The 57,671-nt window shown below is 43.2% G+C and carries 40 protein-coding genes, 1 tRNA gene, 1 pseudogene and 1 CRISPR repeat array (1 of these 43 running past the window's edge); of the genes and pseudogenes, 14 read left to right on the forward strand and 28 right to left on the reverse strand.

All coding sequences use genetic code 11. The features are described 5' to 3' along the window. Positions 1 to 383 precede the first annotated feature (383 nt). Positions 384 to 620 (forward strand): YecH family metal-binding protein, encoded by a 237-nt coding sequence (locus GGR07_RS01270; protein ID WP_021646849.1) that lies wholly within the window; start codon positions 384 to 386, stop codon positions 618 to 620. A gap of 233 nt (positions 621 to 853) precedes the next feature. Next, positions 854 to 2,231: a CRISPR direct-repeat array (repeat unit 36 nt; unit sequence GTTGTCTATACCACTCAAACTAGTGGCATCCACAAC). 28 nt (positions 2,232 to 2,259) lie between these two features. On the opposite strand, the gene cas13b is transcribed toward GGR07_RS01270, so the two are convergent. From cas13b to GGR07_RS01290, 4 genes are all read right to left on the reverse strand, one after another. After that, positions 2,260 to 5,607, reverse strand: coding sequence for a type VI-B CRISPR-associated RNA-guided ribonuclease Cas13b (gene cas13b / locus GGR07_RS01275; protein WP_034542281.1), 3,348 nt, complete (start codon positions 5,605 to 5,607; stop codon positions 2,260 to 2,262). A 15-nt stretch (positions 5,608 to 5,622) separates the two neighbouring features. Beyond that, a complete protein-coding gene (csx27, locus tag GGR07_RS13840; RefSeq protein WP_034542279.1) occupies positions 5,623 to 6,330 on the reverse strand; it encodes a type VI-B CRISPR accessory protein Csx27 in 708 nt (235 codons plus the stop codon). A gap of 679 nt (positions 6,331 to 7,009) precedes the next feature. Then, positions 7,010 to 7,846, reverse strand: coding sequence for a metallophosphoesterase (locus GGR07_RS01285; RefSeq protein ID WP_034542277.1), 837 nt, complete (start codon positions 7,844 to 7,846; stop codon positions 7,010 to 7,012). Between the two features lie 89 nt (positions 7,847 to 7,935). Beyond that, positions 7,936 to 9,402, reverse strand: a complete 1,467-nt coding sequence (locus tag GGR07_RS01290; RefSeq protein WP_021646845.1) for a TlpA family protein disulfide reductase — start codon at positions 9,400 to 9,402, stop codon at positions 7,936 to 7,938. 636 nt (positions 9,403 to 10,038) lie between these two features. On the opposite strand from GGR07_RS01290, the gene GGR07_RS01295 reads away from it, so the two are divergent. Continuing rightward, positions 10,039 to 11,262 (forward strand): site-specific integrase, encoded by a 1,224-nt coding sequence (locus GGR07_RS01295; protein WP_122056389.1) that lies wholly within the window; start codon positions 10,039 to 10,041, stop codon positions 11,260 to 11,262. Positions 11,263 to 11,287: 25 nt separating this feature from the next. Next, positions 11,288 to 12,406: pseudogene (locus GGR07_RS01300) on the forward strand (PDDEXK nuclease domain-containing protein). A 216-nt stretch (positions 12,407 to 12,622) separates the two neighbouring features. Here the strand turns inward: GGR07_RS01300 and GGR07_RS01305 are convergent. Continuing rightward, entirely contained in the window at positions 12,623 to 13,069 is a 447-nt protein-coding gene (locus tag GGR07_RS01305) for a MarR family winged helix-turn-helix transcriptional regulator (RefSeq protein WP_034542272.1), read from the reverse strand. A 99-nt stretch (positions 13,070 to 13,168) separates the two neighbouring features. Between GGR07_RS01305 and GGR07_RS01310 the strand changes: the two genes are divergently transcribed. Beyond that, a complete protein-coding gene (locus GGR07_RS01310; protein WP_034542334.1) occupies positions 13,169 to 13,885 on the forward strand; it encodes a DUF169 domain-containing protein in 717 nt (238 codons plus the stop codon). A 155-nt stretch (positions 13,886 to 14,040) separates the two neighbouring features. Here the strand turns inward: GGR07_RS01310 and GGR07_RS01320 are convergent, their stop codons facing one another. The 8 genes from GGR07_RS01320 to GGR07_RS01355 form a co-directional block, all read right to left on the reverse strand. Next, on the reverse strand, positions 14,041 to 14,760 hold the full coding sequence (locus tag GGR07_RS01320) for a hypothetical protein (RefSeq protein WP_122056390.1): 720 nt from the start codon (positions 14,758 to 14,760) through the stop codon (positions 14,041 to 14,043). A gap of 4 nt (positions 14,761 to 14,764) precedes the next feature. Then, a complete protein-coding gene (locus GGR07_RS01325; protein WP_034542270.1) occupies positions 14,765 to 15,685 on the reverse strand; it encodes a relaxase/mobilization nuclease domain-containing protein in 921 nt (306 codons plus the stop codon). Beyond that, positions 15,651 to 16,034: a MobC family plasmid mobilization relaxosome protein gene (locus GGR07_RS01330; RefSeq protein WP_034542268.1), complete on the reverse strand. Its 384-nt coding sequence runs from the start codon at positions 16,032 to 16,034 to the stop codon at positions 15,651 to 15,653. Before GGR07_RS01330 ends, GGR07_RS01325 begins: the two co-directional genes overlap by 35 nt. A 146-nt stretch (positions 16,035 to 16,180) precedes the next feature. Further along, the gene (locus GGR07_RS01335; RefSeq protein WP_034542267.1) at positions 16,181 to 17,146 is read right to left on the reverse strand and encodes a toprim domain-containing protein; all 966 of its coding nucleotides are present in this window, start codon (positions 17,144 to 17,146) and stop codon (positions 16,181 to 16,183) included. 163 nt (positions 17,147 to 17,309) lie between these two features. Beyond that, complete coding sequence (locus GGR07_RS01340) at positions 17,310 to 18,383, reverse strand: AAA family ATPase (protein WP_016660811.1); 1,074 nt, start codon at positions 18,381 to 18,383, stop codon at positions 17,310 to 17,312. Positions 18,384 to 18,388: 5 nt separating this feature from the next. Beyond that, positions 18,389 to 18,676: a helix-turn-helix domain-containing protein gene (locus GGR07_RS01345; protein WP_005633171.1), complete on the reverse strand. Its 288-nt coding sequence runs from the start codon at positions 18,674 to 18,676 to the stop codon at positions 18,389 to 18,391. A gap of 125 nt (positions 18,677 to 18,801) precedes the next feature. Next, the gene (locus tag GGR07_RS01350; protein WP_034542265.1) at positions 18,802 to 19,710 is read right to left on the reverse strand and encodes a hypothetical protein; all 909 of its coding nucleotides are present in this window, start codon (positions 19,708 to 19,710) and stop codon (positions 18,802 to 18,804) included. A gap of 239 nt (positions 19,711 to 19,949) precedes the next feature. Continuing rightward, a tRNA-Leu gene (locus tag GGR07_RS01355) sits at positions 19,950 to 20,033 on the reverse strand. Positions 20,034 to 20,196: 163 nt separating this feature from the next. On the opposite strand from GGR07_RS01355, the gene GGR07_RS01360 reads away from it, so the two are divergent. Beyond that, positions 20,197 to 21,276 (forward strand): mannose-1-phosphate guanylyltransferase, encoded by a 1,080-nt coding sequence (locus GGR07_RS01360; RefSeq protein WP_021646844.1) that lies wholly within the window; start codon positions 20,197 to 20,199, stop codon positions 21,274 to 21,276. A 403-nt stretch (positions 21,277 to 21,679) separates the two neighbouring features. Continuing rightward, positions 21,680 to 21,868: a hypothetical protein gene (locus GGR07_RS01365; RefSeq protein WP_155897803.1), complete on the forward strand. Its 189-nt coding sequence runs from the start codon at positions 21,680 to 21,682 to the stop codon at positions 21,866 to 21,868. 85 nt (positions 21,869 to 21,953) lie between these two features. On the opposite strand, the gene GGR07_RS01370 is transcribed toward GGR07_RS01365, so the two are convergent. From GGR07_RS01370 to GGR07_RS01390, 5 genes are all read right to left on the reverse strand, one after another. Then, the gene (locus tag GGR07_RS01370; RefSeq protein ID WP_034542261.1) at positions 21,954 to 22,430 is read right to left on the reverse strand and encodes a hypothetical protein; all 477 of its coding nucleotides are present in this window, start codon (positions 22,428 to 22,430) and stop codon (positions 21,954 to 21,956) included. Next, positions 22,420 to 22,929, reverse strand: a complete 510-nt coding sequence (locus tag GGR07_RS01375; protein ID WP_021646840.1) for an RNA polymerase sigma factor — start codon at positions 22,927 to 22,929, stop codon at positions 22,420 to 22,422. Before GGR07_RS01375 ends, GGR07_RS01370 begins: the two co-directional genes overlap by 11 nt. A 60-nt stretch (positions 22,930 to 22,989) precedes the next feature. After that, complete coding sequence (argB, locus tag GGR07_RS01380; RefSeq protein WP_021646839.1) at positions 22,990 to 23,763, reverse strand: acetylglutamate kinase; 774 nt, start codon at positions 23,761 to 23,763, stop codon at positions 22,990 to 22,992. Between the two features lie 49 nt (positions 23,764 to 23,812). Next, on the reverse strand, positions 23,813 to 25,705 hold the full coding sequence (speA, locus tag GGR07_RS01385) for a biosynthetic arginine decarboxylase (protein ID WP_021646838.1): 1,893 nt from the start codon (positions 25,703 to 25,705) through the stop codon (positions 23,813 to 23,815). A 94-nt stretch (positions 25,706 to 25,799) separates the two neighbouring features. Continuing rightward, positions 25,800 to 26,327 (reverse strand): shikimate kinase, encoded by a 528-nt coding sequence (locus GGR07_RS01390; RefSeq protein WP_021646837.1) that lies wholly within the window; start codon positions 26,325 to 26,327, stop codon positions 25,800 to 25,802. A gap of 99 nt (positions 26,328 to 26,426) precedes the next feature. Here GGR07_RS01390 and GGR07_RS01395 point away from each other — a divergent pair, with 99 nt between their 5' ends. Continuing rightward, on the forward strand, positions 26,427 to 27,062 hold the full coding sequence (locus GGR07_RS01395) for a ribonuclease H1 domain-containing protein (RefSeq protein WP_034542332.1): 636 nt from the start codon (positions 26,427 to 26,429) through the stop codon (positions 27,060 to 27,062). Positions 27,063 to 27,329: 267 nt separating this feature from the next. On the opposite strand, the gene GGR07_RS01400 is transcribed toward GGR07_RS01395, so the two are convergent. The 9 genes from GGR07_RS01400 to GGR07_RS01440 form a co-directional block, all read right to left on the reverse strand. Continuing rightward, the gene (locus tag GGR07_RS01400) at positions 27,330 to 28,718 is read right to left on the reverse strand and encodes a thioredoxin family protein (RefSeq protein WP_021646835.1); all 1,389 of its coding nucleotides are present in this window, start codon (positions 28,716 to 28,718) and stop codon (positions 27,330 to 27,332) included. A 26-nt stretch (positions 28,719 to 28,744) separates the two neighbouring features. Then, positions 28,745 to 29,866, reverse strand: coding sequence for a TlpA disulfide reductase family protein (locus tag GGR07_RS01405; protein ID WP_021646834.1), 1,122 nt, complete (start codon positions 29,864 to 29,866; stop codon positions 28,745 to 28,747). A 30-nt stretch (positions 29,867 to 29,896) separates the two neighbouring features. Beyond that, the gene (locus GGR07_RS01410) at positions 29,897 to 31,159 is read right to left on the reverse strand and encodes a thioredoxin family protein (RefSeq protein ID WP_172545161.1); all 1,263 of its coding nucleotides are present in this window, start codon (positions 31,157 to 31,159) and stop codon (positions 29,897 to 29,899) included. Between the two features lie 5 nt (positions 31,160 to 31,164). Further along, positions 31,165 to 32,148, reverse strand: a complete 984-nt coding sequence (locus GGR07_RS01415; protein ID WP_021646832.1) for a hypothetical protein — start codon at positions 32,146 to 32,148, stop codon at positions 31,165 to 31,167. Positions 32,149 to 32,169: 21 nt separating this feature from the next. After that, a complete protein-coding gene (locus GGR07_RS01420; protein ID WP_021646831.1) occupies positions 32,170 to 33,696 on the reverse strand; it encodes a RagB/SusD family nutrient uptake outer membrane protein in 1,527 nt (508 codons plus the stop codon). A gap of 15 nt (positions 33,697 to 33,711) precedes the next feature. Continuing rightward, the gene (locus GGR07_RS01425; protein ID WP_172545162.1) at positions 33,712 to 37,254 is read right to left on the reverse strand and encodes a SusC/RagA family TonB-linked outer membrane protein; all 3,543 of its coding nucleotides are present in this window, start codon (positions 37,252 to 37,254) and stop codon (positions 33,712 to 33,714) included. 364 nt (positions 37,255 to 37,618) lie between these two features. After that, on the reverse strand, positions 37,619 to 38,767 hold the full coding sequence (locus tag GGR07_RS01430) for a FecR domain-containing protein (protein WP_122056392.1): 1,149 nt from the start codon (positions 38,765 to 38,767) through the stop codon (positions 37,619 to 37,621). 209 nt (positions 38,768 to 38,976) lie between these two features. Beyond that, positions 38,977 to 39,495 carry a sigma-70 family RNA polymerase sigma factor gene (locus tag GGR07_RS01435; protein WP_034542256.1) on the reverse strand — a complete coding sequence of 173 codons (519 nt, stop codon included), beginning with the start codon at positions 39,493 to 39,495 and terminating at the stop codon, positions 38,977 to 38,979. A 620-nt stretch (positions 39,496 to 40,115) separates the two neighbouring features. Beyond that, positions 40,116 to 41,951: an ABC transporter ATP-binding protein gene (locus tag GGR07_RS01440; RefSeq protein ID WP_034542255.1), complete on the reverse strand. Its 1,836-nt coding sequence runs from the start codon at positions 41,949 to 41,951 to the stop codon at positions 40,116 to 40,118. A gap of 377 nt (positions 41,952 to 42,328) precedes the next feature. On the opposite strand from GGR07_RS01440, the gene GGR07_RS01445 reads away from it, so the two are divergent. The 7 genes from GGR07_RS01445 to GGR07_RS01475 all read left to right on the forward strand — a co-directional run bounded on the left by GGR07_RS01445 (position 42,329) and on the right by GGR07_RS01475 (position 56,741). After that, on the forward strand, positions 42,329 to 46,207 hold the full coding sequence (locus GGR07_RS01445) for a hybrid sensor histidine kinase/response regulator transcription factor (RefSeq protein WP_122056393.1): 3,879 nt from the start codon (positions 42,329 to 42,331) through the stop codon (positions 46,205 to 46,207). 237 nt (positions 46,208 to 46,444) lie between these two features. Beyond that, on the forward strand, positions 46,445 to 46,948 hold the full coding sequence (locus GGR07_RS01450; RefSeq protein ID WP_021646822.1) for a sigma-70 family RNA polymerase sigma factor: 504 nt from the start codon (positions 46,445 to 46,447) through the stop codon (positions 46,946 to 46,948). 54 nt (positions 46,949 to 47,002) lie between these two features. After that, positions 47,003 to 48,229 carry a FecR family protein gene (locus GGR07_RS01455; RefSeq protein ID WP_021646821.1) on the forward strand — a complete coding sequence of 409 codons (1,227 nt, stop codon included), beginning with the start codon at positions 47,003 to 47,005 and terminating at the stop codon, positions 48,227 to 48,229. 198 nt (positions 48,230 to 48,427) lie between these two features. Next, positions 48,428 to 51,844 carry a SusC/RagA family TonB-linked outer membrane protein gene (locus tag GGR07_RS01460; RefSeq protein WP_034542254.1) on the forward strand — a complete coding sequence of 1,139 codons (3,417 nt, stop codon included), beginning with the start codon at positions 48,428 to 48,430 and terminating at the stop codon, positions 51,842 to 51,844. A gap of 12 nt (positions 51,845 to 51,856) precedes the next feature. Further along, complete coding sequence (locus GGR07_RS01465) at positions 51,857 to 53,797, forward strand: RagB/SusD family nutrient uptake outer membrane protein (RefSeq protein ID WP_249173703.1); 1,941 nt, start codon at positions 51,857 to 51,859, stop codon at positions 53,795 to 53,797. A gap of 30 nt (positions 53,798 to 53,827) precedes the next feature. Continuing rightward, positions 53,828 to 55,231 (forward strand): DUF4959 domain-containing protein, encoded by a 1,404-nt coding sequence (locus GGR07_RS01470; RefSeq protein WP_081723993.1) that lies wholly within the window; start codon positions 53,828 to 53,830, stop codon positions 55,229 to 55,231. Positions 55,232 to 55,247: 16 nt separating this feature from the next. Next, on the forward strand, positions 55,248 to 56,741 hold the full coding sequence (locus GGR07_RS01475; protein WP_172545163.1) for a DUF4998 domain-containing protein: 1,494 nt from the start codon (positions 55,248 to 55,250) through the stop codon (positions 56,739 to 56,741). 330 nt (positions 56,742 to 57,071) lie between these two features. Here the strand turns inward: GGR07_RS01475 and GGR07_RS01480 are convergent, their stop codons facing one another. Further along, positions 57,072 to 57,671, reverse strand: the 3' end of a protein-coding gene (locus GGR07_RS01480) for a sulfatase/phosphatase domain-containing protein (RefSeq protein ID WP_034542251.1). The gene runs 981 nt beyond the window's last position; the window shows 600 of its 1,581 coding nt (coding positions 982-1,581); its start codon lies off the right edge, out of view — the gene reads right to left on this strand; it ends in the stop codon at positions 57,072 to 57,074.

The following is a 57,671-nucleotide window of genomic DNA, read 5'->3' on the forward strand; positions in this document are numbered from 1 at the left end:
ACCATTCGTTTTGACAACATTTCAATGACCTCTTTAGTGTTTTCGAACCGACTTTTGCCGGTTCTATTGTTTGACTTTTAATTTTTCGGTAAAAATTTACCGAAGTATTGTAGTATATATACTACTTCTCATTCACTCATCACAAATCATTACCTAACTCATACTCTCGTTGGAATAAATATAGTATTTTCAATAATATGCTGCATACATCGACGGCATTTCTTTTAATATTTTGCGTTGTTTTGAACAAAATTTACGTAAATCTTCTAAACCGCTTTCTATTATCTCATTATCCGGGCGAAGAATGTAACATTTGTTACCGTTTATAACGAAAACCTGCAATATCTTTGCGGACATAACATCATTCAAATTAATAAATCGTTATGGAACAACTACACGCTCATGAAGTTCTCCGCATGATGGAGGGAAACAGTTATTCGGAAGCCAGCCTGAAAGAAGCCATTATCAAGAAGTTCGGCATCTCCCGGCATTTTTACACCTGCTCCGCCGAAAACATGAATATCGACGAATTGATAGAATTTCTGAAACGAAAAGGCAAATTCATGCCATTGAACGATGGTTTCACCGTCGACCTGAATAAAGTTTGCAGCGACTATTAATGGCAGTGTTTCTCTTTTCTTCGTGCGGTGTTTAGGCGGATATGGTTATCATTCTATAAACAAAAAATAGAGTAAGTAGTTCTATTCTCCTACATCTTTCTACTTCTCTCAAAATTAAGATTCACTGACTGTAATGAATACTTTATGCAGTCAGTGAGTTCTTTTATTCGCCTACAAATCTTCCTTTCCCCGATTTTTTAGCTACCCGAAACTCATTGGAAGGCTCTATATACATTGCCTGTATCACTCAAACCAATGGCATCTACAACAGCGGCAAGTACACAGGTGATTTTGAATCCGTTATCTATACACTCGTCAGCGATAGCAGTCTATACCATTCAAACTAGTGGCATCCACAATGAGAACCCGCAGATGTCTCTCCGCGCGGATGTTGTCTATACCACTCAAACTAGTGGCATCCACAACTACATATTATCAGGGAAGCGAAAGGATTGAGTTGTCTATACCACTCAAACTAGTGGCATCCACAACGTATTGTAGTATTGTAGTTCGCTGTTTTCGTTGTCTATACCACTCAAACTAGTGGCATCCACAACGCGCCATGAGGTTGTAGACAAGTTCTTCAAGTTGTCTATACCACTCAAACTAGTGGCATCCACAACGGCAATCAAGGACGTGGCTATCGTAGAGGCGTTGTCTATACCACTCAAACTAGTGGCATCCACAACACCTGCTTACCCTCGAACACTTGAAGAATGGTTGTCTATACCACTCAAACTAGTGGCATCCACAACTTTGGAGAAAATATTAAAAATGCTATTCTTGTTGTCTATACCACTCAAACTAGTGGCATCCACAACAAAATAAGATGAAACGAGTACACTTCACCCGTTGTCTATACCACTCAAACTAGTGGCATCCACAACCTTGTTTATGTTCAGTCTATGGATCAGCGTGTTGTCTATACCACTCAAACTAGTGGCATCCACAACCATCAGACCCGACAGCAAACTCTTTAATGGTTGTCTATACCACTCAAACTAGTGGCATCCACAACGGGCGGTGATGTCGCGAACGGTGAGATCTAGTTGTCTATACCACTCAAACTAGTGGCATCCACAACGGTTTGCCCGGAGATAACTACCGAAGTACTGTTGTCTATACCACTCAAACTAGTGGCATCCACAACACTCGGTGGATGCGAAGCATGGAATAGCCCGTTGTCTATACCACTCAAACTAGTGGCATCCACAACTTGAGACGGATGGCAAAGAGCTTGTTGTGGTTGTCTATACCACTCAAACTAGTGGCATCCACAACAGTTTGGGGAGCTTCCTACTCCTCTTTCAAGTTGTCTATACCACTCAAACTAGTGGCATCCACAACTTATTGTGAATTTCCATAATAAGAACCCTAGTTGTCTATACCACTCAAACTAGTGGCATCCACAACAAGCGGTTGAAAGGGCTAAATCTTACGGTAGTTGTCTATACCACTCAAACTAGTGGCATCCACAACTCCCGTCATTGCATATCCTACGCAAATATCGTTGTCTATACCACTCAAACTAGTGGCATCCACAACTGTATGAGCCTTCGTAGCGATCACCACTGTGTTGTCTATACCACTCAAACTAGTGGCATCCACAACAAAACTTTCCTAACCTATTACTGGTTAATTATTTCTGCTCCAAAAGTTTCCCAAAAAATCTTCTTTCGGGATCTATAAAAGGAATGATTCGACAAATTATTGCTTTATATTTACTCCATATACATTCGCAAAAACCAGATGTAACGTTCGGGGGCAGCTTCCCAATTTCCAAGTCAGGGAATTGATTATGAGCAGACTTATTACGAATATGGACAAGAAACTCATATTCTTCTTCCGAAACGAGTGATGCCTTTCTCAACGCATCTATGCATCTGCGATGCTCACATCCTCCCTGAGATTCTTCATAGAACCTTCTCAACTTTTCATTCTTCAATACGGATTTTTCCAAAGCAAAGACCCAATTAAATACACGCCTGCGATGATCTTCGTAATGACGCAATTCCATCTCCACTTGCTCTTGTGTTGCTTCATGGTTAGCAAAATAAGGCATCAATCCCTTTACCCGCCCATCGTAACAATAACGCATCAACTTAGATACGTCTTTGAGCTTACACTCTGCTTTAATCACTGCATCAGGCTGTCCGCCTTCCAATTGAATAACTTGACTGACAGAAACCGGTTCCCCCAGCATATTGTCTATTTTATCTAAGTCAAGCTGCGCTTCCTTCCAATCATACAAGTCTCTTACAGCCATAAACAGCAAGCGGTCGTCCTCACAAAGCAATCGAAGCTGATACTCCTTTTCGTTGATTGCACGCTTAAACACACGTCGCACAGAAAGAGTCAAATCTTCTACTTGGAGTTTGCTCTTTTCCTTAGAAGAAGAGATTTTCTGCCTCACAACTTCATCTATCAATGCCTCATAATACTTTTTATAGTTTCCTCCCTCTTCACTGTATTCATATTCTACGACCTTATCGAATACTTCAACTCTTCTTTTACAACGATAAAATCTCTGCATGCCATTGGGAAATTCTTTATCCCAATACAACTTGAACATTTCGTTCCATTTCAGTTTTCCGGAAGGTTCCTTCCCAATTTTATCTTTCAACAATCGACAAATTTCATTCTCGAAAAGCTGTGAAGGGAGATCTATCGGATGGCTGTTTTTCCTCTGTTTCCAATCTCTCCACTCCGGCCGTTCTTTCATCAAATTACGAATAATTAAAGGCAGTTCTTTTTGTTTTCCAGTTGGGGGATTGACAAAGCGCGGCACTCTTTTCGGGCTTGCTGCCGGATAAAAAGTAGCTTCCAACCACTCTTTTTTCTCTTCGAAGTATCGCTGATACAACTTCTCCGTATGCCCCAAGCCAGGTCTAAGCACTTTCCCAAGAAAAGGATGACCATTTTTCGTGTCTTTAAGCCTCAACTCTCGAATTATACTATCCAAATGACGTCGATTATCGTCGCCCGCATATTGTGCCAGACAACGCTGTATCTCCGAATAATAAGCAGACGTTATGCGTTGCTTCACCCCTTGGTCGATAACCATGCGGATAATATCTTTCGCTAAATCGGTAGCCATTTCGCCAATGCGAGGTGGCAGAGGATGTTCACCTTTCTCCCGTTTTTCGAAAACCCGCAAACGCTCCCGACAGTCCAGCTTCAATGTTTCCACATAACCTTTTAGTTTCTTTTCTCTTGAAGTAGGCAAAACATTCAACCATTCATCAATCATCCGGCGAGGAATTTGAGATAAATCAAAGTCTTTCTCCGAGAGTATTTCAGTGAGTTTTTCTTTACGTCTTTCGAACTCACTTTCATACTTTTCCTGCTTATCCGCTAATTTCGAACTAACAAGTTTTCCACCTTTACTTCGAGGCAGGGTGTATCTTATCAAAGGAACAGGAAATTCCTTTTGTAGTTCTGTTCGAATTGCATCGAACAGATTCTCACTTAGATCTTTCCAATGTTTTTCACATTGTTCCAAAAGTCCAGAAACAATGTTTTTAGCCTTATCCTTATCTAAAAAAGAAAGCAGCAAGATTTTCCGCAAATCATATATACTAATAAACCCAAAAGATTTCGTATTTTGCAGAGTATATGCCACACAATGCCCCTCTCCTCCCTTCTTCTTGAGCGTCGGAAAAGAAATTTTATCACTACCACTTGTCCGGACAAATCCTATCTTATTGTTATAAATTGCGTATCGTGGTGCATACAGAGAAAAGCGCACTTCGTCAGTTATACCTTTGGTTATCTGCTGTAAAACCGCATCTTCATTATGGAAATCGGTCAAACGACCGAATGCCATAGCGTGATCCGTGACGCTACGTTCATAGTTATTCTCCTCTCCCATCTTTTTGGGATATGAAGCCAATTCCAAACATCCAAGGTCGATACGAAAACGAATGAACGGCAGTAGATTCTTTTCTTCAATATACCTGAGCATCAGATAAGGAAAGCGATTTTTGTAGCGCACCCTTTTACTCAAGGAAGCAATCATCTCGAAAGGATCATCGATCGCTTCACATAGCTCATCGTTTAGGCTGTTTTCCAAGATATGTGCTTGTTCTTCTTCTCCCAACAACGGCAAAAAAGACTTTTGGTCCTTCTCGTCCAACATCTCGAAAAGGATATCGGGGCAGCGATTCAGTTCATTCAGCATATCCATCAGCAACGCTTCTCTGGGATTGACACTAAGCAGGCGTTCGTGCGGTTGGCGGCAACAGAGAGCGCAAAACGTCTCTCGGACAGCAAGAAAACCCTTCTCTTTGGTACTTTTAAATCCGGTCGCACGGCTGAGAAACTTGAAAGCCTCCTCTCTATCAAGAAAAAGACATATAAGGAAAATCAAAGCGTTGTCTTTCAGTTTTATTCCTTCATTACCACCGATGGCAAAAAACTTTTTATTGTCACCCTTCTCTTCAGCTTGCAAGAAATCTGTTTCTACAAAAACTCCGGTAAAACGAGCGCGGGTCTTCTGCAAAGCAAAAGAGTAAGCATTTTCAATAAAACGATGCATCTCACTTGAGATGATGAGTGCTGTATGCTTCACTGATTGATCGTCGATATGATAATGAGAGAACGCATTACGAATATCTTGGAGTTTCCCATAGACCTCTTTTAACAGGGAAGATATTTTCTGTCGGTCTATAGTATCAAGACATTCTGCTGTTTCTCGACGATTTTCATAACTCTTCTTGTCACTGTCGAACATTTCAAGAAAAGGAAGGAATTTCCGGCTTTTATAATAGAAGCGCGTCCACTTTGCAGAAGACAAGTTATCAGTTGTCAAAAGTGAATGAAAGCCTGATTTCTCGGGAAGCAAAGCTACATCTCCTAACCATTTACGAATATGATTCTCTACTTTCCGCACATTAAGCAATGCCATATTAAGATATAGCCCGAAATATGGCGGATCCTTCTGCAAAGTTTTACCGGTTGATTTCTGTGAGTTCTTGATTGATTCCATATGATAATAAAAAGATTATTCTATCAACGATTCGTAAAACGCCCAATACATTTTCAACACCATACGCTGTCTGAACCAGCGCGCAAGACGCATAAAAAGATACATCACACACAAATTCATCAAAAATAGAAAAGCTACTTGCCATGTATCTGCCAACAAAACATCCATAAAATAGGACAACAAAATGCAGATTAGCAGATACACACCAAAAATAAGCAGTCCGAGAAAAGAGTGTAAAAAACAAAGGTAATATGACTGGAAAGCTTTAGCACCCTCTAATTTCCCTTTGCAGTCCAAACGATAATACATGTGATCATAGAAAATATCCTGGGCATCCTCTATCTCCTTTTGTGCGGAGGCATCCATCGCATCATATTGTTCTACCGTACAATAAGGTTTGGTGCCATTCCACTCTTCGGCATACTTATTCAGTGCTCCATTCATAAAAGGATGTAATGTCTCGAACCGATGATACAATATCGTAACGTGCTCGTATAAACCCAAACGACGGAAAAAAACGGAATAGTTCTTTTTAACAGAAAAGCCCAACACATACAAAGACGCGCCAATGACAAGCGAATAAACCAACGAAAACTCCCATCCCTGTGGAAAGTAGAGTCCTGTATTAAAACGCCAAAAAGGTTGCGCAACACGGATAGCAACTAAAAATATGACTCCCGGCAAAAGTATTGACAAAAAGTCGTAAAGAGAAAATTTATTCATGCTTCACACAAAAATAAATGTATATTCAATATCAGATTTGAGATTAAAACTATCGGTTATTATCAGCCAACGGATGTTAAATAAAAAAACAAATCTATTTAAGACCTTTCAAAAGCAAAATTATAGAAATTTATTGATAAACAAGCTTTTCTTGTCAAAAAAATATCAATATCATCCGCCAAAATCGCAAAGAGCACTTTATTGAACATTTAGACTAATCAGAAATATAATGCTACCGTAGTAAGGACATATTCCCTTATGCTAAAACTTATAGCAACAATCATTTCTATTTAAAAAACTATTCGTCTTTCGTCTCTGTTTTATTCGTCTCTCTAACGGCAGACGAATAAAACAGAAACGAAAGACGAATGGAACACGAATGGCAGACGAATAAATTTCTACTATAAAAACAATTACTTATTGCAATAAAAGGAGCTAAGTATTGCGATGGAAAGTTTGAAGACAATGAAGAAAATAAATATCAGGACCGAGGATTGCAGATTATAAATATATGCCATAATACAAATACATCTTTCAATGATTGTATTTCAAACGGCACTTTATCGTACTGCGAGAAGCAGAATAAATACTTCAATTATATTAAAAAAGAATGCGGTGAGGGGTCTTTAGCTATTCAAAAAAAACGAAAGGCTTTCGCTTTCATTCTCCTTATCCAAGCTTATTTGTTTACTCTGCATTCTATGATATTTGCTTTATCTGTCAGGAGGAATGCTCTGCGACAGTCAAGATTTGCATGGTGTTCGCAGATTTTCGGAGCATTTTCTAATTGAGAATGTCCAAATATCTGGTAAATACCGGGAAGGTGTTCCTTAGAATGAATGTGCTCTGTGTCGTCCGCCCATACCAAAGAGCCATATTCCGCATCACCTCCTCGTACGGAGGTAACATCCATAAGGGCATCACTAATATATTTAACAAATAGTTTCTCATCTTTCAAGTTATTGTTGATTGAGTCGCATAACGAAAGGATGTCTGTTTCGAGCAACGATGGATAATGTTTCCTTACCCAACCAACTAACACTCCGGCATGTGAAAACAAGATTTGCCTATCTGATATTTCGACATTTGCAACCAACTTAAACAAAGATAAGCTCTCCATGAAAACATTATGTATCTCTTTTTCATTCAGGGTATCTTTTCTGCTGAACGCATAGTCATTATCAATATAATGTATATCATGGTTTCCCAATAAAAGAGTAACGGAAGAGGGGCGTTTTCGTTTGTATTCAAGTATCTCCCTAAAATTTGCAAAAGCTTCTTCGTTCGAGATATTCTCAATTTCATTATTATAAGGATCAAGATAATCTCCAAGGAATATGACAGGAATATCAGGATAGCTTTCAACGGCCTTTTTCCAAAAAGACCGTCCATGGACATCTGGAATAATCAAAAGAAATGGCTTTCCCTGTTCATCATTACTCTTGATGATTTTGTAACGGGCAAAGGCCAGAATGATGAATATAACTGCTAATATGGTCAGCACTAATCTTTTCATTGTATTACATCATAAAAATCTAAAACCATACGGATTCGAATCTATATTTCAAATTACTGGTGGCAGGTATACCTGAGTTAAGCAATCGTCTAGGGATATTGTTCAGTTAAAAGAGCATCTATGGCAGTGCTAATAGCAGATAATCCGGAAGGACGAGGGGCATTTTTATCCCGAACCGTCCCATTCTTATCTATGAGGATATAGGTAGGGAATCCACCGGAAAGTAACTTGGCAGCAACTTCAGCAGAGAAGTCTTCATCAAAGAAGTAATTTTCTCCTGTCAATTGTTCTTCTTGCAGGATGCTAACCCAAGCATCAGCTTTGGATGACAGACAAAGATTCACAAATACAACATCTTCTTTTGCAAACAGTCTGTGGAGTTCTCTCGCAGAAGCCATCTCTGCCCGACATGGGCCACACCAAGTTGCCCACACATCTACATATACAACTTTCCCCTTATATTGTTCTTTCAATAAATATTCTAAATCAAAATCTGAAACTTGTTCGATAGAGTCCTCAGCAGTCATATATAAAACATCTTTGGAGCATGACAAGCCCGTTAGATTTATAGACACCACCTTTGAGCTCTTTGCGAATAACTTGTCATATACATTGGCACATAGAAATAGTTCCTCTTTCAATTCAAACCGTGTAGAAAGAGACTTGTCATAAAGCCGGTAAAGCATTATATCGCGAGCCAAGGATTTGGGCATCGTTAATATCTTTCCCAAAGCATATTGCTCCGCAGATTTCACATCATTTCTTTTAATACAATCTTTGAACTTCACATCCTTTGCGATCCATTTGTTGTAATAGGTATCAAGATGATACACAAACATCATATTCCGAAAATTATCAGCATCATAAATATCAAAAATGTCTTGAGTAAAGAATCCCAGCTCGTCTTCATTGGATTGTCCTGAATAGCCTATAGCATAATTGGATAGAGTGAATAACGCCATATCTTTCATTAGCTCTTGTACCCAGGGAGAAATTTCATGAACAGCAGAATAACTCTTAATAGTATCGTTTAAAAGGTTGATTTCTTTCTGGAATAGAGCCATAAAGCTATCTAAAGATGCATTCAAATTCTCTGCAAGAGGCTTATAATTAATCACACCCACCAAATCATCAAACAATCTATTAAACTCAGTACTACGAGTTGCATTTTTTCCCACAAAGCGAACAGACTTAACCCCCTCATACCTGAACTTCTCAGCATCTATCTCAAGAAAAAGGGAATCCTCCGGTTCCACAAATGCATTAATGAACTTTCCATGATAACTTATGGTGAAACTATGCGCCCAAAACATCTCAAACTCTACATGAAAAAGGCCTGTAGAGTCGAGACGTACAGCAAATCTATCATTCTCATCAAGAGGATTACAAGAAATCACAGTAAGCACTTTAGGGCTCTCGTGACTTTGATTTATCACTCTACCGTGAACTACAGCTTTTCTCTTTCCATACTCGGAGTTATTCGTGCCGGCCCAACATTCCACCGCACCCAAAATAAAGACGACAAAAAATATTGCTCTTGAAATAAAACAAGCCATATTTTAGAGTTTTAGAAGAAACATGGTGGCAAATTATTAAAAAAGTCTTAAAACAACAAACAAGAAAACGAAAATATGATTTGCGTGAGATTCAAATGGCTTTTTTATTTTATAATATCCCATTGCCAATAGTAAATACGGATATTGTTTTTCATGCGATGAAAATGAGCTTATTATTCCCGAATTTGGCCTTTTGGGGGAGAGTTTGTTTATCTCTAAATGTCATTAGCGTCCCGTTAAAATCGATACGACTTATTAATTAATCAAATATTCTTGGAATAGAAGGGGGGACTACTATATTTTTTGCACGTGTGGGGAAAATTCAGATAAAAGGAAAAGCTAAGTAATTGACTATTCAACACTTAGCTTCTGTTCATGTACCCAGACCCGGTACAAGCCATAGAAATCATAAGAAAACAAAAGAATTTATCTCCCTTATTATCAGTTATTTGCATATTTCCTATTTTCTCCATTTTTGCCCTATTTTGCCCGTTTTCTGTTATTCAGTACACTTTTAGTACACTTTGAAATATCATTTTCTTTTGTACCTTTGCAATATCGGAAAACAAAAGAAAATCAACTATTTAGTGTAATTACCCGGTTACGGTACCTAAATCGGGATAAAACCTCTAAACAATGGCAAAGTTAGAAAATAAAACGAAAGAGAACCCCAAGTTGGAGCAAAATATGCTCTCGGACGGTAGAATAAGCCTTTACTTAGAGTATTATTTAGGTAGAGAGGAAAAGCCCGTATTGGATGAAAACGGTAATCAGGTGTATTACGATAGTGGGAAAATGCAAGGCAAACCCAAGTTTGCAGTAAAGCATAACAGGCGAAAAGAAAACCTTAGCCTGTATCTGATAGACAAGCCCCGTACTCCTGCGGAACGGCAACAGAACAAGGAAACTTTGGAACTCGCCATGCGCATACGTGCAGAGCGTGAACAAGAGTTTAAAGAAAGCATGTTGGGTTACCGCTTAAAGAAAGACAGGGCTGTTAATTTCTTGGACTACTTTCAAGCCTATATCAACAGCTATACCAAGAAAGATATTCGCATGGTGCAAATTGCGCTTAGCCGTTTCAAAGACTTCTTGAAAGAGAAGTACCCCATGAATGAATGTAGCATTAAACCGGAACTCATCACCAAAGAAATGATGGAACAGTTTGTAGCTTATCTGCAATCCCGAAGCGTTGGCGAAGGTGCTAAAAGCATTTACCAGCGTTTCAAGAAAGTTATTCGCTATGCGATAGAGCATGATGTAATGCTGAAAGACCCTTGCAAAGATGTCACCTGCAAAGTAGATAGCCAGATGCTTCGGAAAGATGTGCTTTCACCCGAAGAAATACAAAAGCTGATGGCTTGTCATTATGACAACGAAAACCCCACAATCAGACGAGCGTTTATCTTTTGCCTGTATTGCGGTCTGCGCTTCTGTGATGTAAAAGAACTTACCTATAGGAATGTGGATTACGCAAATCGGTTATTGAAGTTTGAACAAAGTAAAACAAAGGGACATTCTGCCAGCAGTGGTGTGGTTATTCCTTTAAATGACGGTCTATTGTCTATCATTGGTGAAGCTCCAGCAGATAAAAACTGTTTGATATTCGATTTGCCTACATACGAAAGCTGCTGCAAATCGGTCAAGCGTTGGGTAAAGAGAGCCGGAATAGACAAGCACATAAGCTGGCATTGTGCAAGACATTCGTTTGCCGTGAACATTCTGAACAATGGGGCAAATATCAAGACCGTAGCCAGTCTTTTAGGACACAGCGGATTGAAGCATACCGAGAAATACACCCGTGCCGTGGATAAATTGAAAGAGGAAGCAATAAACAGCCTACCCGAACTAAAGTTTTAACCACGAAAAACTTATCTTTGCAACTATGGACTTTGAAGCATTAGTAAAACATATCAGTACGATACAGAACACGTTGCAGGCACAAGCCGCACACGCTGTAAACTTCGCCCTTACTTCCCGTAACTGGCTTATGGGTTGCTATATCGTGGAATTTGAGCAGAACGGAGAAGACCGTGCCGCATACGGTGAACAACTGTTGAAAAAGCTGGAACAACGGCTGAAAACAAAAGGTCTGAATGAACGTAGATTCCGTGAATTTAGGCGGTTATACATTGTTTATCCACAACTGAAAGAACAAGTATTACACTACATCATGGCAGGAAATGAAATTCGGCACACGCTGTCCGCCGAATTCACGGAACCAATTCGGCACTCAGTGTGTGCCGAATTATAAACGTCAGAAATACAATATAATAAGTGGAGTATTCCTGCTGAAAGGTTGTTCAATAAATTACCTTATTCTCACTTAAAGTTCATATCCAAAATCGAAAATCCGACAAAGCGTGCTTTCTATGAAATGGAAGCAATACGTGGCTGTTGGTCTGCAAGAGAACTGGAACGGCAAATATCATCTTTGTATTATGAACGTAGCGGACTCTCCAAAAACAAAGAAGCCCTCTCCGCTTTAGTCCAGCAACAAGCAACCCTATTACAACCTAAAGATGTTATCAACACCCCTGTTACTTTAGAGTTCTTAGGATTGAATGAACGAGCCTTAGTAACAGAAAACGACTTAGAGCAATCCATTCTTGACAACCTACAACACTTCCTGCTGGAAATGGGGCATGGATTCTGCTTTGAAGCCCGACAAAAACGTATTTTGATAGACGAAGATTATTTCTTTGCCGACCTTGTGTTCTATCACCGCATCTTGAAGTGCCACGTTATTGTGGAATTGAAGATAGACAAGTTCCGCCATGAGTATGCTTCACAACTCAATATGTATCTAAACTATTTCAAGGCGGAAGTGATGCAGCCGGATGATAATCCGCCTATCGGAATTCTGCTTTGCACAGAAAAGGGAGATACATTGGTTAAGTATGCCACTGCCGGATTAGACCCGAATATCTTCGTACAGAAGTACATGATAGAACTTCCAAGCGAGGAAGAAATAAAGGAGTTCATTGCTTCCTCAAATTACTAACCTATCATAAAAGTAATGCTGGCGAAAAGAAGAAAACTATTTTTCTTTTCGCCAGCCACATATAATTTGCTCTCAACAAGAATAAGTTTAGTCCGTTTTGGATGTATAGACAAAAGGATAAACTAAACTACATACTGCACAACAAGTCTAATTACAATTTTCCTCAAATTTTAATTGATTAATCAATCAAATATTCCGTCAATTGACACGATAATTTTACTTGGTTGAGTTCAGATAATTGATGCAGTTCTTTTCAATCTTGTCCAAGATATGAAGAAATGTATCTTGTTCTTCTTGTGATATACCTTTTAATGAGATGTTTAGAGATAGCATTTGACATTTATTTATATGCGGTATAATTGTTTTTACCTTATCGGTGCAGTATAAAAGAACACTCCGTCCATCTTTATGATTTTTCCGCTTGATGATATATCCGTTTTTAGATAATTTTTCAACTATTCTCGTAACATTGGCAAAGTCTTTTTGCGATTGTGTGACTAAATCACCAATAGTCTGACCATCGTTTTCCCATAAATTGACTAAAAGAACCCACTGTTCCGGCGTTATGTCCAGCCCCTCTTCTGATATAATTTGATATATTTGACGTTTGATTATACCCGAAAGTTTGGCTATTTTATGATTTACCATTTTATCTATATCCATATTATTTAGTTTGTTAAAAGCTGAAAAATATATTTGTCATATCAAATAAATAACTATATTTGTCATGACAAATATAGAAATAATGTAATGAGTAACCAAATGGAAGTAAGTGTTTTTATAGAAAATATCCAAAAGGCTTTCGGAGAAAAGGTACAATTACCCTTTGCTTTTTGGTATTCTGATAAACAGATTAATGATGATTTGAAAAAAATCAACGGTTGTTTTTTTAAGGAGTTTGAAAAGTTGATTGGTGGTGAACCAATCTCTTTGAGTGCCGATAGAATCGGGTGTATGGGTGGTAAATTCTATACTGGTTTTTCGACCATGAATGAAAAGATGCCTATGTTTGTTTCAAGCAAAGAAAAATATAAGAAATCTTCAGAATTGGTTCTTGATTTCGTAGAAAAGGCAAATGTGCAGATGACGACAAGGCAGTATTTGAATATTTCACCCATTACTGAACTTGAAAACTTTAATAATGTAGTGGGGATTTTCTTTTTGGCTACCCCTGATATGCTTTCAGGACTTGCTTCATGGACATTTTACGATAACAATTCGGATGATGCAATTACTGCAAAATTTGGTTCGGGATGTTCTTCTATTTTTTCAGAAGCAGCATTGGAAAACAGCAAAAATGGGAAACGTACATTTATTGGACTGTTTGACCCCTCCGTGCGTCGCTATATCCATGAGAATATATTAAGTTTTACTATACCAATGTCACGCTTTCGGGAGATGTATTATACGATACAAGATAGCTGCTTATCGAATACACCTGCATGGGGAAAAATTAGAGAACGCATTTGTCGGGAGTGAAGTGTATTACAAAGCATCCGATGTCCAAAAATTCATTAAGAAAAGATTCAGCGTAACCACATTGCGAAAGTTTGAAACAAAGCACTGCACGAAGAAGAAATGAATTTGAAAAGCCGGGGCGGTGAACATAGTTCACAACTCCGGCTTTGCTTCACTTATGGCTTACCCAACTTATCAGCTTCCTTTCTCAACTGTTCGGCTTGTTCATTAAGTAACCTTGCACGCTCCAATGCTTCCGCCTGTTTCTTGCTGCGATATTCAAAATCTATCACAGAATCGGTCAAAATTTGGATGAAATCGTTATCCCTTTGCCAATTGAATTTGGTTTCCAGCATATCAAGAACTTCTCCGTTTGCCCAACCCTGCATCAGCAAATAACGGTATTTCATATCATTGTCCTGTAACTGCTGCATCCGTGTAGCCAAACGGATATTTAACCATATGGAAGCGGAACAGAGAACCAGCACTGCCGAAAAAATAAACAATCCCGGACGAATCCAAGAAGTAACCTTGTTGTAAATCCGTTGATAGAACGGCAAGGAGGCAACTTCCTCTTTATCGGTCTTGTAGGAATTCAAGGTATCAACCATTATTTTAAAATTACGATAGATTTCCAATGATATTCTCTTGGTGTCCTCGATATGCTGCTGCTGACCTTGCATCCTGTTCCGTACATCGTCAAGTTGACTTTGGATAGTCTGCAACTTCTCCACAGGAACAGCCGGATTACTATGCAGCCTCGACAATGCCTGTTCAATCGCTCCAAACCGTTCGAGAGTTTCCTCCCGGCTGGCTGGCGTTACCTGCGCTTCCAGCTTCTCTTTCAGTTCTGTTACCATAGAGAGAAGCCCCTCTAAAATCAAGTTGTCTTCCATGTCTTTACAATTTAAGTCGTTTTTTCTTTTTCTTCTTCTTTCTCAAATTCAAGTTCGGCTCTTCATCCACCGGGGACGGTGATGCAAAAAACAGACCGAGTGAACCGCTTATAAACGGACTTTCTGCGTTACTCCGTGTGGGTATTTGTTCCCGAATGGGTACGAAAGCTGTTTGCCGTTGACTTTCGGCAACATTCAAACCTGTATCTCCGAAATATCTATCCAGTTTGGAAAAACTGAAACTGCGGTCTATCTCCGAGCCTTTGAACGTGTATTCTCCTTTGGAAAAGGATATGCCCTGTATTTCATCGGTCTGTCCCTTTCGTTTGAACTGGATAGTGATACCCTTTTCCGCTAACCTGTGCTGCAACTGCTGCCAGTTGCGGGATTTGCCGATTTCATTTTTCACAGCCGTGTAAATCTCGTATTTCGACTTGTCCGGCTCTTTCAATCGGTGCTGTTTCACCTGCTCTTTCCCCTTGGCGAAATAAAGCCCATGTTTGGCTTTCAGCTTCTTGCATACCTGTTCGTTACGGTACATATCGTTCCTGTCCGAAATAGTCTTGCCGTTGTTGTCTATACGGTTGAACACGATATGCACGTGTGGATGCTCCCGGTCTTGATGGCGCACGATGATGTACTGCGTATCGGTGATTTTCATTTCACGCATATACTCCTGTGCAAGCTGTACCATCTTCTCGTCTGTCAATTTGGGTGCGTCCACTGCCGAATAGCTTAGTGCAATATGTCCAACCGGCTTTGTCAAGTCGGGATTCATCCCGGTCTGCATACAGAAACTGCGGATTATATCGCTCCGGCTCTCGGTCAGAACCCCATCCGCATGAAGCAAAACCGCCTGCTCCTTACCAAGCACATAGTTCACACAACCCTTAAAACCGCTTCCTTTTTTTATTTTTCCAATCATCCGACAAATGGTTTATGATTTCAACAATCCTATCTTTGAGTTTCACCAATTCCACCGCCACCAATGCAAAACCTCCGGCATTTGCCCTATGCGCCAGCTGGTTGATGTTGTTGGCTTCCCCTACCAGCTTGCGGATAGCATCTGCATCCTGCCTATTCAGCCGGGGTACGACCTCTGCCGAAATAACTGCTTGCCGGACATATTCACTGATGCGCACCCCGGCTTTCCCGGCTCGCTTCCTGATGGCGTAATACTGCAACTCGGTCAGCTTCGTGCTGACTACCTTTTTCTGCTTTTCCGTCCGTTTCTTTGCCGGACGACCGCCCGGCTTGTCCTGTATCTTTTTCATGCCTTTTTACTTTTAAATGATGTCTTAGAAATTGCGACCAACGGGAGCGGTTTCCTTTGCGGTGAGCAAAGCAAGGTGGTTTCGGTCTACCGAAACATAACCTTGCTCTCCCTATGAAACCGCCAGCCGCTGGCAATCCTGCCGGATTAAATGCCCCTGCCCTTCTTTTGTCTTGGGGCGGCACGTTGTTCGGTTTTCTGCTTTATTTCCTGTACTTGGCTGGCTGCGTTTTTCTGTTCCTGCTTCCTGCCGCACAGGTAATCGTTCAAGTCCGAATACCCCCTGTAATTGTGCGAGAAGTCACGCACACGGTAGGAGTATTCCAATTCGATAGCCCGTGTCGCCTTATATCCCGTCTCGTCATTGTCAAGCATACAGTGGATACGTTCATACGGGTATAGCACGTCAATGGCTTTTGGCACGTTGACAGTCGAGTTAAGAATAACATAGTCCTGCCTGTCAAGGTCGGGCATGGTCGGACAGTTCTTCATCCGGAGCGTGAGGAAAGAAAGATAATCCATAAAGCCCTCAAATACCAAACATTTCTCTCTCGGCTCTCCCTGCTGCCGTATATGGGTAATGTCTTTCGGGGCGATACACCCTTTGAAAAAGGAATTGCGAACCTCGTAACCTCCTGCCATATTCGGGAAACCGATAGCAAAGAACGGTCTGCCGTTATTGGTAAAATGGAGTTCCTTACATTCTCTTTTTGCCAGTTCGATATTGATACCTCGCCCCTGCAAGTAACGGAGCAATGCCGGATGGGTCAAGTCACGGACTTCCAAATGTTGGAAACTCGGCTCTGTCCTATGCTGGGGAAAAGAAAAACTGACCGGATGAACGTTTGGTGTCTGCTCTTCTATCCTCTTTAAAAGGTAGGGAAGACTGTCGGAAAAATAAAGTTCCTTTGCCAGGGCGATGATGTTGTCGCCTTTTCCTGCGCCAAAATCATACCAAAGATTGCGGTCTGTATTCACCTTAAAGGACGCTTCGTGTTCCTCTCTTAACGGTGATTTGTACCATAAACCGTTACCCTGCCGCTTGACGGGCGAATAACCTAAACTATGCAGATAATCTGCGATGGATATTTGTTTCACATCTTCGATGTTCATAATATTTTCTTTTTGGGGATTAAAAAATAGTTGAAAAGTGCGCCAGTCCTGTTTAGTCCGTCATATATATACCCGTACCATACTAAACCTGCCTGCTGTCGATACCGGGAAACAGACAGTCCGTTCCGCTTATATATACACCCGGACTAAACCAAACTGACTTTTAATAATGAAAATCGGGATTGTAGCGATAGCCCTTACCCTCTTTCACAATCATGCGCTTGTTCACAAGGAACTTGTTAAGCGACACAAGGACATTGCGTCCACGCTCGTAACCTATACTTGCGTAACCTTGTTTCAATGCCGCTATCACATTGGAATAGCCTTGTACAACCTGCTTGCCGAAACCGTTCTCCAATGCTTCCCGGTGCTGCTGTTCCGTCAGCTCTGTAAGCGGAAAGTTCCTGTCTTGCTTGGGTTGCTGGAATACATAACCGTCCATGACTTCGGGCAAAGCGTTGTCATTGATGCGAAATGCGAACGGGTCAAACTCACGGTCACGTATATGCATCGCCTTTACTTCGCTTATATTGCCGTCCTGCGTGCTTTTCGTGATTTGCAGGACGGTTTCAGCTTTGTTGTTCAGCTCTGTACCAATATGTCCTCTTGTGTTATCATCCCCCTTGTTCAAATGCAGTACGGTGTGGATATGCAGGTTATACCCACTTGACCAGCGCATCAAAAGGTTGATTAGGTCGGTCGATTCGCTCGGACTGTTGATGTCGTACATCAAATCACGGATTCCGTCAATGATGAGCAACCCCACATCGGGCATATTCTCCAACATATAGCCAATTATCTGCTTACGTTTGTCGGGGGTCTGCTCCCTTAACACAATGAAAACAAAATCATCCACATCCTTATCGGTCGGCAGTCCGGCAAGGCGCAAAATGCGTTCCATGACCTTATGGCAATGGTACTTGCTCTGCTCGGTATCAACATAGAGAATTTTGCGCTTATTCGGTGGCAGATATGCCGAATACTTTAGAACCTCGTCATTCTTCAATGCAGCCGCAACAATGGCGGAAATGTTGAATGTCTTTTTGCTCTTGGCTTTGCCTGTGGATGCGCTGAAATTGCCCAATGTGCCGATAGTAGAACCGTTCACCCAAAGAATTTCGGGCGGTACTTCATAAGTGTCCGTCACCTTTAGACGAATGGTTTTCCAAAGGGCTGCAAAATCTTCTTTCGTCATGGCTGTGCCTTGTCCGATTTCCTCTTTCTTCTTGTTTTCCATAGCCATTATTTCTTTAGAGGACGGTTAAGGATATACTTCTGCGCTTCCTGCTCTATCTGCGCCTGCGTCTTCACCGGGTTCTGACGCAACCATGCTTCCAGTTCAGCTTTTTCAAAATAAAGCATTTTGCCCTGTGGCTTGTAATGGGGTATCAAGTTACCCGAAGTCAGCTTGTACAGGTAACTTTTAGAAAGGTTCAAGAACCTGCTCGCTTCATCGAAGCTAAGCACGTTCTTTGAAAGGAACAACATCTTTTCGAGTTCGGAAACTCTTAACTCCAAGTCTTTTTCCATATCGTTTGGGAATTTAGGTGAAACAATATGAAGGTGCGCACCCTCGTCTTTTGTGTTAACGGGGGCAAAGTTAAGAGGTTGAAAATGAAGTCTAATTGACCTTTGTTTGAGCGTTCAATCTATGCTCAACCTTTTTGCAGTTGTTTGATGTATTTGTCTATGATTTCATATCCTTTCGGATAGATGTTCTTCGCCTGGTCTGTCGCACTCGACAAGTCAGTACGTGTAAGCGGTTCTCCTTTTATCTTCTTCAATATCAACTTGTTGTTTGCTATAACTGACTGCCACTCATAAACGATGTAGTTATAACAGCTGAGTTGCATCATTAGGTAAGCCAACAGACGGGTATTATTAACTTTCAATACACCGTCCAACTTACAGTTGAAAAAATCGGTAAGTATTTTGGTGCTGACAGTAGTAGTAAACATATTCGCTTCGTTCACACATTCAGTCAGAAGTTTGATTTCATTGGCTTTCAAAGTGGATTTGAAAGGATTGCTTTTACCCACAATTTTGGCTGGAGTGGTTTCTACACTTTCATCTTTTTCTTTTGGCAAGACTTGTTCTTGGGGGGCAATAGAATCTGTATAGTATTTGCTTTCCTGTTCTTGCAGAAAGTACAAATACTTGGAAAGTACCACAAGGCTAACAATGATGGAAAAATAGGGAAGTCGTTCATCATAGCAAGACGGTTCATGCAAATATGCGTCCATATCAAAATCAGAACAGCGGAAAGCGATGTACTTTTTCCTCTCATTAGAGTTTAAGTCCTCAAAATAACCGCTTTCCCACAAAAAATCGGGAACATCCATATCCTGTACAATATCACGCACGACACGGTATTTTTGCTGAATGGCTACTATATTTTCGGTAACACGGAAAATTTCCTGCCGCAAATAATCCTTTAGCTGAGCCTGTGTCAGATATTCACACTTTAAAAATAGTGCATCTACTTTAGTTTTATAGCCATGCGATACGCAACTATCTAATATCTTCTGTATCTCTCTGAAATTGGTTTCTATATGATTTTCCATAACTGTACCTTTATAAATTTGTTCTCAGATACAAATATAAGGTGGAAATCGCATTTTCCGAGAAAACATCAGCAATAATAAGACAGAAAAGAATGCATAAGAGTTAAGAAATCATAAAGATGAAAGGATGAAAACCACGAAAGTACACTCTATTCTTGTTTTTGTCGCTCAGTACACATTTAGTACGCCTTATAGAAAGAGAAAACCCTGATAATCAGTCGATTATCAGGGTTTATTAGTACCCAGACCCGGGGTCGAACCGGGATGGAAGTGAATCCACTGGTGTTTGAGACCAGCGCGTCTACCGATTCCGCCATCTGGGCATGCATTATTGATCTCTCAATTGCGGTGCAAAGATACAACTTTATTTTTAATCCACAATAGTTGGACAAAAAAAGGGGAAAAAAACGATAAAACACTTCTATACAGCTTCAAATTTCAGAGAATAAACAGTACATTAGCGGAAACTTTAAAAAAGTTATTATCATGACAAACAAAAACAATTATTGTGTAATCATGGGTGGCGGTATCGGAAGCCACTTCTGGCCGCTCAGCCGCAAAAATTTGCCTAAACAATTTATGGATGTTTTCGGAACCGGACGTTCACTTCTGCAACAAACATTTGATCGCTTTCAAAAAATAATCCCTACTGAAAATATTCTGATCGCTACAAATGCCATATATGCCGACTTGGTAAAAAAACAATTTCCGGAACTGAATGAAAAACAAATCTTGTTGGAACCGGCAAGACGAAATACTGCGCCGTGTATAGCATGGGCCGCTCATCGCATCCAAGCATTAAACCCTAACGCCAACATTGTTGTAGCCCCTTGCGACCACCTCATCCTCAAAGAAGAAGAATTTTGTAAAGCGATAGAGAAAGGGCTGGAGTTTGTTTCCAAATCGGAGAAACTTCTGACCTTGGGCATCAGGCCAAACCGCCCCGAAACAGAATATGGCTACATACAAATTGATGAACCTGTTGGAGACGGATTCTACAAAGTAAAGACGTTTACCGAAAAACCGGAACTCGATTTAGCGAAAGTTTTCGTAGAGAGCGGGGAGTTTTACTGGAACTCCGGAATATTCATGTGGAATGTAAACACAATCTTGAAAACCGGAGAAGCTTTACTACCGGAGTTGGCTGCAAAGTTAGCCTCCGGAAAAGGCGTATATGGCACCGATGCAGAACAAGCATTTATCGAAGAGCACTTTCCCGCATGCCCGAATGTTTCTATAGATTTCGGCATCATGGAAAAAGCCGATAACGTATTCGTATCATTAGGAGATTTCGGTTGGTCGGATTTAGGAACTTGGAACTCACTTTATGAATTGTCCGAACAAGATTTGGATGGTAACACCACATTGCAGTGTGATTCATTGCTATATAACAGCAAAAACAACATGATAGTGCTTCCCAAAGGCAAGTTAGCCATTATTGAGGGTTTGGAAGGATATTTAATCGCAGAGTCGGATAACATTCTGTTAATCTGCCCTAAAGACGAAGAATCGGCTATTCGTAAATATATGAATGACGCACAAATGAAGCTGGGCGATTCTTTCTGACAACACCCATATATCGTTTTTCTTTGGTAAAATAAGAAATAAAACATACTTCAAGTAAGTCTGTTTGAATAAATCCACAGAAGCTGTCGGAGAGGATAGTAAGAAGCAAACATATTACAAAAACATTTATTCGAAATCGGACGAGAAGGCTTTCTCAAGCGCTACCCGATGTGATGGGCGGGAGGGGAAAAATACGCTTCAAATGGAGAACCATGCAGAAGGTTGTTGTATGGTACGTTTACAGAACAGCAGCACATTTCATTAAAAGCCCGCCGTGTTTGAAATCGAAGCCCGCCGCCTTTTTTTCAAAGCCCGCCGTGTTTGAACTCAAAGCCCGCCGCCTTTTTTTTTAAAGCCCGCCGCGTTTAAATTCAAAGTCTGCTGTATTCTTAAAATACGATTCATGAAAAAACAGAAGAAAAGAGAGTGCCGAACCAGAAATATCGTAAGACATGCCTTTGAAACTGAAACTCATACAAAAAGGGGGAAAGGATACCAAACCAATTTTCTTACATCACGCTTTTCAGGAATCGCTCCATATAAACAAAGGGTTGCTGCATCCCGCAGTAACCCTTCTATTTTAGTTAGTTAAAATTTTGAGAGAATTGAAACTTCACAGCTTCTTTGTTGTTTTAATTAAGCACACTAACTATATATGTTTAAAGCAAATGAAAATTCTATTCCTTAATAATCAACCCCTTATTTATTTTCGCCAAACTGTCAACCAGTACCGACTCCGTTTTCGAATCGTTCGAAATAGCAACCGAGGGAGTAGTTACCTGCCTGCCGATCGTATCCACAGCAAGAATTCCTCGGTCTTCGCTGGTAAAAGAATGCTGGGCTATATTTCCTAACGAGAGGAATAAGACAACCACTGCCGCAGCCTTAAACAACGGCATGAAGCGAGCGGTGAGAGTCAAACGTCTGGCCTTTACAACAGGGGGTTCCACCTCAGCCAGGATACGCGTATCAAAATCTTTGCTCAACCCTACATTCCGTTGAATTTGCTGATAAACAAACAAACTTTTATAACGAAGCAGATGAGCCGGAACGTCTCCTTGTGTGAAGAATTGACGCAATAATGATTCCTCTTCGATAGAGGTCTCGCATTGCCAATATTTCTCCAAGAGTTGTTCTATATTCTTATAATCCATATTCATCAATTTCTAAATAGCGTTGTTTAACCTTTTGTCTGGCTCTGAAGAGGTTTACTTTCACTTGATCTTCGGTCAGATTCAGAAGAGCTGCTATTTTTTTATAACTTTCGCCCTCGATATCTCTTAATTGCATGATTAAACGCTGTTTTTCAGGAAGTTCATCCACCAACCGATCGATAAGCCTCATTTTTTCGTCATGCACAAATTGATCGTGAGGGCCGCCTGTATCAGATTCCTCTTCGATATCACGGGCGAGTTCAAGATGTCGGGAGTCTTTCTTCTGGCTGCGATCTATCGCCAAATTCTTTGCTACAACCAAACAATAGGCTTCGATCGATTCTATTTGAGGCCATTCCTCTCTCTTGTTCCACACGCGTATCAATGTATCCTGAACGACATCTTCCGCCTCTGCACTATCCAGCGTAATCCTGAGCGCCAACCGGAAAAGTTTGTCCTTTAGCGGCAAAATATCGTTACGGAAACTGATTTCTTGCATCTCTATAATAATGACGGGCTCAAATGGGAAAAGTTACAGCTACCCGTATTTTTTTTCAAATTATTTTTTGATTCTTGTCCCTATACCACTCTTTATTTCTGAAGATGAAGTGATTATAACTTCACAAACACCGGCTTCGAGTGCTTCAAAAGAGTTTATTAATTTGGGTATCATTCCGCCTTGGATAATTCCATCAGCGACATATTTCTGAAAACCGGCACGATCGATCCGGGGAATCACACTGTTTTCATCATTTTCATCGTACAGCACTCCTTTTTTCTCGAAACAATACACCAACGTGGTGTCAAACCGCTTCGCCAAAGCTTTCGCCGTTTCTCCGGCAATGGTATCGGCGTTGGTATTAAGGAGGTTGCCCGTTTTATCGTGGGTGAGCGGAGCCATTACGGGTACTACACCCTTGCGGATAAGTCCGGCAAGCAAATCCGCATCCACTTCTTCCACATCGCCTACGAAGCCGTAGTCTATCTCTTCCACCGGACGTTTCACAGAACGGATAACGTTCATATCCGCCCCGGTCAGGCCGAGAGCATTCACATTCCGGGCTTGCAAACCTGCCACAATGCTTTTGTTTACCAGCCCGGCATACACCATCGCCACCACTCTCAGCATCCCGGCATCGGTAATCCGTCTGCCATCCACCATCCGGCTCTCAACACCAAGAGCAGCAGCGATTTTTGTGGCCGAACGTCCTCCGCCGTGAACCAGCAACTTATACCCTTCGACGGATGAGAAATCATCCAGAAGTTGAAAAAGGGTAGCTTCCTCTTCCACGATTTTGCCACCCACTTTAACGATTGTCAGTTTTTCTCTCATATAATGTACGAGCTGTCTGACGCCAAGCACCAATACAGGCTCTCCGTTTTTATTCCAAATAAGTATATCCGTAAAGCCCCGAACGATAGTTGGAAAGGAATTCCTTTCCTTCTTCGAGCGAGATTTTACCTTCTTTCACCGATTTCGTCACCCATGTTTCCAACGTACGTACCAGTTTCTTCGGACTATACTGTACATAATCCAACACTTCCGCCACCGTTTCCCCATCGATAATCTGCTCAATGGCATAGCCTTTTTCACTCACAGATACGTGCACCGCATTCGTGTCGCCGAACAAATTGTGCATATCTCCTAAAATCTCCTGATAAGCGCCTACCAGAAAAACAGCAAGATAGTATGGTTCAGACTTTCTCAGGCTGTGCACGGGCAGGTCGTGAGCTACATTGCGGGTAGAAATAAAGTTGGCAATCTTTCCGTCGGAGTCGCAGGTGATATCTTGAAGCGTAGCGGAACGATCGGGTTTCTCGTCCAATCGCTGAATGGGCATGATAGGGAAAATCTGATCGATCGCCCATGAGTCGGGTAACGATTGAAAGAGCGAGAAATTACAGAAATACTTATCCGCCAACAGCTTAGACAGACCGCGAAACTCATCGGGAGCATGTTTCAACCCATCGGCTATCTGGTTGATCTCTCGTGTAATAGACCAATACAACCGCTCGATCTGGGCACGAGTTTTCAGGTCGACAATACCGTGGCTGAACAAGTCGAGTCCCTCTTCACGTATTTGCTGAGCATCGTGCCATGCTTCGAGCATTTTATTCTGATTGAGCGAATCCCATATTTTATACAACTCCTGCACCAGTTCATGCGCATCGGAAGCAACCTCCTCATCGTCGTCCCATTCAGGTAAAGTGGCTGTTTCAAGCACTTCGAAAACGAGCACGGAATGATGGGCGGTCAGCGCACGACCACTCTCGGTAATGATGTTGGGATGTGGAATACCGTTCTTATCGCTGGCATCCACCAAAGTTGAAATAGAGTCGTTGACATACTCCTGAATGGAATAATTGACGCTTCCTCCGGTACTCGACGAACGGGTACCGTCGTAATCTACTCCCAGTCCGCCACCAATATCGACAAATTCGACTTTAAAGCCCATTGCATGAAGCTGCACGTAGAATTGAGACGCTTCGCGCAAGGCCGTTTTTATCCGGCGTATTTTCGTAACCTGACTTCCGATGTGAAAATGGATCAGTTTCAGGCAATCTTCCAACCCCTTGCTTTGCATGAAGTCCAAAGCCTCGAGCAGTTCGCTGGAAGTCAGTCCGAACTTACTGGCGTCTCCACCCGACTCCTCCCATTTGCCGCTCCCCGAAGAAGCCAGCTTGATGCGGATTCCGATATTCGGCCGCACGTTCAGCTGTTTTGCCATTTTGGCGATGAGCTTCAGCTCGTTCAGTTTTTCCACTACCAGAAAGATGCGCTTTCCCATCTTCTGGGCAAGCAAAGCCAGTTCGATATAGCTTTCGTCTTTATATCCGTTGCAAATTATCAGCGAATCGGAATCCGTATTCACGGCAATCACCGCATGAAGCTCCGGTTTAGATCCCGCTTCGAGACCCAGATTGAACTTCTTGCCATGACTAATGATCTCTTCGACCACCGGACGCATCTGGTTCACTTTAATGGGATAGATAATGAAGTTTTGGGCTTTGTAACCGTATTCCTCGGCTGCTTGCTTAAAGCAAGAAGACATCTTCTCGATACGATTATCCAAAATATCCGGAAAACGTACCAACATGGGTGTCGACACATCGCGCAACTGCAATTCATCAACCAGTACTTTCAAATCGACAGACACTCCGTCTTTCCGCGGTGTAACAACAACATGCCCCTTGTCATTAATACCAAAGTACGAGGTTCCCCAACCCGTAATGTTGTAAAGTTCCTCAGAATCTTCAATACGCCATTTTCTCATTTTTCAGTTATTCAGTATTTTAATAGATATTTTGAACGGCAAAAATACGGATTAATCCACAAAAATCCATTGATAAAGAGAGAAATTATCATTTTTATATTTGCAGCAAAAGCAGCAATTCCTCTACCGCCTTCTTTATTTGCCGGCGGTTGTCCAGTTCGTCCGCATCGAACACATGCTTCGCGCGGGTATAGAAAGGATTTCTTTCCTCAAGTGCACGAACGATAAATGCCTTTAATTCTTCGTCAGTCTTTTCACGCAAAATAGGCCGTTGCTGCTTGGCAACACGCAGGCGTCCGAACAACACATCGGGGTGCACTTTCAGAAACACCGTCGCCCCCACCTTGTTCATAAAATCCATATTGTCAAAAAAGCAAGGAGTTCCTCCACCGGTAGAAATAATCACGTCTTCAAACTCGGCCACTTCATGAAGCATCTTTTTTTCAAGTTCGCGAAAAGCTTTTTCGCCCCGGCCGACGAAAAGCTCTCCGACCGTTTTGTGAAAACGCTCTTCGATATACCAGTCCAAATCGACAAACGGGACAGAGAGCCTATGTGCAAGCGCTTTACCCAATGTCGTTTTGCCTGCTCCCATATAGCCGATTAGAAAAACACGAATCATAAATCACTTATTTTGCAGACAAATGTAGTGAATTTACAAGATATTCGTACCTTCGCAGAAAGAAAACAGGGAAAGCCTGTGAAAATTAAACACAAATTCATGCCCAAAAATAAATTCTACGTTGTATGGGAAGGAGTAACGCCCGGAATTTACACCTCTTGGACGGAATGCTTGCTTCAAACCAAAGGATACGAGAAAGCCAAATACAAATCGTTCGACACGCTCGAAGAAGCCGAACGCGCTTTGTCCTCGTCTCCCTACGCCTACATCGGCAAAGGAGCAAAGAAGAAGCCGGAAGGCGCGCGAATGACTCCCGAATCGCTTCCCGCAGATGTAATCGGGGACAGCCTTGCAGTGGACGCGGCTTGCAGCGGCAACCCCGGTCCGATGGAATATCGAGGGGTACACGTGGCAAGCGGACAGGAGGTCTTTCACTTTGGTCCGACGAAGGGCACGAATAATATCGGGGAGTTTCTGGCTTTGGTGCACGGCTTGGCATTGCTCAAGCAAAAAAACTCGAATATGCCGATTTACAGCGACAGCGTCAATGCTATCAGTTGGGTACGCCAGAAGAAATGCAAGACGAAACTGCCCAGAACCGAAGAGACCGAAGAGCTGTTCCGCCTCATCGAACGGGCGGAGAAATGGCTTCGGGAGAACACCTACACCACCTCCATACTGAAATGGGAAACCCGAAAGTGGGGCGAAATTCCCGCCGACTTCGGAAGAAAATAAATCCGGCGCGGTTTTCCACAGGAACGCTCATAAGTTTTCTGCTGATTCCTATATGATTTTCTACGGGAGGTTGTACGGTGAAGATGTAGGGGAGTTACCATGAGCAATAGTTCTACAGTTGACATTATTCGTTCCGCTGTATATGGGGGGCATACGCTTCGCCGAATAAGCCCAATGCATAGCGCTAAATCGGCACTTCACGAGAGCGGGTTGCAATATTGAGGGTATGAAGAGGCGAGCCATAGAAGGGGTCTCGTCGCAATCCTGTCAATACTTTGCCAACGCTTCTTTCACCCGGCCTAATTCTTTCTCCGGATCGCCTTTGACGGTCAGAAATTCGCTCAGGTTTTCGAGCATCGCTTTTGCTTGAGCCGTCTCGCCCAACTCTGCCAACCGCTGCGATACGGGGATAGCAATAGAGGCTTCCCGCGCCAAGGCATAGAAGAATTGTAGCCACTCGATGTAATGACTCTTGAGCTCCGCACTTTGGGGAGCATTTAGCTCCCAATAGTGTTCGGCGGCATTGAATAGAGAGGAGGATAGGACTTTGTTGTGAATGCCGGAAAAGAGTTTCATCAACCCGCGTCCACGCTCTACTTCTCTCTTGGTCTCCTCGCTTACCGTATCCGATTTCAGGAAGTCGGCATAGGTTCGCTCATCTTCGTCGGTCTTGCTGATGAGTTGTTGGGTAGGATGCTCTGCCATATTCCGGTTCAGATAGTCGAGAAACAGTGTTGAGAACTCTACATCGTACCGATGTTTGGCATAGAACAGCAATTTTATCTGTTCGGGGGCGATGTAAGAGATACCTCCTCCCATAGAGGCCATAATCTCGTTTTGCTGATTCTGTTTATCAATAGCAGTCATTTGGGCTTTATGTGCTATCAGACGGTCGAATTCCGTTTTCAGATTCCCCTCTATAGCTTGATTAAGTAGGGTGCTCAGTGCCTGCATAATCGCTTTATTAAGTGCATTGGCCTTCCGCTTGTGGCCCCTATCCATCACACGCAGACGATTGATGCAACGCTCCAGCAGTGAATCGTCGGAGATAGTCATGTGTCCTATCCATCGCACGTTTTCCTTTTCGCTCAATGCCGTATCTGGCAACAGAGCGAGGAGATCATTCACGGGCTGTCCCCCGTTTTCACCGAACTCGCTACGCTTAGAGCAATACTCCTGTAAAAAGTCCGGTTCTCTATTACCCCTTTTATATATTGCATCCAAACGTTCGATCTCAGGAAGGAGAGCGAAGTTTTTCATTGCCTTTTCTCCCTCTTTAATAAGTTTTTCTGCGGTTTGTGCTCCAAGAAAACTCGAAATGAGCTTGCCTTCCGACGTAACAAACAGGCAGGTGGGATAAGCGCTCACATTAAAGCGAGCAGCTATCTCAATGCCTTCGCCTTTCTCGGCATCGATCTTATAATTAATGAAGCGAGCATTGAAGTAGTCGCCTACCTCCTGCCGAGTAAAAATCTCTTTAGACATTTTCTTGCAAGGGGCGCACCAACTGGTATAGACATCTATAAATATGGGACGCTTTTGTGCTGCAGATTCTTTCTGTAATTCTACCCAACTGCCTTCGAAGAAAAGGATGCCTTGTGCTTGTACACTGATGCCAAGCAAGGTAAAATGGAGCGTAAGAATAATTTTTTTCATTTTGGTTATGTATAGGATAATTACATTTACTTGCAGAGTTTCTCTACTTCCTGTTCCAGCATTTCGCCGCGTGCTTCGGTAGAGACTATGTTCCCTTCACGGTCTACGAGAAACATAGCAGGTATAGCAGAGACTTGATAAAGTCTGGCTACTGGACATTTCCACCCTTGCAGAGAGGAAACATGCAACCAATCCAGTCTATGCTTCTGGATGGCTTGCTTCCACTGATCGTTTTTTTTATCGAGAGAGACAGAAAGCACCTCGAATCCACTATCGCGATACTTCTCATACACTCGCTTGATGTTGGGGGCTTCACGCAGACAAGGAGCGCACCACGATGCCCAGAAGTCGATCAAGACACACTTCCCCCGAAGTGCAGAGAGCAAGAGTTTTTCCCCTTCGGGAGTCTCAAGCATAAAATCGGGTGCCTGCTTCCCTACTCCGACAGCCAGCATTGCCTGAATGGTTCTCTTCAAGGTTTGCCCTATATTCGATCGCTTCACCCGATCGCTCAATAGCCCATACAAGTTTTGCATTTCGGTTACGGGACGCTCTTTTGCCAAAAAGTCGTTTAAGATAAGTCCACTCACATAGCTGTCGGGATAGTGAGTAACAATACTGTCGAAAGTCTTCCGTGTCTGCTCCTTCGCCATGATATAAATCTCTCCGATAGAGTCTGCCAACACTTTGTTTTCCGGCGCGTTCACATCTTTATCCTTTCCCATAAACGAAATGGCAAGCATCGCATACATCTCTTGGCTAAGTGTCTTTGTCATCAGCTCAAAAAGCTCTTGATCTTTATCGCCTCTTACCGTTATCTCCGGCAGGCGAATACTCTTTCCCTTAACTTGTTCTTCCTTCAAGAGGTAGGTGATGTAAATGGGGTTCTCGTCGAGTAGAAAGGTTTTTGTAGAAGAGCCGATCAAAATCGTTATCCGCTTCACTCCGGGCAACGGCTTCTCCATACGGAAGAGTCCGCCCGACACAAGGGCGGAATCTACCTTCTCGAATTTATTTCGGCTTTTCATCTCGCCGAGATATACAGTTTTTCCCTCCATATCGGGTGCGCTACCCTCTATCTTGTACTTCTGAGCTGCAGCAGAAGATGCACAAAGAAATAGGATGATTCGTAGAAAAAATCTTTTCATTACTTTTCTTTTTGTTTTTCAATAAGGTGTTTAGTCTCTTTTTTTCTGGAGTAGCCATTCGTACTCTTTTCGTTTCCGGGTATCCATCTCTTCATACTTGCTCCGCAACTCATGAGCATTTGCTTTATTCCCCAATCGCTCATACAACGATGAAAGTGTTTGAAGCAGATGATAGTTAAAGAGCGGGGTATTTTCTTCTTTATGTCTGTATTCGTTCAACGTCTGCAAGAAGGATTGCAGCAGTTTTTTCTCTTTTACCGAAGGCAGTATGTAGCGGACATAATCATTGACGGTAGTCGATGTAAAACCTGTCAACTCCATATCCGCACAAGTCTGAACGTACTGCCACGCCTCACTATACCGTCCTCTGATAAGTAGGTTCTTGATGAAGAACTTGGCCTTTGCTTCATCAATACACCTCAGCCCGGCACGCTGCATATAGCCGATAACCTTCCGCTCCATAACTGTATCGGCAACCAAAGTGCGGGGAGTTCCGTAGGGATCGAACGAGATACGTGTCAGACGTTTCATTTCCTGTCCTACTGCCGCTTCAATCTGTCGGTTGATCTTGTAATAGTCTCTATGCAGGCGGAAGTAAAACCTATTAGCGTTTTGAACCAGATAAGCGAAAGCCGGAGTATGAACATCGGTGATGTATTCGCCCAACAAGTCCCAGACTTCGCCTTTATCGAGCTCTTTCAAGTCTATCTGCTGCAAATAGTCAGTAGCAACTGCCATAAGGCTATCTTTCAGAAAGGCGGATTTCAGTACCTCCATATAGTCTCGGATGAAAGCAAAACTGCGTTCTCCCTCCCTATATCTTTGCTGCATCGAAAAGAGATCTTTCCCTTCGGATGCCTGTCGCACAGCTTGGATCAGCTTATCGGCATCGTGATAGCCAGCCAACTGATGCAGCACATTACCTTTGGCATCAAGTAGCAATAGGGTAGGAAAACCTACGATGTACTTCTTGTAACGCGCGTACAGCAACTTACCCTCTCCTTTCTCCATATCATACTTAATGTTGATAAAGCGGGGATTAAAGAAGTCGCCGACTTGCAGTTGTGTGAAGACATTTTTAGCCAATGCCTTACAAGGTCCACACCATTCGGTATAACAGTCCATAAAAATCATTTTGTTCTCTTTAGTGGCAAGCTGCAAGATACTTTCCCAATTCGTATTGTCGTGGAAAAGAATGCCTTTTCCCGCCTCTGCTTCGTTCTGTGCTTTTATGTCCCCCCAAGGCAACCACAATAGAAACAAGAGAAATGTAAAGAGTGATTTTCTTTTCATACGCATTATTTCTTTTTTATATAGTTGAAATCATCCGGCGTCACCTTGTCATCGGGAAACTTGGCATTTTGTTTAGCGATCAGATCCTCGCCCTTCACTTTTCTGAAAAAGTCGATAAAGAGCGTAGCCCGTTTTGCCATACGCCAATAGTACTGTGTACGCTGACGGATATAACTACCCGGATTGTTGGTGATGAAAGAGAGGTAATCGGCATAGTCTTGTCCTTGTGTAGGGATTTTCACGGTATTGTTGACTCCCCTTATATAACCGATGACATTGGCAGCGTGTGCATTACGCTGTACCATCTCGTTCTTATCTACAAAGTCGGGATAAATCTTCTGCTCCGCCTCAATAGCCTTATCCTGCGGCACTGTGACCAGAGAGTATTTCACCGGTACTATACTGGCTAAAAACTCCATAGGCTTCTGAGTCATTTTGTCGAAGAAGAGTTGGGCGAACGCTGTACCCAGATTAGTTTCAAAGTGTGTCGCCGAATAGGGGCGTGTTGCAGAACTCATATAGCCTACAAATAGAGCATCCTGATCATTACTCAAGACGTTGACATACCTCTGGGTGATATAGCTCTCTTTCATCTCTTTCACAAGAAAGATCTTGTAGGGCAAGTTCTCTTTTAGAAATTCATCGCTATAATTGACAAACAGTCGAGTCTGTATATAGCCCAACATTTTCTCTAACGATACGGAGTCTTCTTGATTGGTCGTATCGAACTTGGTATATGGTTTTTCAAACTTACCCGCCCACAGCCAGATAAAGTCTTCCTCCTTAAAACTATAAAGTACGGCACAATTGTACTTACCGTACCACTCGGCAATCACACTGTCAGCATGAGACGACTGTTTGGTAAGCTGGGTCAGATAGCCGTATTCGGGGGTAATCTTTATTTGTGGGGTCAATGTATCTTCCGTACAGGCACTGCCCAATAGCAATATAACGGCAGCTAACCACGTATAACATATAGTCTTTTTCATATTGTTCTTACTTGAATAAAGTTACTGTGCTTTAATCACTCTACGGGAATAATCTTCGATAGTCTTATTATAGGTTGTTTCACTATAAGGAAGCGAGAGGGTGTAGTTCACATCGCCCTGTTCCAATACATACTGCTCCTCAGGGGAGTGATCGTCTGCCCGGAATTTGTGCACAATGCGTGGCATACCCGTCCGACGCAGATCGTTCCAGCGGTGTGTCTCGTCGAAGCAAAGCTCCCTGCGACGTTCTTCACGAGTAAAAGAAAGGAGGTCTTTTTCGGCAACAAAGTCTGCCAAAGTGAGAACAGTATACTTATCGGCCGTAAAACGGTTCCTGCGCAGTTCGTTCAAACAGTCGATAGCCTTTTGACGATTCTCTTCACCCCCCTTTTGTGTATAGGCCTCTGCCATATTAAGCAGCACTTCGGCAGTGCGAAAAGCCTGCTGGAAAGAGGTGCGATTGTATGGAGCAAACTTTATTGGTAGTTTATAGTATTTCACCATTTCCAAATTCGGATCTCCGGTCGGATTATTTATTCGTTTTTCATCTTGCTTGAAAAAAGCGTAGATGCGATTATCTCCCTCTTCATACAGCCGGATCAAGTGGCTGGCTTCTGTCTGCGAAGGAGCAAAGAAAGGCCCTGCAAGTTCGTCGAGTAACCCTATCATATACTTGTGATAGTCTACAGCCCCCCCGAAATTGAACACGACTTCAGGATTATCAAGTTTAATGAAGCTATACTTGTTGTCTATATCTTCCGGCTTCAATTGAGAGATGTCATAGAGAGCAAGCCCTTTCTCACGAAATTTCTCGCCGTAGGTTATCACGCCGTCCCAATCTTCGGTAAAAAGCGCCACTCGGGATTTCAACAGCAAAGCGGCATTTCTCGTCATCTGAAATTTACTGGTAGGGGCCTCCGTCTGACCAAACAACTCGATTGCCGTATCCAAATCTTGATTGATGAGACCATACACTTGTTGCACCGTAGACCTTCCGATAGTCTCCCGCGTCACATCGCTTTTCAACCAAATAGCTACTCCCATATCTTTAGCAGCAGTCATTTTATGATAAGGCAGTCCATACCAATTCACCAAGCAGAAGTAGGAATACGCCCGCAAGGCATAAGCCTGTGCTATGCAGTAATTGCGAGCATCGGCCGAGCCTTGCATCTCCTCCCGGTTATCGATAATCGTATTGCAAGCAAGGATATTGGAGTAACGCTTTTCATAAGCATTACCGGCATCATAAACGTAGTTCTCCACATCTTGCTCCCACAGGTAAGCTCCGCGTCCTACGGAGATGTTTACGTTGTCATATCCAGTGCGGTATGTAATGCCGCTGATTACTTCCACATCGTCCGTCATCAAATCGATAAAGGCTACATCGTTTGTAAATGTTTGCGGATAGCCCTCCCTGTTCAATACTGCTTGAAACTCTTCGACCTGCCGAGGAATAAGGAGATCACCCGAATCCTCTTTCAGAAAACCGGAACAAGAACTCAGAAGAAATGCGGAAACCATACCGCTGAGTATACGTCTTTTTTTCATTATCTTTCTCTTTTTTTAAAATGAAACATTAACGCCGAAGCTATAACTCGGCTTGACCGGCATATTGGCATAGGGGGTTTCGGGATCAAGCCCTTTCCAAGCCTTAGATGCCCACGTCTTGAGATTATTGGCTTGTGCGCGAACCGTCAAAGAAGAGATCTGCAATGGAGCAAGCCACGTAGAGGGCAATCGATAGCTGACCTGTATAGTGCGCAAACGAATAAAATCGCTCTTAGCTATACGCAAGTCGCTCTTATCATACAGAGCAGGCATACTAAGGTCTCTGCTTGTTCCGGTATCATAGAGTGCCAGCAGAGTTTCCGGAAAGTTTTTAGCCCGGCTCTTGTCATACAAGGCAGGGATATCCGTATGGAGTTCATCACCGGGCTTTCTCCAGCGGTTGATATAATCGCGAGGTACATTAGAGATTGGGTCGAATGCTTTATCGGCCTCCTCATAGATAGCCGGCAAACGTTTTACTCCTCCCAACTGATAGCTAAATCCTAAAGAAAGCGTAAGGTTTTTCTTATAAGTGAAGCGAGTGTCAAATCCTCCGGATATATCGGGGTAAATACTTCCGGAAGGTACATAAGCCATAGCCTGATAATCTCCTTCATGCACCTTGCGTCCGTCGGCTGCAAGAAAGAGAGGGTAACCGTTTTCAGCAGAAAGCCCTTCATACTTGAACGAATATATTGTCCCCAACGGTTGACCGATAGTAGCCACATTGCCATAAAGCATCTGTTGCAATACCTCCGTTTCGCTCAACGCCGAATTGAAGGCATACTCTATTTCGTTGATATTCCTACTGAAATTGAGTGAGAGATTCCAATCAAATTTTTTCGTACGGATTAAATCGGCACTGACACTACCTTCAAACCCTTTATTGCGTGCTGTTCCCACATTCATTAACATACTGCTCTTACCCGTAATCGGGGAGACACGCATGTCTGTAATCAGATCGCTGGTGTATTTTCGATAATAATCCAGTGTTATACCTAATCGCCTATCGAAGAATTTAGCATCCATTCCAAAGTTGTAGCTTCTCGTTTTTTCCCAACGCAAATCCGGATTGGGCAGATGATAGATACTCCCTTCAGTCAACCCTGAGATAGTATTGTTGCGCTCCATTTTAACGATCAGATACGGACTCGAATCATCGTGTATATTGCCTTGAATGCCATACGAACCACGCAGATGGAGTTCGTTGATGAAACGAAGTTCCTTAATGAAAGCCTCATTCGACAACGACCATTTACCGGCTACCGACCATGTGGGCAACCAGCGGTATTTGGGATTGCTTCCGAACTTGTTAGACCCGTCCGAACGGATATTAGCATTGATAACATAGCGATCGTCGAACGTATAGCTGAAAGTGCCGAAATAAGAAGCGACCTGCGTAATGCGATCTTGTAATCTGGGCAGAAAACGTCCGGCTTTAATATAAGATAAATAGGCGTCCGTCATTACAGGGGAGAATGTATTCCCATATTTCGGATTCCAGCCATAAGCATCGGTAGAGAGCCCCGTATACTTCTCCGAACGCACTTCAACACCGGCAAACAAATTGATATCATGCTTGTCATTAAAACGACTGATGTAGTTCAACGTATTTCTGATTGTATACGAACGCGCATTGGTATGCGTGTCTGCATAAGTTCCTCCGAACGGCAACGGAGACAGCTTGTACTTATCTTGTTCGGGAGTATAAGCACCATAGTCGTATCCACGTATATTGCCAACAACGTAAGAGCGATCCGTCGCCCACGAGGTTAGCCGGTTATTGCTCTGACCCAGTGAGAAAACACCCTCGTAAGTTATGCCTTTAAACAATCGAGCTCTGAGTTTAAGCGTTCCGCCAAATCTATTGGTCTTACTGACTTGCCCGGTCTGATTTAATTCATTCAAGATATTATAACTAACCGGATTGAGTCGCTGACGGCTATAATAGTAATAGTTACCCTCTTCATCGTAATGCGATACCGCTCTGGAAGTGCCGTAAGCATATCTAAACGGATTGACCGAGGTGTGATAACCATCGTTGTTTTGTGAGCTGACATCTATTTTCAGTTCTGCATCTATGCGCTTGTTGATTTGCACCGACACTTTCGCTAAAGCAGTGAAGCGTTCGCTTTTAGACTTCAAAGCAATACCCGGGCTACTGTTATACGCAAGCGAAGCGTAGTACTTCATACGTTCGGTTCCACCGTTAGCGGAGAGGCTATGATTTTGAGTGACAGTCGTACGAAACAGTTCGTCAAACCAATCGGTATTTATCGTCTCATATTTCCGTACCAATTGGGCAAACTGCTCTTGAGTGATCTGTTTCGAAAGCAACCGCTGCAAAGCTCCTTCAAAACTTTCGCCCATAGGCATACGCGGATATTCCAAGCGCTCGTCGTAGATCTCTTTAGAGAGACGAATACGCTCTTGTGAATTCATCATATCGAACTGACTGTATGCCGGACGGGTATTTATGGTTAAATCTCCCGTATAACTTATAACGGGACGACTTACTTTACCTTTCTTCGTTGTAACCACAATGACACCATTGGCCGCTTTCACTCCATAAATGGCTGTGGCAGCAGCATCTTTCAGGATATCTATACTTTCAATATCCTGCGGACTAATTCCCGATATACCATTCCCTATCAGATAGGCGGCGTCAGGACTATTCAAATCGGAAGAGGTGAAAGGGACGGCATCGGACATAATGATGCCATCGACTACCCATACAGGCGTTTTGCTACCATTGATGGTGGAATTACCGCGAATGCGGATAGTAGGCGTGCTGCTAGGCTCGCCCGACTGTGTCATCACCATCATTCCCGGCACTTTCCCTTGAAGCATCTGATCAATCCCCATAGCATTGGGTGTCAAAACGTCTTGCGCCTTAATGGAAGTTATGGCACTGGCCGACTCGCGACGACTCATCACCTGATACCCTGTTACTACAATTTCGCCCAGCATACCTTCATCTTCTTTCAGTATGATCATAGGGATACTTTTCTCCTCACTACCGAACTCAATAGAAACTTTCACTTCTTGCGGTAACATACCGAGATAGCTAACTTTCAGGATATAGGAGGTTTGTTGATTGTCTACCGATAAACGAAATATGCCGTCTTGCCGAGTGCTTGTAACCAGATTCGTTCCCGCAACGGCAATGTGAGCGCCGGGTAGAGGCTGTTTGTGCTCGTCGACTACGATTCCGCTTAATTCGCAACGCTTCTTACGAGTGGGCAAAACAGCACGTTCCTGTACTAAAGCAATGGTAATAAACTTGCCTTCTATGCTAAAAGTCAAAGGCTTATTGCCGATGACCAGCCGAAGGACTTCGGAAATGGGTTTACTCTTTGCTATCCCGCTACTCTCATACCGCGCAATATCTTCATAGTTGAAGATAATCCGATATCCACTCTCTTTCTCTATTCTCTCGAAGATAGAGGCCAACTTCTCACCGTTAAACTCTATCGTAATTTGTTTTTCGCTTTCTTGCGAGAAAACACTGGAGGAGATGAAGAGGAGAGCAAGCAACATTCCTGCTATTCTCGTCATTGGCCGCTTTCTCTCCGTTTTTGTTGGAAAAAGGATACTGTTTTTTTCCATAAATTACATTTGTGTGTGTTTAACAAAGTCCAGAGATACCATTTCGAAGATAATCTCTCGGTTTCGGTTATATTTTTATCAATGTTTATTCTTTTTATAATACGAAATGAAAGAGAAAGTGGGTGAACGCATCTCGTTTTTTATTTCAACTTTATATTCGAACGAACATCAATCTGAATACCTACCATTTTCCCAAAACGGAAAATTCCTCTGGATTTGAAAAGGATACAGACCACCAACAGACGGGGTATAGGAGCAATTGAAAATCGGTAGTATCCGGTAAAATAAATTAAGTGTGTATAGGAAAAAAGAATTACTCCTCTATCACAATTGTTCCTCCATCTTGCCTGACTTTTACCTTTCCTGTCAGGTTAAGGATTCGAAGCACGTGTTCCGGAGTTTCATTTCGGTTAGCCCAAAAGTTGAAACGATAGTGCATAGCGGTTTGGCTTTTGAATACAATCGTGAGATTGTACCACCGCCCAATAGCCTTCATAATATGTTCCAATGTAGTTTCTCTGAAACAGAATAGATTTTCCCTCCACGCAGTCATTTCACTGACATCGGCTGGTTGAGCTACAAGTCTTGAGGAGGCTGCATCGAGATAAACATTTTCGCCGGGTGCGAGCTTTACTTTATTAGCCTTAAACGTGTCGGAAACTTCTACCGAGCCCGTAAGCAGTGTAACAGACCTGTTTTCGCCGGGATAGGCTCTCACATTGAAAACAGTTCCTAAGACTTGCGTTTTCGTTGTTTTGTTTTTCACCACAAAGGGTAAAGAGGTGTCAGGTGCAACTTGGAAGAAAGCTTCTCCTTCGAGGAGTTCTACCCTGCGTTCGCCGCCTGTGAAGCGAGAGGGATAGTGCAACGTAGTTTCCCCATTGAGCCAGATTTCCGTACCATCACTCAAAGCAAGGTGAAACGTCCGTCCTCGCGGTGTGGCAAGCGTGTGCATCTTGACCGAAGACTGCTGGCTTTCTTGTGAATAAGCCAATGTTCCGGCATTCAGTGTTGCGCCGAGTTCTGCGCTTAGATGTGCTTCTTGTGTAAGTGCATCTATCGAAACAGACTCATTCTCTCCGACGCGAAGCATCACTTCGCCCGATTGGGATACAGTGGTAAAGACAACTACTTCTTTTTCTTTCATCCAGAGAAAATACCCTATGAGTAGCAGAAAAGCTGCTGCCGCACTCACTCCCCAATAGAATATTCCGGTTCTGCGCCGGACAGAGATTCTCGACCGAAGAGTGCGCCAAGCCTTCTCCGTGTCGGGAACCATCTCCGGCTCCAAAAGCATAAGCGCTTCTTTGGTTTCGGACAGTTCTTGAAATAAGGCACGATTTGAATCCACGCTAAGCCAATATTCGAACTCTTCCGAGCAACGCACTTTTTGATCGTTCAATGCTCGTACGGCATATTCATAATTCTGCTCGTCAAGAATCGACAGTTTATTCCTTTTCATACTATTATTGAGTTAACGAGGAGCGAGCTGACAAAAGATATAAAGAGTGCGCAAATAAATCACCCAATCAATGAGATGCGGTTTGCTGTTAGAATTTTGGTCTGCATACTCTTTTATCAACTTATTCCTTAATATCTGCAAATTCGTATTTTCTTCAAACTTATATTATAACGTTTTCAGTAAGAAAACAGGTGATTTTCCTCTCTTTTTTAATTGCCTTTAACTCCTCTTACCCGTTCTCTGATGAAGGCCAGGGCCTTTACAATATGCGTCTTTACCGTATTAACCGACACCCCCATTTCCTCTCCGGTCTCTTTGTAGCTCTTTCCATAAAGGAAGCAAGACTTAAATGCTTGCTGAGTCTTGGGAGGCAATTGCTGGATCAGTGTCATTATTCGCGAAATTCGCTCGTGCCGCTCTTCCCAATACTCTTCATCGTCAATACGCTCGGAAAAGAGTGTTACATAAGCTTCATACCTGTTCCTAATATCGCAACGGCGTAAGTGGTCCATACACCGGCTGCGGACAAAAGTATATAGCGCAGCAAGGGGTGGGGTAGCGGCATCCTGAATATCTTCGTAATGCTTCCAAAGATACTCAAAAGCATCGCCTACTATATCGGCAACCGTTTCTTTATCCCCAATCAGGTTAAGCGCATAGAAGTATAGCCGGTTATAGGAATTCCTGAATAGTTCTTCAAACTCTGTATACTTTTTTGCAGCGTGCATTGTCTATAATTTTTTCAGATGCAAATATACATGATAACTTTGAGTTTTCACATTTTTGACGTACATAAAGATAGTTTCTTTTGTGTCATTTCCGATGGTGTATCAAACGAATATCTTTCATATTTTCATAACGTCGGACAAGGGTGGAAGGCATGGTAAATAAGAAGTGCGGGAAGCCGATTGAGACTTTGTCGGGCAATCGCATATTTGGTATAGATTGGACATAAGGGAATTAGAAAATCAATCATTCACAGTTCGCAAATGAGGAAAGAATGTTTCATTCAGTTTCCCACTATTGAAACAAAAGTTTCCCACTGGGGAAACTTTATTTTCCCTTTATGGAAACTTTTGTTTCCCCAATGGGAAACTAAGGTCGGTCTATATATGGAAAGCTTTCGAAGCACGCAAATACGATCAGACAGCACTCATGGAAGCGGCAGAGCGGGTGCAGCAACAGAGGGTAGCTGACCGTACTGCGCCTGCCGAGGTATACGAATAGGGGAAAATACTTTCGGAAACAGAGAGCATCCGTAAGGAGTATAAAAAAGACACTGAAGAAAAGATCGGTAAATAGCGTACGATATTTTGAGGAAATCTTTTAATCAGAAAGAAAAAAACGGCTACAGTTGTTGCATGTCGTGCAACCGCTTATAATACCCATTCAAAGCTATCAGCTCCTCATGCTTGCCCCGTTCTACAATCTCTCCTTCGTAGAGTACGCAAATCTCATCGGCATTCTTGATAGTAGACAGGCGGTGGGCAATGGCAATGGTGGTGCGCGTCTTCATCAAACGTTCCAAAGCCTCTTGTACCAAACGTTCCGATTCCGTATCCAATGCGGAGGTAGCCTCATCCAGAATCAGTATGGGAGGATTCTTCAGGATAGCGCGGGCGATGCTGATGCGCTGCCGTTGCCCCCCGGAGAGCTTGCTGCCGCGATCGCCGATATTCGTATCATACCCTTCGGGTTTCTCCATAATAAACTCGTGTGCATTGGCTATCTTGGCGGCCTCTATCACCTGTTCCATCGTAGCGTTCTCCACACCGAAAGCGATGTTGTTGAAGAAAGTATCGTTGAATAAGATTGCCTCTTGGTTCACATTTCCCAGCAGGCTACGCAAGTCAGAGATGCGCACATCTCTGATGTCGGTTCCGTCTATCGTGATTTGTCCCGACTGCACATCGTGATAGCGCGGCAGAAGGTCGACAAGCGTCGATTTCCCGGAACCCGACTGACCGACCAAAGCGATTGTCTTTCCTTTCGGAACAGTAAGATCGACATGCTTCAACACATCCTTTTTGCCGTCGTAGCTGAAAGAAATATCTTTAAACTCCACTTTGTCCGTCAACCCGTTCAGCGGTTTCGGATTGGTTATTTCCCTGATGTTATTCTCCGCTTTCAATATCTTATCCACACGCTCCATCGAAGCCAATCCTTTCGGGATGTTATACCCCGCTTTGGCAAATTCTTTCAACGGATTGATGATGCTGTACAATATCACCATGTAGAAGATAAATGTAGGGGCATCGATCGACGAACTCTCTCCCAGAATGAGCGCGCCTCCGAACCACAGCACCGCCACGATAAGAATCGTACCCAGAAATTCGCTCATCGGATGCGCCAGCGCCTGACGCATGGCTACCCGATTGATAGCGTCGCGCAGCTCGTTGCTGCATTTGGAGAAACGCCTGATCATGCGGTCTTCTGCAATAAAAGCTTTGATAATGCGCAAGCCGCCCAATGTTTCTTCCAATTGCGACATCGTATCGCTCCATTTGCCCTGCGCTTCGAGCGACTGACGTTTCAGCTTCCGCCCCACTTTGCCCATCACCCAGCCCATGGCAGGCAATACGAGTATGGTGAACAGCGTCAGTTGCCAACTCGTAATGATCAGTGTAGTGAAATAAAGCACAACCAGAATAGGATTCTTCAAAAGCATATCGAGCGAACTGGTAATGGAATTTTCCACTTCACCCACGTCGCCGCTCATGCGGGCAATGATATCGCCCTTTCTCTCTTCGGAAAAAAAGCCCAAAGGCAAATGCAGCACTTTCGAATAGACCATGATGCGGATATCACGCACCACTCCCGTGCGCAAAGGGATCATCACCGCTGTAGAGCCGAAATAACAGGCTGTCTTCATCAGAGTCATAAAAGCAAGAAACAACCCCAGAAAAAGCAAAGTCATAGTAGGACCATTTGCTTCAATCATACGCGAGACGTAGTAATAGAAGTTGTTCACCCCTACTTCTTTGAGGCTTCCGCTCCCCCACTCCATGAATTCATACACTTTTTGGTTATCGCCCGTTTTGAAAAGAATATTCAGTATAGGAATCAGCAGAGTAAATGAAAATACATTGAAAACAGCGGAGAGAATGTTGAGCAGCACCGCCCACCCGATGTATTTCTTATAAGGCGCCACAAAACGGCGCATGAGTTGTATAAATTCCTTCATTACTTTAAGTTGGGTGTTTTAAAACTGCAAAGATATAACAAAGTTGCCGAACGACTCATAGCTTTCTTTATTTATTAACGCGATTTACCGAAAAGCCGGCTTCTTGTCGCCCGCTTCCGAAGTCCGGCATCTTCAGCCTTTATCATCCGACATCATAAAGGTCGAACGTGATTCCTGTCCGTTTTCCGAAGTCCGTCATCTTCAGCCTTTATCTCCCAACAACTTCGAAATCAGAGCAACCATCGGGGAAAGATGCAGCATGAATGAAAGACAGCTCCAAGTCCATACGCAGACGGCAAAGGAAGTAAATACTCCCATTCTCTTGGGGTTTAGCGCTCTTTTCCGTATTTTTGCTTTAAAAAAATGCCCTGCCCTCAATGAAAGCACGAATACGACTATTTTTATGGTTCCAATGCTGCATACTCTCTCTATATGCAGGCCGGCTGCCTTACTACCACCTCAAGCAGCTTTCTATCAGAGAAGGGCTTCCTTCCTCCGTAACTTCGCTGTATGACGACCACAACGGAGCATTGTGGATAGGAACCACACAAGGTGTTTATCGATTCAACGGGAGCAAAATAAAGAAATATGCCCTGCCCGCTCCGTTGCGACAAGGCACGCACTATATACGCAGGATTCAAGGAGACGATCAAAACCGGACATGGGTATTCACCACAAAAGGAGTGAGCTATCATGAAAAGGGACAAGACTCACTCCGGACGCTTCTTTATCGGAAACAGCCGGTAAAAGCTTCTACGCTGCTTGCCGATGGCGACAAGCTGACAATTCCCGTCACAGATACCTTATTGATGTACAATAATAAAAATCTATCGCTCACGAAGAGATTGCCACTCAACACTCCGGGCACATACATCATCGAGTTGCTTCCGTACGACACACGGCATTATCTGGCGCTGACCGCCCGGTGGGAACTCAAAATAATCGATAAATATACAGGAGAGTTAAGTTCCGCACCTTTTCTGCAGACAACAAACATATACTACCTGTATCGGGACAGCGAAGGGAGTTACTGGATATCTTACTACGGTAAAGGAGTGAAACGCTATGATCAGACAGGTAGACTGCTTGCCGAATATCATACGGGAAATTCGGCGCTGAGCAACGACATTGTGCTCGACATCGAAGAGTGGGACAAAAGCATCTGGCTGGCAACAGACGGGGGCGGAGTGAATGTGATTTATCCCGAAACGGGGGAAGTGGAAGTACTTTCCACCCAAACGAACCGGGATTTCCCCGCCAACTCAGTGGCCTGCCTGCTCAGAAGCGATAATCACATGTGGATAGGAATGGTGCGCGAAGGGGTGCTGGGTGTGGAGAAAGGCTTCATTACCACTTATACCACTTCAGTCCCGAACCAACCGTCGGGACTATCTGAGAAATGCCCGCTCCACTTATGGGAAGATACAGACGGAACGATATGGATCGGTACAGACGGAGGAGGCATTAACCGGTTCGACCCTGATACGGAACAGTTCACACACTATCCCCGTACTTTCGGCGAGAAAATCGTATCGATATGCCCGTTGACGGAAAGCACACTGTTGGTATCCAGCTTCAGCAAAGGGCTTTATCTATTCGACAAAGAGACGGGAGACTACCGCCGGTTCGTTTTTCCCGACCGAAGCATCGAAGAGAAACTGGTGGGAAGCGGTTCTCCCATCAACCTGAGAGTGAACTCGAAAAAAGAGATCGAGTTGTATGGAAGTTCCGTATACCGCTACCTCCCCTCCGAACACCGCATGGAGCCGATTATTGTAAATCTGAAACCTCTCAACACATCGTGGGTATACATAGGTGACCACCGCTCGAATCCCTTATTTCATGACCGAAGCAAAGTATTCCGGTATAACATGAGCACGAAACAGTTTGAAATGGTATTCTACGAAAAAGACAATCAGATAATGGCGGCAGACCTCGATTCTTCCGGTATTCTCTGGATAGCCGGACCGAACGGGGTAAGTCGTATTCATCCGGACAACGGACAAAAAGAAGACATCAAACTGCCTGATGGAAACGATGTCATTACCTCACTTATAGCAGATCGTGACGGAGTGATATGGATGGGATCGCTGGGAGTGGTATATGCTTACAACTCGAAAAAGAATCATTTCATTATTTACAGTGAAATGGATGGAGTGCTTCCCAACGATTTCCTGTCGAAACCGGTATTGGAAACTGCCGACGGCAATATCTACATGGGGGGCTCGGAAGGGTTGCTGCGTATCAACAAACCGCTCCGTCCATCAACCGGTTTACAACTTGCCTCCCCAGTGCTCCAGGAGGTATTTCTCGACGGAGCGGCAGTAGCTGTAGCACCATCCCTTGAGTTACGGGTTCCCCATCATTTCTCCTCGCTGGATATTCATGTGCAGTTGAAAGGTGCGGATGTATTCCGCAAACGCATCTTCCGTTTCCGCATCAAAGGACTCAACGACGAATACATAGAAACAGCGCAACCCTTCCTAAGCCTTCACACCCTTCCTCCGGGCGATTACCGGATTACGACACAGTGTACACAGAACGACGGCAGTTGGAGTGAAGAATCCGCTTTGCTCGATTTCGAAGTACTGCCTCCCTGGTGGAAGCAAATCTGGTTTATCGCCCTCTGTATCGGAGCCGGCATTTTGCTGCTGGTCACTCTCATCCATACTCACAACCGGAGAATGAAACACAAGTTGCAGGAAGAAGAGCGAAAAATATACAAAGAGAAAGTACGCGCGCTTATCAATATCAACCACGAACTTCGCACACCGCTGACACTCATATACAGTCCCCTGAAGCAACTGCTCAACAGCCGCCGGATTCCCCGGGAGCAACAGATCAAAGTGCAAAGCGCATTCAAACAGGCGCGCCAGATGAAGAACATCATCGACATGATTCTGAACATGCGCAAGATGGAAGTGGAGGAAAACATACTGCGCATGTCGTCGACGGCTTTGAATGACTGGATCAGAGCTATTCTGGAAGATTTCCGGGAAGAGTTCTCCATGCGCGAAATCACGTTGGGTTTTGAGCCCGACGAGAATATAGAAGAGATGTATTTCGACCGCAACCAATGCGAAATCATCATCAATAATCTGCTGACGAATGCATATAAATTCAGCGAAGAACATTCTACGGTGACGGTCTCCACGCATCTTGAGGAGGAAGGGAAGTACATTCGCATAGCCGTGAAGGATGAGGGCGCAGGACTGCGGGAAGAAGAAATCGGACATCTCTTCACCCGCTTCTATCAAGGACAGCACAACATACAAGGGTCGGGTATCGGATTATCGTATGCCAAGCAGCTGGTGGAAATGCACGGAGGAAGCATCGGGGCGAAAAACAATGAAGAGAAAGGAGCTTGTTTCTTCTTTACCCTGCCTTACCGCCGGGAAACCACTCACATTAAATCGGTTCCGCAGGCTTACCTCAACACCGTAGCGCCTCCTGAGGACAATTCCCCTGTGAAGGTATACAACAAATCCGACAATCAGGAGAAGTTTCACTCCATCCTTATTGTGGAAGACGACCGCGATTTGTGCAATTACCTCATCTGCCACCTTCAATCTGTATTCAAAGAAGTATACGAAGCTCACGACGGCATGGAGGCCTTGCCCATCATCGCTTCACGAACTCCGCAACTGGTGCTGAGCGATGTACGAATGCCCCGGATGAACGGCTTCGAATTGTGCCGCTACATCAAGCAGAAGCCGGAACTAAACTACATTCCCGTAATTCTTCTCACTTCGTGTGTAGACGACGCCGGAATGGAAGAGGCCTTCAAGCTGGGAGCAGAGGCGTATGTAACCAAACCCTTCGATATGGATCTGCTCCTCATACAGATACAGAACATCCTGAAAAACCAAAAGATTGTCAAAAAGCATTATGCAGCCATTGACATGCCCGAAGAAGGACAAGAGCTTACTCCTGCCGACGAACATCTCATCATACAGCTCAACCGTATCATCAATGAAAACATCGGTAACGGAGAGTTGGACGTCAACTTCATGGCCCGGCAAATGGGAATGAGCAGGGCGTCATTATACAACAAGACCAAGAGAGTGTTGAAAACGGGTATCAACGAATACATCACCAAATGCCGTCTGGAACATGCCTGCCAGCTATTGAAAACCACCCGTCTCAGCATCAGCGACGTTGCCGAACGATGCGGATTCCGACATCCTCGCAACTTCAGCACGCTGTTTAAAAACACTTTCGGAGAAAGTCCCTCCCAGTACAGGCGAAAGGACTGATTCCACGCTCCCCCGTTCGCGACAAACGCTCCGTCTGCCCGGACGAGATCGAATAACCGGTCTCTTCGAGAGCAGTCGAGCGCTCTCGAAGAGAGATTCGTTTCCCACGTCGGGAGGGCGATAAGCTGGTAAACAAATCATGTTCAGCCTAAACGGGCGCAATTGTTTTTGAAATAAAAACAAAAATATTACTTTTGCACACACCCTCAATAAATCAAATAAAAGACATTCGGAGTATTGGAAAAAGAGATTGAGTTTGAGCAGTTTTTTAAGGGAAATTATTCTCGTTTCTACTATTTTGCTCTTCAAATGATAGAAGACAGAGAGGTATGCCGCGACATCGTGAGCGATGCCTTCGAACATACATGGAGGATCTTCTGCCAGAAAGAGCAGTTCAATGCCACCGGTTACATGTACTCACTGGTACGGAACAAGTGCATCGACTACATCCGGCATGAAACGGCTAAAGCGCGATATGCGGATCTATACATGCACATGTACGGCGAAGGGTTCGAAGAGGACAACGCATGCGAAGAAGCAGAGCAACAGATCTCGCAAATCTACCGTGTGCTGGAAGAACTTACCCCCAAAACTCGCAGAATCCTGAAGATGTGCTACTTCCAGCGAAAAACATACAGCCAGACGGCCGTCGAACTGGGCATTAGCGTGAGCGCTGTACGGAAACACATCGTCAATGCATTGAAGACGTTTAGGGCGGCAATTGCTAAAAAAGACAAATAAACAGTATATAAAAAGAACTTAATACGATATATAATAAACGGACTATCAGAAGCGATGAACAGGAAAGAAGATAAGTTGGAACAAGCAGTCAGGTCGATGGAAGAAGGCAAACAGCTGTCGGACGAAGAACTCAACCTGTTGGCCGGAGACAAGGAACTCATGCGTGCCTGTCGGGAATTGCAAAGCTGCAAGAATGCCCTCATGCGCCGGTACGACAGCAACGCCCCCGATGTGGAAAAGGAATGGGAGGCGTTCCGCTTCAGAAGGCATCGGATTCGACCTTCAGCTACACGCCCTGCCCCCTTTCCAAACCGGTCGTCCGCCCGCACTTCATCCGGAAAGAAAAAATCGTACCGCTTTTTGTGGGGCACGCTCACAGGCATGGCTGCATCTTTTCTCATCCTCCTTCTTTACACATGGCTATCCGGAGTCTCTGCATCCAGACATGGGATTGTCACCTTCGAAGCCATCGACAGCGTACAACAAGTGATGTTGCAAACCAGTACGGGAGAACGGATTCCTCTGGCACGGGAAACACACGAGGAGATGCTGCACACAATCGGCACTTCACTTAGCAAAAAAGACACATTGGAACTTAACTATAGAACCAGAAACAATCCGGAAGTGCCCCAAGAAGACATCGAAAGACACTGCCTTTCCACTCCTAGAGGAAAGGACTTCAAGATTACTCTCGCCGACGGCACCGTCGTCTGGATAAATGCGGAAAGCAGCTTGGAATATCCCTTGCAGTTTGCCGGCAAAAACAGGATAGTACACCTCAAAGGCGAAGCTTATTTCAAAGTGGCTAGAAACAACGAATGCCCGTTCATCATCCATACAGACCGCATGCAGATACAAGTATTAGGGACGGAGCTGAATGTGCGCAACTACGCATCCCACGACTCTCACGTAACCCTCATCAACGGCCAAGTGAAAGTCAGCGACAGCAAAAACCAGGGCAATGCAGTCTGCCTGAAACCCGGTGAAGACGCTCAATGGCGCGAGCATGAGGCCTTTGTAGTAAAGACTGTCGATACAGACATCTATACTTATTGGAAAGACGGATACTTCTATTTCGACAATGCCCCCCTGGTGGATGTAACACGAGAACTCGGACGCTGGTATAACATGAACGTCGTATTCGAGAATAAAGATTTGATGAATATGCATGTCCGATATTTCTGCGTACGCAATCAAACGTTAGAACGCGCAATCAGCCTGCTGAACCGCATGAAAAAGATTCATGCCACCCTGAATGGAAACACCGTATATATCCGATAAACCACCCCCAATACTCTGGCCTTGCCTACATACAAGCGCTTTCGATACGAATGTATCCCTTTCTTCAAATCACAAACTCCAATTGCCTGCCTCCTCTCTAAAGATGATTTTGAGAAAAAAATCACTTTCAGGGGTGCCTTATTGTTAGAGGATTCCGATTTAAGTATAAAACTCTAATTTATATAATGTGAATAGCTTATGAAAAAGTTTTCAGTTATTTTCATTTTAGCTTTCCTTATTACTCATCTCTACCCGCTCGCAATAATTGCCCAGGAAGAGAAAGGCAGGGAAATAATGCTTGAAGTGAAAAACGAGCGACTCCCCCAAGTGTTCAAACGCTTGGAGAAGGTGACAGGCTACAAAATCATGTTCATCACAGAAGATGTGAACAAATTTGGCGTAAATGGGACAATTCGTGCAAAGGACATCCACGATGCCATGAAACAAATCATTGGCAACAAACCACTGGAGTACATTATCGACAAACAGTTTATCACGGTGACACTGAAAGAGACCGACCGCACGACAGAATCTCGACAGGAAGAGACCATCAAAGTTCAAGGAAAAGTGGTAGACGAGAATGGGTTTCCCGTGCCGGGAGTAAATATCAGAATCCATGGCACAAAACAGGGAACCATGACCAATCTTGATGGGCGGTATACAGTAAAGGTAAAACCGGACGACGTACTTAACTTCTCGTTCATAGGCTATAGAACCGAACAAATACCCGTCAAAGGAAAAGCTACAATAAACCTGAATCTGGAGCCCTCTTCGAAAAATCTGGATGAAGTTACAGTCGTAGCTTTCGGTTCACAGAAGAAAGAAAGCGTAGTATCTTCCATTGCCACTATACGCCCCGGCGAACTGAAGACCTCAAGCAGTGATTTAACCTCAAGTTTCGCAGGGAAAATACCCGGAATGATTGCCTGGCAAACCGGCGGGCTTCCGGGAGCCTTGACCGAAGATGAGATGAACACCAAATTCTATGTACGCGGTATTACTTCATTCCAATCTAACGCCAACTCCGACCCGCTGATATTGATCGACGGAGTAGAATCCTCCAAGCTAGAGCTATCGCGTCTGGCAGTAGAAGATATCGAATCTTTCAGCGTATTGAAAGATGCCTCAGCAACAGCAATGTATGGCGCACGCGGTGCCAATGGAGTGATTCTCGTCACTACCAAGAAAGGAGAAGAAGGAAGTGTCTATACAACTGCACGCTATGAGATCGTTATCGGCAAACCGACACGAGAGATAGACGTAGTCCCCCCTATCACTTATATGAAAATGTATAACCAAGCTATCATGGGGCGTTCCAATGCCGGAACTCCCAAATATAGCGTGGAGCATATCAATCGTACGGCTTCCGGCAGATATCCATCTTGGGTTTATCCAACCAATGACTGGTATGACATTCTTTTTAAAGAACAGAGCGTCAACCATCGTGCCGGTGCTACCATCCGGGGCGGTTCGAAGGTGATACAATATTATGCTTCCATCAATTATAACAGAGATCAGGGAATGTTGAAATCCGACAGACTGAACGACTTTGACTGCAATATCACTAACAATCAGGTGGGTTTCCGTACCAATCTGAATATTAACTTGACTTCAGGCATACGATTAGTGATCAACTCGTCCACTAATATAGATAAATATCATGGACCTGTGACCGACCAATCTGCCGCCTATTCGTATGCTTTTAACGCGTCTCCGGTAGACTTTGCTCCCATATATCCTGCTGATGCGAACTATAGTTGGCCACATATTCGTTTCGGCACAACAGCTACCGGAGCCATCAACCCTTACATGCTAAACCAGCAAGGCTATAAAGAACGTACTCGCTATTCCACCACCAACAAAGCGGAATATATTCACAACCTAAGCTCGCTGGTAAAAGGGTTGGAAGTACGCTTAATTGCTTCCTATGTTCAGTCAGGTTATTACGACAATACATTTACTACCAGTCCTTATAAGTATTATTTAAAAAAATATGATTTTGAAACCGGGAAGCATACCTTGGCAGGAGTAGGAAACGCGATGGCTTCGAAAACGCTTCGAGTGGGTGGGAACAACAACTCCACAGACACCCGTGCCACTTATGAGGGAAGAGTTTATCATACGGCTGCCTGGGGAGAGCACCAAACTTCATTGACAGGAGTGATTCAGGCATACGAACGCACGTTTACTCCCATATCATCAGTTTTAAACGGAATGCCTCAACGCAATTTGACCTATTCGGCACGTGGGGCATACGGATATAAAGACCGTTATTTTGGTGAAATCAGTGTCGGCTATAACGGTTCCGAACGTTTTGCAGAAGGCAACCGCATGGGAGTCTTCCCTGCCTTGGGAGCAGCATGGGTGGCTTCCAATGAAAAATGGATGCATCCGACTTCAAGTTGGCTTTCTTTTTTAAAACTCCGCTTTTCGTGGGGTAAGGTAGGTAACGACGGCATCATATCCACTCCACGTTATGTGTACTTGCAAGACATCGGCTCAACCAGTTCAGGTACAGCAAAAGATGTAGAAGCCTATAAGACGGCAGGATCAATATCTCGCAAGATTGTAAATTTCTACGGAGACAATAATATCCAGTGGGAAATAGCTGAACAAGCCAATTTAGGCATTGAAGCCAAATTTTTCAAAGGACTACTGGAAGTACAGGCAGACCTCTACCAGGAATTTCGTCACAACATCCTATCTAAACGTTATGTAATTCCGGCAAACGTAGGTATAGAAGTACCTCCGCTAGATAACATAGGCAAAACTCGTTCACGCGGAATTGATATTTCGGCTAAAATACAACATCAGTTCAACAATGATTTCTGGATGATATTAAACGCCACCGCCACTTATAATAAAGTCATTTATAAAGAAATCGAAGAAGCTATCAACAAGCCAATCTGGCAACGTATGGTAGGCAAGGAAATTCATCAGGCTGTAGGATATATCGCCGAAGGAGTATTCCGCGACCAAGCAGAAATCGACAATTCTCCCAGACAAGATGGCGATGTAATGCCAGGAGATATCAAGTACCGTGACTTAAATGGTGACGGAGTGATTACTGTGGCAGATGCCACTTACATCGGCTATCCGGAGACTCCACGAATGATTTATGGATTCAGTGGCTTCATGAATTACAAGAACTTCGAGTTCAGTTTCGCATTTCAAGGCTCTGGCAAACGTACTTTCTTCATAAATCCGAAGTCTATTTCCCCTTTCTATGGCGATCATGCTATGCTGACAGCTATTTATGAAGATCATTGGTCAGAATATAATATGACTTCAAAACCATTCTGGCCTCGCCTTTCTCCCAAGAATATCATTTCTCATAATCCACAAGAAGACTGGTATAGCGGAGCCGAAGTACGTAAAAGCACCTATTTCATGCGCGAATGCAGTTTCTTACGCTGCACTTCCCTTCAGTTAGCGTACAATCTGCCTAAAAAGCTGCTTCACAATTGGAAGATGCAGAATATAAAGTTCTTTATCAGCGCAAACAATCCTTTCTGTTTTACAAACTTCAAAATATGGGATGTTGAATTGGGCGAGAACGGATTCAATTATCCTATTCAGAAGACCTATTCTATGGGATTAAATATTAGATTCTAAAAGCAATGCATGATGATGAAAACAAAGAATATCATATACAGTTTATTATTCGTATCGTCTGTCTCTCTCACTAGTTGCAAAAACTATTTGGATGTAGTACCCGACAACGATATCGAGACAATTGAAACAACCTTCGAGAAACGGGAAGATGCTTATGCCTGGTTTAAGACATGTTATTCCATGATAACAATGGAGATTTCCGACATCAATACCTGTCCGTCTTTTTGGGGAACGGATGAGGTGGTAGCAGATGACTACACCCGCTTAAATACCCGCTATGGCATACCGGGACTAATGATTGCCGACGGCTTACAAATGGCGCAGTCACCTTATGGGAATGTATGGAAAAGTACGAAATTATATGGCGGCATCCGCTACTGTAACTTGTTTCTAAACCATATAGACGGCGTATATAATATGCTACAGGAAGAAAAAGACCTTTGGCGTGCAGAAATACAGGCATTAAAAGCACAATATTATTTTGAGCTGATGCGCCGCTACGGTCCTATCATTCTAGTTCCCGAAAATATCGTAGCATCAGCTCCCATTGAAGAAATGCAGCAGCCTCGCCGACCGATTGACGAAGTAGTAAATGCAATCGTAGAACTTTGCGATGCTGCTATCTCCAAACTGCCTTATTACAAAGAACAGGAGCAGAATCACTATGCTTATTTCTCCAAGGAAGGAGCAGCCACCTTAAAAGCTATGACGTTACTTTATGCAGCTTCCAAATTATTCAATGGTAACACGATGATGGCTGACATGGTGAATAAGAATGGAGAGCGTCTTTTTCCTGCATACGACAAAGAGAAATGGAAAAAAGCCGCAGAAGCTGCTGACGAAGCTTTGACAATAGCTTCGAAAGGAGGGAAGCAATTAGTAAAGGGAAGCTCTGAATGGCCTACTTCCATGCTGAATACAATCCGAGATATCCAACAGTCTTGTCTTAATTATGACTATAACAATAAGGAAGTATTGTTATGCGTACGGCACCAACGTTTATCCCCACCCGTTTTCTATCATCCCAGATTTCCTGAAGAGGAATTAAACTATTATGATCAATATTGTGTAGGAGGATTCGGAGCTTCCATGAAAATGGTGGAAATGTATTATACAGAACATGGTTTGCCCCTCTCAGAAGACAAACAATGGTTAGCTTCCCGCTATGCTATGACAATGGAAAGTGATGAACGGTATAAGAATATTATTCCATTAGGCGAAGCAGTGCTAAGCTTGCATCGCCGGCGCGAACCCCGCTTCTACGCTAACATCATAGCTCACAACACTTTCTGGTACAAAAAAAGTGTGAACAGTACCAATGAGCCCATGCGTTGCGAATGCCTCCAAGGACAATTAATGGGAACTTCTTCCAAGCGTTATGATCCAAGTATTCCACAATGCCTGACAGGATATTATGTGAAGAAGTTCGACAATGCGGATGTAGCTTTGAAAGATTATTATACCAACAGCTCTTCTGAATCCGGTGATATCCTGTTTCGTCTTCCGGATTTGTTACTGGCATCAGCGGAAGCATGGAATGAATATCTGGATGCACCCGATGAGCGAGTTTATGACCCGCTGGACCAGGTCCGTATGCGCGCAGGCATAGCGAAAGTCCGTGATGCGTGGAGAACTTATGCCCGCAATCCTCAAAAGGTAGAGACACAAGCAGGCATGCGTGAAATTATCCGTCAGGAATGGAATATCGAGTTCGCTTTCGAAGGCCGCAGATTCTATAATCTCCGTCGTTGGATGACCGCACATGAAGAGCTCAACGCACCGCTTTATGGATGGAACATTATAGGAGATACGGAAGAGCGATTCTATAACAATAACAAAGAACCTATTATCGTGTGGAAGAAACGGGGATTTACTGCTCCACGCGATTATTTATTCCCTATAAGCAGTGAGGAAGTGATGATTTCAGGATGTGTTCAGAATCCCGGTTGGTAATCATTAGATCAAATTTAAAAAAAGACTGTTATGAAAAAAATAATCTACTTAATAATAGCGGTTTATTCCTTTGTTTCCTGCAATGGCAATCCAGAGGGGTTTACTGTTGATTTGCCAGCTGGCAGTTTCCAGTTTACACCGGCAATGGGTGGCGCAGTATTGCGCTACAAGTTACCTAACGATCCGGACGTTATAGCGATAAATGTACGCTACAAGGATGTGTACGGTAATCATATATTAAAGACAGGCAGTAACTCAACAGACTTGTTGACAATAACAGGATTCAATGAGGAGGCGAGTAATATATCGGCACAAATATCATTCCTAAAAAGAAATAACGAAGAATCACAACCTATCAATGTTACTTTTGACACGTTAGACTCCGCACCAATTTGTTTTATCAACAGTGCAGAGGTAAAATCCGGTTGGAATGGATGTACACTTGAATATAGTAATCCGGAAGGAACTACAGGCATGGCTCATATATTCTATATCGGAACAAACCCTTTAGACAATCAGACTGATACGATATGGATCGAGTCATTTCCATTGACAGAAGGTCGAGACATAAGGCACTACACTCCCAAACAAAAACGTCCTAGCCATACTATAATAGTACGTGTGGAAGATTATCGGGGATACATTGTAAAAGAGAGAGTATGGGAAGAAATCCATGCATTCAATGTAGAAAAACTGGAGCCATCCAAATTCGAACTTATCTACAAAAACTCATTGGAAATACCGGAAGAAAAAATAGGTATCGAATATTTGACAGATGGAGATACTAAAGGCACATACTGGTTTCAGACTCAAGATTTGCATCATTATTATACTTTCCTTTCCAAAGAAAATGGAGTAGGCGAAGCATCCGAACCGATGTATATTGACCTGAAAAAGATGCGTCCAGTATCTGAAATCCGATTCTATGCATACCGCTATATAGGTAAAAAAGGATTTAATTCTAAACCCGCTCCTGATTGGGGGAGGCCTCCAATTAATACCTCTTATAAAGGGCCGCAATACTTTAAGAATTATCTGATGAATAAACTACCCTGCTCTGTGACAATCTATGGCTGCCGGAAAGAGGTTAACAATTTTAATTGGGATAGTATGGAATGGGAAGTCATAAGTTCGTTCAATGATGATCCGGATATTTCTGATGAAGAACGTTGGACATACCATGCTGTAACTTGTGGCGGTACCACTAACACACATCGTTTTGCGACATTAAGCGCATTGGAAGAAGCAGCTCCTATCTATAAGTCAATGAGTATAGATATTGATAAACAAAAAGAGGGATTTCGTTATTTAAAGATTAAATTTAATGGAACCTATAATATGTATCCCTCGAATTACGAAAATAATAATACAACCAACAAGCATACCAAACATCTGACTTTCCATGAACTTGAAGTATATTCTGATAAAGATTAAAAGGAGGAGTATAGACATGAAAAAATATATAGGACTATTAATAGGTATATTGACAATCGTATCTTGCGAATCTCTGGAAGATACATATAAAGACTATGCAGGGAACGGTCCCATCCGTTACCTCGGTAAATGTACTGACCTAACTGTCCGTCCCGGATGGAACAGACTGATTGTTAATTGGAAAAACAGTCCGGATCCGGTAATTGATAAAATAAAAATCACTTGGTCGAAAGACGGAATAGTGAAAGAACAATTACTCAATACAGAAACAGAGGAATTCAATATTCCGGGCTTAGAAGACGGCAATTACGAAGTGACAGTATATTCAATAGACAAAGAAGGAAATACATCTTTAAAAAGTACGATTTATGGGCGCCCGTATACAGCAAGCCATGAGATGGTACAATCATTTACCCAAGTTGTCTCCAATCATTATTTCTTAAAAAACCGACTGGTTCTCATTTTTCAGGGATGGGAAGACAATGTTACAAATGCATATCTGACATATACCAAGACAGACGGAAGTGCCGGGCGAATCAATTTGAACAAACAACTGGTTAATCAACTTTACTATTTGTTACCCGATGCTATTGACCCGACCCAACCAATAGAACTTTACCGTTCCGGTCATATTCTCGGGTGTGATGATGAAATAATATTTGCCCCTACTAAACTTGAGAAGATAAGATTATTCAATGCAGACTTTAAGCAAGAAATGAAACGCCAATTTGGCTTCGACGAAGATATTCCGGACAGTTGGGCCTCAACCGTAGAAAAAATTAACCTCGACTGGACTATCGGCAGTTTTTCTGATTTATTGAATTTACCTAATTTGAAAAAACTTGTATTAGGCAAACATCGTTATATCCTCAATGACTTAGTGAACGATTCTGAAACTGCCCAAAGTAAGGTATATGATGCAGCATTAAGTGACTTTGTACTAAAAACCTTACACGAATTAAATCCTGACTTCGTAGTAGAACGTTATAACAAGCATTATTCAAATTTGACGGCGGCTGAATATTTAAAAGAGAAGGGGGAAACATATCTTCCCGATTATTCTTTTTTTGATCTTTCAGATTTGAAATTCACTTCCTTACCGTCCGATGCCCCAAATTACAAATCATATCTGGAATATCTGACAGACAATAATGTTAAAACCAGCTGGGAACCTGCCGGCATGAAAACGTTAACGACTTATTCTCTGACGTTAGACTTAAAAACAGAAAAAAAACTACAAGGGCTGAAACTAGTACAAACTTATTTTGATAATGAAAATAAACGCTCTTGGTGCCCCCGCATAGTTAAGATATTCGTATCCAAAGATTCCGACAATTGGGAAAGCGCTACTTACTTAGAAGAACTGGAAATCGGACATAGTACCGGAGAAATAAATATCATCCCATTTGTGGAGGGTGGAAAACATGCTCAATACATAAAAGTTGTGGTTTCTACACCACACTCAGAATCTACATATAATATAAGTCTGGCGGAAATTGGTCTTTATTAATGATAGTCTCACACAAATATATCTTGCAAGCAAAGGCAGTTTATCCGACAATCCAAGGTTTACCATCTGAGATTCTCAAATATCCATCTTTTATAAGCTAGACCCATTAGAATGACATATGAAAGTAGAAGCTGATTCTATGACCTTTGCAAATTAAAGTTCCCCCAAACTTGCGAAGACCTTAGAATCAGCTTCTTTTATTAGGATAGAACTCTTTCACAAGAGTTTCCAGAAGTCAAAAGTTTATGTTGTCAGACGGTACATTTTGTCCGGATCATCATCTTTTTTATCATCCAGCAAAGTTCGGCTTATCGTGTTTTGTTTTTAAAATCAGTTCTTATAAACTTCTCGGATAGGATCGTCATACTGCTCCTGAAGGCGAAGCAGTTCGGCATTCAGCTGCTTGGTAAGATCCTCCGTTCCGGGTTTACCATATATATTGTTCATTTCCATCGGGTCTTCCTGCAAATCGTACAATTCCCAACAGTCTATGTCTTTATAGAAACGAATCAGTTTGTAGCGGTCGGTACGCACTCCGTAATGACGGCGCACGGCATGTTCTGCCGGATACTCATAAAAATGATAGTACAGCGACTTCCGCCAGTCGGGCAGCTTCTCTCCTTTCAACAAAGGAAGGAAAGAAACTCCGTGCATATCGGAGGGTACTTTCACTCCTGCCAAATCGAGAATCGTAGGCCCGTAGTCGATGTTCTGTACCATTTCGTCTACATCACCTTTCTTTCCGCCCGGCAAACGAACCAGAAGCGGAGTGCGGAAAGACTCTTCGTACATGAAACGTTTGTCGAACCATCCGTGTTCACCCATGTAGAACCCTTGATCTGACGTATACACAATCATGGTGTTCTCCAGCAAACCGTTTTCTTCGAGGTGTTTCAGCAGGCGGCCTACGTTGCGATCGATGGAATGAAT

Origin of the sequence: Bacteroides pyogenes (assembly GCF_014196225.1) — a bacterium.
Taxonomy (GTDB): Bacteria; Bacteroidota; Bacteroidia; order Bacteroidales; family Bacteroidaceae; genus Bacteroides; species Bacteroides pyogenes_A.

What these genes read in the sequence shown, in the direction of transcription:
- GGR07_RS01430 (WP_122056392.1), bottom strand. Translation starts at nt 38,767, where the DNA reads ATGAAAAGGAATAAACTGTCGATTCTTGACGAGCAGAATTATGAATAT.
- GGR07_RS01335 (WP_034542267.1), bottom strand. Translation starts at nt 17,146, where the DNA reads ATGAACATCGAAGATGTGAAACAAATATCCATCGCAGATTATCTGCAT.
- GGR07_RS01465 (WP_249173703.1), top strand. Translation starts at nt 51,857, where the DNA reads ATGATGAAAACAAAGAATATCATATACAGTTTATTATTCGTATCGTCT.
- GGR07_RS01440 (WP_034542255.1), bottom strand. Translation starts at nt 41,951, where the DNA reads ATGAAGGAATTTATACAACTCATGCGCCGTTTTGTGGCGCCTTATAAG.
- GGR07_RS01295 (WP_122056389.1), top strand. Translation starts at nt 10,039, where the DNA reads ATGGCAAAGTTAGAAAATAAAACGAAAGAGAACCCCAAGTTGGAGCAA.
- GGR07_RS01420 (WP_021646831.1), bottom strand. Translation starts at nt 33,696, where the DNA reads ATGAAAAAAAGACGTATACTCAGCGGTATGGTTTCCGCATTTCTTCTG.
- GGR07_RS01330 (WP_034542268.1), bottom strand. Translation starts at nt 16,034, where the DNA reads ATGAAAAAGATACAGGACAAGCCGGGCGGTCGTCCGGCAAAGAAACGG.
- argB (WP_021646839.1), bottom strand. Translation starts at nt 23,763, where the DNA reads ATGAGAGAAAAACTGACAATCGTTAAAGTGGGTGGCAAAATCGTGGAA.
- GGR07_RS01470 (WP_081723993.1), top strand. Translation starts at nt 53,828, where the DNA reads ATGAAAAAAATAATCTACTTAATAATAGCGGTTTATTCCTTTGTTTCC.
- speA (WP_021646838.1), bottom strand. Translation starts at nt 25,705, where the DNA reads ATGAGAAAATGGCGTATTGAAGATTCTGAGGAACTTTACAACATTACG.
- GGR07_RS01325 (WP_034542270.1), bottom strand. Translation starts at nt 15,685, where the DNA reads ATGATTGGAAAAATAAAAAAAGGAAGCGGTTTTAAGGGTTGTGTGAAC.
- GGR07_RS01395 (WP_034542332.1), top strand. Translation starts at nt 26,427, where the DNA reads ATGCCCAAAAATAAATTCTACGTTGTATGGGAAGGAGTAACGCCCGGA.
- GGR07_RS01415 (WP_021646832.1), bottom strand. Translation starts at nt 32,148, where the DNA reads ATGAAAAAGACTATATGTTATACGTGGTTAGCTGCCGTTATATTGCTA.
- GGR07_RS01455 (WP_021646821.1), top strand. Translation starts at nt 47,003, where the DNA reads ATGAACAGGAAAGAAGATAAGTTGGAACAAGCAGTCAGGTCGATGGAA.
- GGR07_RS01285 (WP_034542277.1), bottom strand. Translation starts at nt 7,846, where the DNA reads ATGAAAAGATTAGTGCTGACCATATTAGCAGTTATATTCATCATTCTG.
- GGR07_RS01435 (WP_034542256.1), bottom strand. Translation starts at nt 39,495, where the DNA reads ATGCACGCTGCAAAAAAGTATACAGAGTTTGAAGAACTATTCAGGAAT.
- GGR07_RS01425 (WP_172545162.1), bottom strand. Translation starts at nt 37,254, where the DNA reads ATGACGAGAATAGCAGGAATGTTGCTTGCTCTCCTCTTCATCTCCTCC.
- GGR07_RS01290 (WP_021646845.1), bottom strand. Translation starts at nt 9,402, where the DNA reads ATGGCTTGTTTTATTTCAAGAGCAATATTTTTTGTCGTCTTTATTTTG.
- GGR07_RS01475 (WP_172545163.1), top strand. Translation starts at nt 55,248, where the DNA reads ATGAAAAAATATATAGGACTATTAATAGGTATATTGACAATCGTATCT.
- cas13b (WP_034542281.1), bottom strand. Translation starts at nt 5,607, where the DNA reads ATGGAATCAATCAAGAACTCACAGAAATCAACCGGTAAAACTTTGCAG.
- GGR07_RS01350 (WP_034542265.1), bottom strand. Translation starts at nt 19,710, where the DNA reads ATGGAAAATCATATAGAAACCAATTTCAGAGAGATACAGAAGATATTA.
- GGR07_RS01320 (WP_122056390.1), bottom strand. Translation starts at nt 14,760, where the DNA reads ATGGAAGACAACTTGATTTTAGAGGGGCTTCTCTCTATGGTAACAGAA.
- GGR07_RS01310 (WP_034542334.1), top strand. Translation starts at nt 13,169, where the DNA reads ATGGAAGTAAGTGTTTTTATAGAAAATATCCAAAAGGCTTTCGGAGAA.
- GGR07_RS01460 (WP_034542254.1), top strand. Translation starts at nt 48,428, where the DNA reads ATGAAAAAGTTTTCAGTTATTTTCATTTTAGCTTTCCTTATTACTCAT.
- GGR07_RS01365 (WP_155897803.1), top strand. Translation starts at nt 21,680, where the DNA reads ATGAAAAAACAGAAGAAAAGAGAGTGCCGAACCAGAAATATCGTAAGA.
- GGR07_RS01270 (WP_021646849.1), top strand. Translation starts at nt 384, where the DNA reads ATGGAACAACTACACGCTCATGAAGTTCTCCGCATGATGGAGGGAAAC.
- GGR07_RS01390 (WP_021646837.1), bottom strand. Translation starts at nt 26,327, where the DNA reads ATGATTCGTGTTTTTCTAATCGGCTATATGGGAGCAGGCAAAACGACA.
- csx27 (WP_034542279.1), bottom strand. Translation starts at nt 6,330, where the DNA reads ATGAATAAATTTTCTCTTTACGACTTTTTGTCAATACTTTTGCCGGGA.
- GGR07_RS01375 (WP_021646840.1), bottom strand. Translation starts at nt 22,929, where the DNA reads ATGCAAGAAATCAGTTTCCGTAACGATATTTTGCCGCTAAAGGACAAA.
- GGR07_RS01305 (WP_034542272.1), bottom strand. Translation starts at nt 13,069, where the DNA reads ATGGATATAGATAAAATGGTAAATCATAAAATAGCCAAACTTTCGGGT.
- GGR07_RS01370 (WP_034542261.1), bottom strand. Translation starts at nt 22,430, where the DNA reads ATGGATTATAAGAATATAGAACAACTCTTGGAGAAATATTGGCAATGC.
- GGR07_RS01360 (WP_021646844.1), top strand. Translation starts at nt 20,197, where the DNA reads ATGACAAACAAAAACAATTATTGTGTAATCATGGGTGGCGGTATCGGA.
- GGR07_RS01345 (WP_005633171.1), bottom strand. Translation starts at nt 18,676, where the DNA reads ATGGAAAAAGACTTGGAGTTAAGAGTTTCCGAACTCGAAAAGATGTTG.
- GGR07_RS01405 (WP_021646834.1), bottom strand. Translation starts at nt 29,866, where the DNA reads ATGAAAAGATTTTTTCTACGAATCATCCTATTTCTTTGTGCATCTTCT.
- GGR07_RS01400 (WP_021646835.1), bottom strand. Translation starts at nt 28,718, where the DNA reads ATGAAAAAAATTATTCTTACGCTCCATTTTACCTTGCTTGGCATCAGT.
- GGR07_RS01340 (WP_016660811.1), bottom strand. Translation starts at nt 18,383, where the DNA reads ATGGAAAACAAGAAGAAAGAGGAAATCGGACAAGGCACAGCCATGACG.
- GGR07_RS01410 (WP_172545161.1), bottom strand. Translation starts at nt 31,159, where the DNA reads ATGAAAAGAAAATCACTCTTTACATTTCTCTTGTTTCTATTGTGGTTG.
- GGR07_RS01445 (WP_122056393.1), top strand. Translation starts at nt 42,329, where the DNA reads ATGAAAGCACGAATACGACTATTTTTATGGTTCCAATGCTGCATACTC.